52 protein-coding genes are annotated in these 52,905 nt (G+C 72.7%); 34 read left to right on the top strand and 18 right to left on the bottom strand.

The annotated features are described in order from the left end of the window. Positions 1–337 precede the first annotated feature (337 nt). The 17 genes from KJS59_RS27135 to KJS59_RS27055 all read left to right on the top strand — a co-directional run bounded on the left by KJS59_RS27135 (position 338) and on the right by KJS59_RS27055 (position 14,128). Positions 338–1,531: a nitric oxide synthase oxygenase gene (locus KJS59_RS27135; protein WP_213456148.1), complete on the top strand. Its 1,194-nt coding sequence runs from the start codon at positions 338–340 to the stop codon at positions 1,529–1,531. 123 nt (positions 1,532–1,654) lie between these two features. Further along, the gene (gene rpmE, locus KJS59_RS27130) at positions 1,655–1,885 is read left to right on the top strand and encodes a 50S ribosomal protein L31 (RefSeq protein ID WP_213456146.1); all 231 of its coding nucleotides are present in this window, start codon (positions 1,655–1,657) and stop codon (positions 1,883–1,885) included. 91 nt (positions 1,886–1,976) lie between these two features. Next, a complete protein-coding gene (gene prfA / locus KJS59_RS27125) occupies positions 1,977–3,083 on the top strand; it encodes a peptide chain release factor 1 (protein WP_249714949.1) in 1,107 nt (368 codons plus the stop codon). Positions 3,084–3,303: 220 nt separating this feature from the next. Then, on the top strand, positions 3,304–4,161 hold the full coding sequence (gene prmC, locus KJS59_RS27120) for a peptide chain release factor N(5)-glutamine methyltransferase (protein ID WP_376771280.1): 858 nt from the start codon (positions 3,304–3,306) through the stop codon (positions 4,159–4,161). Between the two features lie 31 nt (positions 4,162–4,192). Then, positions 4,193–4,837, top strand: a complete 645-nt coding sequence (locus KJS59_RS27115) for an L-threonylcarbamoyladenylate synthase (RefSeq protein ID WP_213456156.1) — start codon at positions 4,193–4,195, stop codon at positions 4,835–4,837. Between the two features lies 1 nt (position 4,838). Beyond that, positions 4,839–5,471 (top strand): arsenate reductase/protein-tyrosine-phosphatase family protein, encoded by a 633-nt coding sequence (locus KJS59_RS27110; protein WP_213456142.1) that lies wholly within the window; start codon positions 4,839–4,841, stop codon positions 5,469–5,471. Between the two features lie 198 nt (positions 5,472–5,669). Next, positions 5,670–6,062 (top strand): hypothetical protein, encoded by a 393-nt coding sequence (locus tag KJS59_RS27105; RefSeq protein WP_213456140.1) that lies wholly within the window; start codon positions 5,670–5,672, stop codon positions 6,060–6,062. Positions 6,063–6,421: 359 nt separating this feature from the next. Further along, positions 6,422–6,523: an AtpZ/AtpI family protein gene (locus KJS59_RS32360; RefSeq protein ID WP_249714945.1), complete on the top strand. Its 102-nt coding sequence runs from the start codon at positions 6,422–6,424 to the stop codon at positions 6,521–6,523. A 21-nt stretch (positions 6,524–6,544) separates the two neighbouring features. After that, the gene (gene atpB, locus KJS59_RS27095) at positions 6,545–7,345 is read left to right on the top strand and encodes a F0F1 ATP synthase subunit A (protein WP_249714943.1); all 801 of its coding nucleotides are present in this window, start codon (positions 6,545–6,547) and stop codon (positions 7,343–7,345) included. A 97-nt stretch (positions 7,346–7,442) separates the two neighbouring features. Beyond that, the gene (atpE, locus tag KJS59_RS27090) at positions 7,443–7,670 is read left to right on the top strand and encodes an ATP synthase F0 subunit C (protein ID WP_213456136.1); all 228 of its coding nucleotides are present in this window, start codon (positions 7,443–7,445) and stop codon (positions 7,668–7,670) included. A 30-nt stretch (positions 7,671–7,700) separates the two neighbouring features. Next, the gene (locus KJS59_RS27085) at positions 7,701–8,246 is read left to right on the top strand and encodes a F0F1 ATP synthase subunit B (RefSeq protein WP_213456134.1); all 546 of its coding nucleotides are present in this window, start codon (positions 7,701–7,703) and stop codon (positions 8,244–8,246) included. After that, entirely contained in the window at positions 8,246–9,070 is an 825-nt protein-coding gene (locus KJS59_RS27080; RefSeq protein ID WP_213456132.1) for a F0F1 ATP synthase subunit delta, read from the top strand. The genes KJS59_RS27085 and KJS59_RS27080 overlap by 1 nt, the downstream gene beginning before the upstream one ends. A gap of 78 nt (positions 9,071–9,148) precedes the next feature. Continuing rightward, positions 9,149–10,792, top strand: a complete 1,644-nt coding sequence (gene atpA / locus KJS59_RS27075) for a F0F1 ATP synthase subunit alpha (RefSeq protein ID WP_213456130.1) — start codon at positions 9,149–9,151, stop codon at positions 10,790–10,792. Between the two features lie 6 nt (positions 10,793–10,798). Continuing rightward, positions 10,799–11,728 carry a F0F1 ATP synthase subunit gamma gene (locus KJS59_RS27070; protein WP_213456128.1) on the top strand — a complete coding sequence of 310 codons (930 nt, stop codon included), beginning with the start codon at positions 10,799–10,801 and terminating at the stop codon, positions 11,726–11,728. After that, a complete protein-coding gene (atpD, locus tag KJS59_RS27065) occupies positions 11,728–13,170 on the top strand; it encodes a F0F1 ATP synthase subunit beta (RefSeq protein ID WP_213456126.1) in 1,443 nt (480 codons plus the stop codon). The genes KJS59_RS27070 and atpD overlap by 1 nt, the downstream gene beginning before the upstream one ends. A gap of 214 nt (positions 13,171–13,384) precedes the next feature. Next, positions 13,385–13,678 (top strand): F0F1 ATP synthase subunit epsilon, encoded by a 294-nt coding sequence (locus KJS59_RS27060; RefSeq protein ID WP_213456124.1) that lies wholly within the window; start codon positions 13,385–13,387, stop codon positions 13,676–13,678. Between the two features lie 12 nt (positions 13,679–13,690). Next, the gene (locus KJS59_RS27055) at positions 13,691–14,128 is read left to right on the top strand and encodes a DUF2550 domain-containing protein (RefSeq protein ID WP_213456152.1); all 438 of its coding nucleotides are present in this window, start codon (positions 13,691–13,693) and stop codon (positions 14,126–14,128) included. Between the two features lie 37 nt (positions 14,129–14,165). Here KJS59_RS27055 and KJS59_RS27050 read toward each other — a convergent pair whose 3' ends face one another. Together KJS59_RS27050 and KJS59_RS27045 are read right to left on the bottom strand one after the other, a co-directional pair. Further along, positions 14,166–14,582 carry a VOC family protein gene (locus KJS59_RS27050; protein WP_249714942.1) on the bottom strand — a complete coding sequence of 139 codons (417 nt, stop codon included), beginning with the start codon at positions 14,580–14,582 and terminating at the stop codon, positions 14,166–14,168. Further along, entirely contained in the window at positions 14,579–15,151 is a 573-nt protein-coding gene (locus KJS59_RS27045; protein ID WP_213456120.1) for a cob(I)yrinic acid a,c-diamide adenosyltransferase, read from the bottom strand. Before KJS59_RS27045 ends, KJS59_RS27050 begins: the two co-directional genes overlap by 4 nt. Between KJS59_RS27045 and murA the strand changes: the two genes are divergently transcribed. Both murA and KJS59_RS27035 read left to right on the top strand, forming a co-directional pair. Next, on the top strand, positions 15,150–16,472 hold the full coding sequence (murA, locus tag KJS59_RS27040; RefSeq protein WP_376771279.1) for a UDP-N-acetylglucosamine 1-carboxyvinyltransferase: 1,323 nt from the start codon (positions 15,150–15,152) through the stop codon (positions 16,470–16,472). The two genes, KJS59_RS27045 and murA, sit on opposite strands and share 2 nt — an antisense overlap. Positions 16,473–16,498: 26 nt before the next feature. Continuing rightward, positions 16,499–17,347, top strand: a complete 849-nt coding sequence (locus tag KJS59_RS27035; protein ID WP_213456116.1) for a 3-hydroxyacyl-CoA dehydrogenase family protein — start codon at positions 16,499–16,501, stop codon at positions 17,345–17,347. On the opposite strand, the gene KJS59_RS27030 is transcribed toward KJS59_RS27035, so the two are convergent. Further along, positions 17,335–18,318 (bottom strand): glycosyltransferase family 2 protein, encoded by a 984-nt coding sequence (locus KJS59_RS27030; RefSeq protein WP_213456114.1) that lies wholly within the window; start codon positions 18,316–18,318, stop codon positions 17,335–17,337. The genes KJS59_RS27035 and KJS59_RS27030 overlap by 13 nt on opposite strands. After that, complete coding sequence (locus tag KJS59_RS27025; protein ID WP_213456112.1) at positions 18,315–19,097, bottom strand: WecB/TagA/CpsF family glycosyltransferase; 783 nt, start codon at positions 19,095–19,097, stop codon at positions 18,315–18,317. Before KJS59_RS27025 ends, KJS59_RS27030 begins: the two co-directional genes overlap by 4 nt. 186 nt (positions 19,098–19,283) lie before the next feature. On the opposite strand from KJS59_RS27025, the gene KJS59_RS27020 reads away from it, so the two are divergent. Next, positions 19,284–20,333 (top strand): glycosyltransferase family 2 protein, encoded by a 1,050-nt coding sequence (locus KJS59_RS27020; RefSeq protein WP_213456110.1) that lies wholly within the window; start codon positions 19,284–19,286, stop codon positions 20,331–20,333. On the opposite strand, the gene KJS59_RS27015 is transcribed toward KJS59_RS27020, so the two are convergent. Genes KJS59_RS27015 through KJS59_RS27005 form a run of 3 tightly spaced genes read right to left on the bottom strand, consistent with a single transcriptional unit; the run spans position 20,330 to position 22,620 of the window. Further along, positions 20,330–21,124: an ABC transporter permease gene (locus KJS59_RS27015; protein WP_213456108.1), complete on the bottom strand. Its 795-nt coding sequence runs from the start codon at positions 21,122–21,124 to the stop codon at positions 20,330–20,332. The genes KJS59_RS27020 and KJS59_RS27015 overlap by 4 nt on opposite strands. Beyond that, the gene (locus tag KJS59_RS27010) at positions 21,121–21,978 is read right to left on the bottom strand and encodes an ABC transporter ATP-binding protein (RefSeq protein WP_213456106.1); all 858 of its coding nucleotides are present in this window, start codon (positions 21,976–21,978) and stop codon (positions 21,121–21,123) included. The genes KJS59_RS27015 and KJS59_RS27010 overlap by 4 nt, the downstream gene beginning before the upstream one ends. A 24-nt stretch (positions 21,979–22,002) precedes the next feature. Beyond that, positions 22,003–22,620 (bottom strand): DUF4126 domain-containing protein, encoded by a 618-nt coding sequence (locus KJS59_RS27005; protein WP_213456104.1) that lies wholly within the window; start codon positions 22,618–22,620, stop codon positions 22,003–22,005. Between the two features lie 83 nt (positions 22,621–22,703). Here KJS59_RS27005 and nucS point away from each other — a divergent pair, with 83 nt between their 5' ends. Beyond that, positions 22,704–23,360 (top strand): endonuclease NucS, encoded by a 657-nt coding sequence (gene nucS / locus KJS59_RS27000; RefSeq protein WP_213456101.1) that lies wholly within the window; start codon positions 22,704–22,706, stop codon positions 23,358–23,360. Positions 23,361–23,367: 7 nt separating this feature from the next. Here nucS and KJS59_RS26995 read toward each other — a convergent pair whose 3' ends face one another. Beyond that, positions 23,368–24,870, bottom strand: coding sequence for an aldehyde dehydrogenase family protein (locus KJS59_RS26995; protein WP_213456099.1), 1,503 nt, complete (start codon positions 24,868–24,870; stop codon positions 23,368–23,370). Positions 24,871–25,039: 169 nt separating this feature from the next. Then, entirely contained in the window at positions 25,040–25,351 is a 312-nt protein-coding gene (locus KJS59_RS26990; RefSeq protein WP_213456097.1) for a DUF6401 family natural product biosynthesis protein, read from the bottom strand. Between the two features lie 551 nt (positions 25,352–25,902). On the opposite strand from KJS59_RS26990, the gene KJS59_RS26985 reads away from it, so the two are divergent. From KJS59_RS26985 to KJS59_RS26975, 3 genes are all read left to right on the top strand, one after another. After that, the gene (locus KJS59_RS26985) at positions 25,903–26,232 is read left to right on the top strand and encodes a hypothetical protein (protein WP_213456095.1); all 330 of its coding nucleotides are present in this window, start codon (positions 25,903–25,905) and stop codon (positions 26,230–26,232) included. Positions 26,233–26,369: 137 nt separating this feature from the next. Beyond that, positions 26,370–27,764, top strand: a complete 1,395-nt coding sequence (locus KJS59_RS26980) for a hypothetical protein (protein WP_213456093.1) — start codon at positions 26,370–26,372, stop codon at positions 27,762–27,764. Positions 27,765–27,923: 159 nt separating this feature from the next. Then, the gene (locus KJS59_RS26975; RefSeq protein WP_213456091.1) at positions 27,924–29,705 is read left to right on the top strand and encodes a 3-hydroxyacyl-CoA dehydrogenase family protein; all 1,782 of its coding nucleotides are present in this window, start codon (positions 27,924–27,926) and stop codon (positions 29,703–29,705) included. 3 nt (positions 29,706–29,708) lie between these two features. Here the strand turns inward: KJS59_RS26975 and KJS59_RS26970 are convergent, their stop codons facing one another. Beyond that, a complete protein-coding gene (locus KJS59_RS26970; protein WP_213456089.1) occupies positions 29,709–31,055 on the bottom strand; it encodes a hypothetical protein in 1,347 nt (448 codons plus the stop codon). A gap of 159 nt (positions 31,056–31,214) precedes the next feature. Between KJS59_RS26970 and KJS59_RS26965 the strand changes: the two genes are divergently transcribed. The 9 genes from KJS59_RS26965 (at position 31,215) to KJS59_RS26925 (ending at position 43,196) form a co-directional block, all read left to right on the top strand. Next, positions 31,215–31,514, top strand: a complete 300-nt coding sequence (locus KJS59_RS26965; RefSeq protein ID WP_213456087.1) for a hypothetical protein — start codon at positions 31,215–31,217, stop codon at positions 31,512–31,514. Positions 31,515–31,530: 16 nt separating this feature from the next. After that, a complete protein-coding gene (locus tag KJS59_RS26960) occupies positions 31,531–32,376 on the top strand; it encodes an alpha/beta hydrolase (RefSeq protein WP_213456085.1) in 846 nt (281 codons plus the stop codon). A 175-nt stretch (positions 32,377–32,551) separates the two neighbouring features. Next, positions 32,552–33,628 carry a hypothetical protein gene (locus KJS59_RS26955; RefSeq protein WP_213456083.1) on the top strand — a complete coding sequence of 359 codons (1,077 nt, stop codon included), beginning with the start codon at positions 32,552–32,554 and terminating at the stop codon, positions 33,626–33,628. Next, complete coding sequence (locus KJS59_RS26950) at positions 33,625–35,001, top strand: O-antigen ligase family protein (RefSeq protein ID WP_213456081.1); 1,377 nt, start codon at positions 33,625–33,627, stop codon at positions 34,999–35,001. The genes KJS59_RS26955 and KJS59_RS26950 overlap by 4 nt, the downstream gene beginning before the upstream one ends. A 196-nt stretch (positions 35,002–35,197) precedes the next feature. Next, positions 35,198–39,007, top strand: a complete 3,810-nt coding sequence (locus KJS59_RS26945; protein ID WP_213456079.1) for a DUF4082 domain-containing protein — start codon at positions 35,198–35,200, stop codon at positions 39,005–39,007. Between the two features lie 125 nt (positions 39,008–39,132). Next, positions 39,133–40,104, top strand: coding sequence for a glycosyltransferase family 2 protein (locus tag KJS59_RS26940; protein ID WP_213456077.1), 972 nt, complete (start codon positions 39,133–39,135; stop codon positions 40,102–40,104). Further along, positions 40,101–41,126 (top strand): ABC transporter ATP-binding protein, encoded by a 1,026-nt coding sequence (locus KJS59_RS26935; protein WP_213456075.1) that lies wholly within the window; start codon positions 40,101–40,103, stop codon positions 41,124–41,126. The genes KJS59_RS26940 and KJS59_RS26935 overlap by 4 nt, the downstream gene beginning before the upstream one ends. Further along, entirely contained in the window at positions 41,123–41,983 is an 861-nt protein-coding gene (locus tag KJS59_RS26930) for an ABC transporter permease (protein ID WP_213456073.1), read from the top strand. Before KJS59_RS26935 ends, KJS59_RS26930 begins: the two co-directional genes overlap by 4 nt. A 22-nt stretch (positions 41,984–42,005) precedes the next feature. Beyond that, a complete protein-coding gene (locus KJS59_RS26925; RefSeq protein WP_213456071.1) occupies positions 42,006–43,196 on the top strand; it encodes a rhamnosyltransferase WsaF family glycosyltransferase in 1,191 nt (396 codons plus the stop codon). Positions 43,197–43,210: 14 nt separating this feature from the next. Here KJS59_RS26925 and KJS59_RS26920 read toward each other — a convergent pair whose 3' ends face one another. From KJS59_RS26920 to KJS59_RS26890, 7 genes are read right to left on the bottom strand one after another with little or no spacing between them, the layout of a single operon-like run. Next, positions 43,211–44,230 (bottom strand): TolB-like translocation protein, encoded by a 1,020-nt coding sequence (locus KJS59_RS26920; protein ID WP_213456069.1) that lies wholly within the window; start codon positions 44,228–44,230, stop codon positions 43,211–43,213. Then, a complete protein-coding gene (locus KJS59_RS26915; protein ID WP_213456066.1) occupies positions 44,227–45,471 on the bottom strand; it encodes an MFS transporter in 1,245 nt (414 codons plus the stop codon). Before KJS59_RS26915 ends, KJS59_RS26920 begins: the two co-directional genes overlap by 4 nt. Positions 45,472–45,474: 3 nt before the next feature. Then, positions 45,475–46,584 (bottom strand): DegT/DnrJ/EryC1/StrS family aminotransferase, encoded by a 1,110-nt coding sequence (locus KJS59_RS26910; protein ID WP_213456064.1) that lies wholly within the window; start codon positions 46,582–46,584, stop codon positions 45,475–45,477. A 14-nt stretch (positions 46,585–46,598) separates the two neighbouring features. After that, positions 46,599–47,234, bottom strand: coding sequence for an acetyltransferase (locus KJS59_RS26905; protein WP_213456062.1), 636 nt, complete (start codon positions 47,232–47,234; stop codon positions 46,599–46,601). Next, positions 47,231–48,388: a DegT/DnrJ/EryC1/StrS family aminotransferase gene (locus KJS59_RS26900; protein WP_249714940.1), complete on the bottom strand. Its 1,158-nt coding sequence runs from the start codon at positions 48,386–48,388 to the stop codon at positions 47,231–47,233. The genes KJS59_RS26905 and KJS59_RS26900 overlap by 4 nt, the downstream gene beginning before the upstream one ends. Continuing rightward, on the bottom strand, positions 48,385–49,455 hold the full coding sequence (locus KJS59_RS26895; RefSeq protein WP_213456060.1) for an NAD-dependent epimerase/dehydratase family protein: 1,071 nt from the start codon (positions 49,453–49,455) through the stop codon (positions 48,385–48,387). Before KJS59_RS26895 ends, KJS59_RS26900 begins: the two co-directional genes overlap by 4 nt. After that, entirely contained in the window at positions 49,452–50,537 is a 1,086-nt protein-coding gene (locus tag KJS59_RS26890) for a Gfo/Idh/MocA family protein (protein ID WP_213456058.1), read from the bottom strand. The genes KJS59_RS26895 and KJS59_RS26890 overlap by 4 nt, the downstream gene beginning before the upstream one ends. A 297-nt stretch (positions 50,538–50,834) precedes the next feature. Here KJS59_RS26890 and KJS59_RS26885 point away from each other — a divergent pair, with 297 nt between their 5' ends. After that, positions 50,835–51,434 (top strand): DapH/DapD/GlmU-related protein, encoded by a 600-nt coding sequence (locus KJS59_RS26885; RefSeq protein ID WP_213456056.1) that lies wholly within the window; start codon positions 50,835–50,837, stop codon positions 51,432–51,434. Here KJS59_RS26885 and KJS59_RS26880 read toward each other — a convergent pair. Continuing rightward, positions 51,431–52,795: a hypothetical protein gene (locus tag KJS59_RS26880; RefSeq protein ID WP_213456054.1), complete on the bottom strand. Its 1,365-nt coding sequence runs from the start codon at positions 52,793–52,795 to the stop codon at positions 51,431–51,433. The genes KJS59_RS26885 and KJS59_RS26880 overlap by 4 nt on opposite strands. Between the last annotated feature and the right edge of the window lie 110 nt (positions 52,796–52,905).

Genomic DNA, 52,905 nt, shown 5'->3' with positions numbered 1-52,905 from the left:
GCCGGAGGAGCTCGCGATCGTCCACAAGCTGCGCAAGGTGCTGCATTCGCTGGACTCGCAGGCCGCCCTGGATCTGCTGCTGGACCGCCTGAAGCAGACCCGGACGAACATCGAGTTCCTGATGAACATCGCGAAGACGACGCCCGGCGAGTAACCGGGTACGGCTCGCTGTCAAGGGGCGCGGCACGGATCGCACACGCGGTCCGTTCCGCGCCCCCTTGTCGTATCGACGATGAGGCATAAGCGTGTCATGCGCGATTTGCACCCCTTCCGCCGCCCGATACCGTGTGCGACATTCTGCTGACCGGCTGAAGTGGACAGCGCGCGGAGGTGCAGATTGACGGCGGTACCGGGCTACCGGCAGCAACCACCCGTCGAGTGGGACCCGACCACACCGGTCGACCCGGCCGAGGCCGAGGAGTTCCTCCGCCGCTGCCACGCCGAGAACCCGCACTTCGGCCCGGTCGAGCCGCGGCTGGCCGACGTCCGCGCCCGGATCGCCGCGACCGGCACCTACGACCACACGCCCGCCGAACTGACCTACGGCGCGAAGCTCGCCTGGCGCAACTCCAGCCGGTGCATCGGCCGCCTCTACTGGCAGAGCCTCACCGTCCTGGACCGGCGCCACGTGCGGGGCAGCGCCCAGATCTTCTCGCTGCTCGTCCAGCACCTGACGACCGCGGCCGGCGAGGCGCGTCCCGGCCGCGCAGCGGTGCCGATCCGCCCGGTCATCTCCGTGTTCGCGCCGGCGGTGCCGGGTCGGCCGTACGCGCGGATCTGGAACGAGCAGCTCATCCGGTACGCGGGGTACCGCACCGGCGACGGGCGGGTGGTCGGCGACCCGCGGTACGTGGAGTTCACCGAGTCCATGCGCGACCTGGGCTGGCGCGGCAAGGGCGAGGCGTTCGACGTGCTGCCGCTGGCGATCGAGACGCCCGAGGAGGGCGTCCGCCTGTACGACCTGCCGGAGCACGCGGTGCTGGAGGTGCCGCTGGCACACCCGGAACACGACGGCTTCGCCGAGCTGGGCCTGCGCTGGCACGCGGTACCGGCGATCGCCAACATGCGGCTGTCGATCGGCGGGATCGACTACCCGCTGGCGCCGTTCAACGGCTGGTACATGGGTACCGAGATCGGCGCGCGCAACCTCGCCGACGCGGACCGGTACAACCTGCTGCCGGTCGTGGCGCGGCTGTTCGGCCTGGACACCTCGCACGAGGAAAGCCTGTGGCGGGACCGGGCGCTGGTCGAGGTGAACCGCGCGGTGCTGTGGTCGTTCGACCGCGCCGGCGTGCGGATCAGCGACCACCACACGGAGTCCCGGCGGTTCCTCAAGCACGTCGAGCGGGAGGAGCGGTACGGGCGCCGGGTGCCCGCCGACTGGACGTGGATCGTCCCGCCCGTCTCCGGCGGCCTCACCCCGGTCTTCCACCGGTACTACGACGAGATGGACCTGCGGCCGAACTTCCTCCTGGACGCGGAGGCCCTGGAGCTGGGCCGGACGGGTCGCCCCGCCCCGACCCGGGAATGACGCCCGGGGGGCGCGACGTTGCAGACGGCGGTTCACTACACTGGTACACCGCACAGGTTCCGGTTCACGTCCCCGAGCCCGGGGGCGACCCGGCGACCGGCCCGAGAGAGGATCAGCGGCCCCATGAAGTCTGGCATCCACCCGGAGTACGTCGTCACCGAGGTGACGTGCGCCTGCGGTCACACCTTCACCACCCGCAGCACCGCCAAGAACGGCGTCATCCACGCCGAGACGTGCAGCGAGTGCCACCCGTTCTACACCGGCAAGCAGCGCGTGCTCGACACCGCCGGCCGGGTCGCCAAGTTCCAGCAGAAGTACGCCAAGGCGCAGGCCCGCAAGTCCGGCAACAAGTAGCTTCACCGACGGCGCCCGACCCGGCCACCCCGGCCGCGCGGCGGGCGCCGTTCGCATGTTCACGCACCGCCGGCACACCCCTGGAGGATCGATGAGCGCCGAGACCATGGAGGGCTCCGGCCGCCTCGCGGCGCTGCTCGACGAGTACGCCGAGCTGGAGCGGCGACTGGCGGACCCGGCCATCCACGCCGATCAGGCGGCCGCCCGCCGGGTCGGCCGCCGGTTCGCCGAGCTGACCCCGATCCACAAGGCCAGCGCCGAACTGAACCAGGCCCGCGCCGACCTGGTCGCCGCGCGTGAACTGGCCGCCGAGGAGCCGTCGTTCGCCGCCGAGGCGGAGGGCCTGGCCGCCGCGCTTCCCGCGCTGGAGGAGCGCCTCGCCGAACTGCTCATCCCGCGGGACCCCAACGACGGCAAGGACGTGATCCTGGAGATCAAGGCGGGCGAGGGCGGCGAGGAGTCGGCCCTGTTCGCCGGGGACCTGCTGCGCATGTACTCCCGGTACGCCGAGCGGCACGGCTGGGTGGTCGAGGTGCTGGACGACCAGGAGTCCGACCTGGGCGGGGTCAAGGACGTCGCCGTGGCGATCAAGACCCGGGGGGTGCCCGAGGGCGGCAACGGCGTCTGGTCCCGCCTGAAGTGGGAGGGCGGCGTGCACCGGGTCCAGCGGGTGCCGGTGACCGAGTCACAGGGGCGCATCCACACCTCGGCGGCGGGCGTGCTGGTCACCCCGGAGGCCGAGGAGACCGAGATCGAGATCGACCCGGGCGACCTGCGGGTGGACGTGTTCCGCTCGTCCGGCCCGGGCGGCCAGTCGGTCAACACCACCGACTCGGCGGTGCGGATCACCCACGTGCCGACCGGGATCGTGGTCTCCTGCCAGAACGAGCGCTCCCAGTTGCAGAACAAGGACCGGGCCATGCGGATGCTGCGCGCCAAGCTCGCCCAGTTGGCCGAGGAGGAGGCCGCCGCGGCCGCCGCCGACGCGCGCAAGGCGCAGGTGCGCACGGTGGACCGGTCCGAGCGGATCCGCACGTACAACTTCCCGCAGAACCGGATCACCGATCACCGGATCGGCTACACCGCGTACAACCTGGACCTGGCGCTCGCCGGCGACCTGGACGGGGTGCTGGACGCGCTGGGCGAGGCCGACCGGCAGGCCCGGCTGAGCGGCGAAACCGAGTTGACCCGGCGCTGAGCCCGGCCCGGAGGGCTCAGCCCCCGTGGCCCCGCGGCCCGGCGCTGAGCCCTCCGTGGCCGCGCCGCCCCCGGCGCTGAGCTCCCGCCGCCCCGGCGCTGAGCACGCGGGCCGCGCCGCCCGGGCGCGGGTGCCGTCGGGACACGGCCCTCCGGTGGTGCGTCGCCATGCGGCACGCTCCATGATGGTGAGCGTGTCCCACTCGGTCGAAAAGTCACCGGTGCCAGGTAAGCCGCCCGCCCGCGCGGGCCAGGCGCTCGGTTGGTCCGCCCGCGTGTTGGCCGCCGCCGGGGTGGACTCGCCCCGGGCGGACGCCGCGCTGCTGGTCGCGCACGTGCTCGGCGTGCCGCGCGGCCGGTTGCTGGTCGCCGGCGACCTCACCGCCGAGCAGGCCGACCGGCTCGCCGCCCTGGTCACCGCCCGCGCCGGCCGGGTCCCGGTGCAGCACCTCACCGGTACCGTCGGCTTCCGGCACCTGGACCTCGCGGTCGGGCCGGGCGTGTTCGTGCCCCGGCCGGAGACCGAGGCGCTGGTCGGCTGGGCGCTGGCCGCGGCCGGCGCGGCGCCCACGGTCGTGGACCTGTGCAGCGGCTCCGGCGCCATCGCGCTCGCCGTCGCCGACGAACTGCCCGGCGCGGTCGTGTACGCCGTCGAGCGTTCGCCCGCGGCGCTGGCCTGGCTGCGCCGCAACGCGGCGGGCACCCGGGTCGCGGTGGTCGGGGGGGACGCCACCGACCCGGGGGTGCTCGCCGATCTGGACGGCCGGGTGGACCTGGTCCTCTGCAACCCGCCGTACGTCCCCGACGCTTCGCCCGTACCCCCGGAAGTGGCCGACCACGACCCGGCGGAGGCGGTGTTCGGCGGCCCGGACGGACTGGCGGTGATCCGCGGCGTGGTGGCCCGGGCCGCGACCCTGCTGCGCCCCGGCGGCGGCCTGGCGATCGAGCACGACGACAGCCACGGGCTCGCCGTTCCCGAACTGCTGCGCGCGGACGGCCGCTACGCGGACGTCACCGACCACCCCGATCTGGCCGGGCGGCCCCGGTTCGCCACCGCGCGCCGGGTGCTGCCGGAGTGAACCGGTGCGCGCGTGGCAGACTGCACGCGTGATGCTCTACGACTGTCGCAACGTCGCCGAGCGTGACCGGGGCATCGCCGCGGCCATCGACGCGGTCAAGTCCGGCGAGCTTGTCGTCATGCCCACCGACACGCTCTACGGCATCGGCGCCGACGCGTTCGTCCCGCACGCGGTACAGGGGCTGCTCAACGCCAAGGGCCGGCAGAACCCGCCGCCGGTGCTGGTCGGCTCCCGGCACACCCTCGACGGCCTGGTCCTCACCCTGCCCCGGGTGGCCCGGGACCTGGTCGAGGCGTTCTGGCCGGGCGCGCTCACGCTCGTCGTGGAGCACGCGCCGACCCTGCGCTGGGATCTCGGCGCCACCGACGGCACGGTCGCCGTCCGGATGCCGCTGCATCCGGTCGCCCTGGAGGTGCTGCGCGAGACCGGCCCGATGGCCGTCTCCTCCGCCAACAAGACCAAGCAGCCGCCGGCCACCACCGCCGACGAGGCCCGCGACCAGCTCGGCTACGCGGTCCGCGTCTACCTGGAGGCCGGACCCACCCCGGAACCGGTACCCAGCACGATCCTGGACGTCACCGGCGCCGTGCCCCGGGTCCTGCGCGACGGCGCCATCCCGATCGAGAAGCTGCTCGAGGTCGCGCCGGACATCATCCCCGCCGGTCAGGAGGGCTGAGTTGCCGCCGTTCACGGTGCTGCACGTGTGCATGGGCAACATCTGCCGGTCCCCGATGGCCGAGCGCCTGCTGGCCGCCGCCATCCGCCAGCGCGTCGCCGCCGTGCCGGCCGGCGCCGCGCCGCCGACGGCGCTCGCCGACGAACTGCTGCACAGTCACAGCGCCGGCACCGGCGGCTGGCACGCCGGCGAGGAGATGAACCCGCCCGCCGCCCGTCAGGTCCGAGCCCGCGGCGGTGCGGACGGCGGCTTCCAGGCCCGCAAGCTGCGGTCCGAGCACATCGACGCCGCCGAACTCATCCTCACCGCCACGTCGGACCAGCAGGAGTACGTCGTCGCCCTGCGTCCCGACGCCGTCGACCGGACCTTCGTGCTCGGCGAGTTCGGCCGGCTGCTGTCCGCGATCGACCCGGCCGCCCTGCCACCCGCGTCCCCGACCCCCGACGCGCTGTACGCCCGCGGCTCGGCGCTGGTCGCCGCCGTGAACGCCGCCCGCGGCGACGAGCCGCCCGAGCCCGCCGACGACCTGGACGACCCGTGGGGCCGCGGCGACCAGTGTTTCAGCCGGGTCGCCGACGAGATCGAGGACACCGTCCGCCCGTTCGCCGCCCTCCTGCTCCCGGACTCCGTCTAGGCGTTCGATCCGCGCGGCCCGTGGCCCGTGGCACGGCGGCGTGGGCGCGGCGGTCGGGCCGCGGGGGCTACGGCTACGCTTGCCGGGCCTGACCGAGGAGGTGTCGGCACTGGCCGCCAAGTTCTCTGCCCCGCGCGCCCGGTATCCCCGCGCGCGGTATCCCCGTGCCACCCACACGGTGGACGTAGGGGTCACGCCGTGACGAGCCCGTGGCGCCGCCTGCTGCGGCCGGGGCTGGTCGCCTCGGCCGTGCTGCTGGTGGCGGGCGCGGCCGTGGGCGGCGTGCTGGCCGGCCTGTCCGGCGCGGCCGGCGTCGCCGCGGGCGTGCTCCTGGTGGCCGCCAGCTACGCCGCGTCCACACTGGTCATGGCGTGGGCGGACGGGCTGGACCGGCGGATGCTGCTGCCGGTGGGCCTGATGACGTACGCGCTGAAGTTCACGCTGATCGGCGTGGTGATGGCGGGCATCGCCGCGAGCGACTGGGCCGGGCTGAAGCCGATGGGCGTGGGGCTGATCGCCGCGGTGCTGGTGTGGATCACCACGCAGGCGTGGTGGACGTGGACCGCGCGGATCCCCTACGTGGACCTGTAGCCGGCGCACCGGTCACCCAGGGGAACCACCGCCCGGCGGTTCGGTAACCGCCGAAGTTCTGCCACTCGGGGAATCCGTAGCTCAGATCGGGTGATTGTCCGCTATTCGTCCCTGCACGACGGAGGCAAAGGGGAGTAGCGTGTGCGCACAGACGACTCCATTCTGCCCGATACCCGCGCAGCAGAGCTGCGTGGGGGGTGAGTCTCTGCACCTGAAAGCCGGCTGCTATCTTTCCCCTCGACATGGCCGGTGACCAGAAGCCCCCGCCCCCTCCCGCTGGCGATCCAAACAACACCGCTTGGACCGCACTCGGGTACCTGTTGTCGGGTATGGCGGTGTGGGGGTCCGCTGGCTGGCTCGTGGATCGCTGGTTGCACACCGGTGGGATCACCACCGGGGTGGGGATCGTCGTCGGTGTGGCCGGCGGCATCTACCTGGTGATCAAGCGGTTCGGGGCGTAGGGGTAGAGGAGGAGCAGCGCGGTGATCGAGCAGTTGACCGTCCTGGCCAAGGACGATCTGCCCTTCCCGCCCAGCGTGGAAGACTTCTTCCTGCCCGCGATCTACCCGTGGGGGGAGGCCAACTCCCCGTGGGTCACCAAGTTCACCGTGCTGATCTGGCTCGCGGTCGCGGCCCTGATCGCGTTCTTCCTGCTGGCCTACCGCAAGCCGAAGCTGGTGCCCACCCGCGGGCAGTGGATGGCCGAGTCGGTGTACGGGTTCGCCCGGGACAACGTCGCCAAGGAGATCATCGGGCACGAGGGCGTGCGGTTCGCGCCCTACCTGGCGACGCTGTTCAGCTTCATCCTGCTCACCAACATCTTCGGGATCATCCCGTTCATTCAGATCTCGCCGATGTCGCACATCGCGTTCCCGGCGTTCCTGGCGATCATCTCGTACGTGCTCTACAACGCCGCGGGCATCAAGAAGCACGGGTTCTGGCGCTACCTCAAGTCGCAGACCATGCCGCCGGCACCGAAGGTGCTCTACCCGCTGCTGATCCCGCTGGAGTTCTTCTCCAACCTGGTGCTGCGGCCGTTCACGCTCGCGCTGCGGTTGTTCGCGAACATGTTCGCCGGCCACATCATCCTGCTGGTGTTCACGCTGAGCGGCTTCGTCCTGCTCGCCTCGGACAACTTCTTCATCAAGGCGATGTCGCCGTTCGCCTGGCTGATGGCGATCATCCTGACCCTGTTCGAGCTGCTGGTCGCGGTGCTCCAGGCGTACGTGTTCACCCTGCTGACCGCGGTCTACGTGCAGACCTCGATCGCCACGGACCACTGAGGCCGCGTCGCACTGTGGACCCAGTAGACCCAGCGCCCCAGTAAGTAGTCAGACGTCCGTGTGAGGCGTCCTCACACGCGATAACAGGAGGAATGAAATGACGGATCTCGCCGCGGTCACGGGCAGCCTCGCCGCGATCGGTTACGGCCTGGCCGCCATCGGCCCGGGCATCGGTATCGGGCTCGTCTTCGCCGCGTACATCCAGGCCACCGCCCGCCAGCCGGAGTCGGTCGGTCTGACCCGCACCTACCTCTTCCTGGGCTTCGTCCTGGTCGAGGCGCTCGCGCTGCTGGGCATCGCGTTCGGCTTCGTCTGGGCCAAGTAGGGCCCGCCCGGAAGACCACCGGAGGTTTGCATGGTGAACTACGCCGCCGAGGGCGGGCACAACCCCGTCTTCCCCATCTGGCAGGAGATGGTGATCGGCCTCATCGCCTTCGCCGTCCTCTGCTTCGTGCTGATGAAGTTCGTCTTCCCGCGGATGGAGCAGACGTTCCAGGCTCGGGTCGAGGCGATCGAGGGCGGGATCAAGCGCGCCGAGGCGGCGCAGGCCGAGGCGAACCAGCTGCTGGAGCAGTACAAGGCGCAGCTGGCCGAGGCACGCACCGAGGCGGCGGGCATCCGGGACCAGGCCCGGGCGGACGCCGAGAGCATCCGGGCGGACGTGCTGGCGAAGGCCCGCGAGGAGTCCGACCGGGTCATCGCGGCCGGCCGCGAGCAGCTGACCGCCGAGCGGCAGAGCATCGTGCGCGAGCTGCGCGGCGAGGTCGGCGGCCTGGCGGTGGAGCTGGCCTCCCGGATCGTCGGCGAGGCCCTGGCCGACGAGGCCCGTCGGCGGGGCACGGTGGAGCGGTTCATCAGCGAGCTTGAGCACGCCGCCCCGCAGAGCTCGGGGGCCCGCTGATGCCCGGCGGGGCCGGCCGCGAGGCGTACGCCGCCGCGGCGGAGCGCCTCAACGAGGTGCTCGGGCGCGCCGACGCCGCCACGGTCGGCACCGCGGCCGACGAGATCCTCGCGGCGGCCGTCATGCTGGGCCGCGAGCCCCGGCTGCGCCGGGCGCTGGTCGACCCGTCCCGGGCCGCCGACGAGCGGGCCGGGCTGCTGCGTACGCTGCTGTCCGGCAAGGTCAGCGACACCGCGGTGGAGCTGCTGGCCACGCTGGTGTCCGGCCGCTTCTCGGCCCCGTCCGAGCTGCTGGACGCGGCCGAGCGGCTGGGCGTGGAGGCGCTGCTCGCCGGCGCGGACTCGGTCGGCGAGCTGGCCGAGGTCGAGGACGAGCTGTTCCGGTTCGGCCACGTGGCGGACGCCAACCCGGCGCTGGCCGGGGCGCTCGGCGACTCCACCACCCCGGTGGACCAGCGGATGACGCTGGTCCGGGAGCTGCTCGAGGGCAAGGCGCTGCCGGTCACGGTGCGGCTGGTGCAGGTGGCCCTCGCGGGGTTCGGGGGTCGCAGCGTCACCGGTGGGCTGAGCCGGCTGGTCGAGCTGGCCGCCGAGCGGCGGGACCGGCAGATCGCCTACGTCACCGTGGCGGCGCCCATCAGCGACGGGGACGAGCAGCGGCTGGGCGCCAAGCTGTCCGAGTTGTACCGTAGGGAGGTCTCCGTCAAGGTTTCGGTGGAGCCCCGCGTTCTGGGCGGTATGAGCGTCCGGGTGGGCTCGGACCTGTACGACGGTACGATCCTCCGCCGCCTCAACGAGACCCGTCACGCGCTGACCGGGCGCTGAGCCGCGCGGCTCGCCCGGCGCGCGACGCCGCCGTACCCGCCTTCGTCTACCGACGCTGAAGATAAAGAGGACGCACAGATGGCCGAGCTGACCATCTCGACCGAGGAGATCCGGGGCGCGCTGGAGCGCTACGTCTCCTCGTACACGCCGGAGACCTCCCGCGAGGAGGTCGGCACCGTCACCGACGCCGGTGACGGCATCGCGCACGTCGAGGGCCTGCCCTCGACGATGGCCAACGAGCTGCTGGAGTTCGAGGACGGCACGCTCGGCGTGGCGCTGAACCTGGACGTCCGCGAGATCGGTGTCGTCATCCTCGGCCCGTTCGAGGGCATCGAGGAGGGGCAGCAGGTCAAGCGGACCGGCCGGGTGCTCTCCGTGCCGGTCGGTGACGCCTTCCTCGGCCGGGTGGTGAACCCGCTGGGCGAGCCGCTGGACGGCCAGGGCGAGATCGCCAACGAGGGGTACCGGGAGCTGGAGCTCCAGGCGCCGAACGTGATGGCGCGGCAGAGCGTCACCGAGGCCCTCCAGACGGGCATCAAGGCCGTGGACGCGATGACCGCGATCGGCCGTGGCCAGCGCCAGCTGATCATCGGTGACCGCCGCACCGGCAAGACCACGATCGCGCTGGACGCCATCCTGAACCAGCGGGCGAACTGGGAGTCCGGGGACCCGAAGAAGCAGGTGCGCTGCATCTACGTGGCGATCGGCCAGAAGGCCTCCACGATCGCGTCGGTCAAGGGCACCCTTGAGGAGCACGGGGCGATGGAGTACACCACCATCGTCGCCTCCCCGGCGTCCGACCCGGCCGGCTTCAAGTACCTGGCGCCCTACTCCGGCTCGGCCATCGGCCAGCACTGGATGTACGCCGGCAAGCACGTGCTGATCGTCTTCGACGACCTGACCAAGCAGGCCGAGGCGTACCGCGCGGTGTCGCTGCTGCTGCGCCGCCCGCCGGGCCGCGAGGCGTACCCGGGCGACGTGTTCTACCTGCACTCCCGGCTGCTGGAGCGGTGCGCGAAGCTCTCCGACGAGATGGGCGGCGGCTCGATGACCGGCCTGCCGATCATCGAGACCAAGGGCAACGACATCTCCGCGTTCATCCCGACCAACGTCATCTCGATCACCGACGGGCAGATCTTCCTGGAGACCGAGCTGTTCAACCAGGGCGTCCGGCCGGCGATCAACGTCGGTACCTCGGTCTCCCGGGTCGGCGGCGCGGCGCAGGTCAAGCCGCTGCGTAAGGTCGCCGGCCGGCTGCGCCTGGACCTGGCGCAGTACCGGGAGCTGGAGGCGTTCGCGGCGTTCGCCTCGGACCTGGACCGCGCCTCCCGCAACCAGCTCGAGCGGGGCGCCCGCCTGGTGGAGCTGCTCAAGCAGTCGAACTACTCGCCGTACCCGGTCGAGGAGGAGGTCATCTCGATCTGGGCCGGCACCGAGGGCAAGCTGGACGACGTTCCGGTGGCCGAGGTGCCGCGCTTCGAGCGGGAGTTCCTGGAGTACCTGCGCCACTCGCACCGCAACCTGCTGGAGAGCGTCGCCGCGGAGAACTGGGACGACGACGTGATCGGCGGCCTGGACAACGCGGTCGGCCAGTTCAAGCAGATGTTCCTCGCCCAGGACAACACCGTGCGGATCAACGAGCCGGAGGCGGAGGCGGCCGAGGGCGAGCACGACCAGGAAACGGTCACGCGGTATACGGCGCCGCCGGCCGAGAAGCGGTAGCCCGCCATGGCTGGACAGGTACGCGTACTGCGGCAGAAGATCCGCTCCGCCAAGTCGATGAAGAAGATCACCAAGGCGATGGAGCTGGTCGCGACCAGCCGCATCGCCAAGGCGCAGGCGCGGGTGGCGGCGTCGCTGCCGTACGCGAACGCGATCACGGGGGTGCTGACCGCGCTGGCCAGCAACGCCAGCGTGGATCACCCGCTGCTCACCCCCCGGAACCCGGTGCGCCGCTCCGGTGTCCTGGTGATCACGAGCGACCGCGGCCTGGCCGGCGGGTACAGCTCCAACGCCATCCGGACGGCCGAGTCGCTCATCGCGCGGCTCCGCGAGGACGGCAAGGAGCCGGTGCTCTACGTCATCGGCCGCAAGGGCGTGACCTTCTACCGGTTCCGCGGGCGGGAGATCACCGGGAGCTGGACGGGCTTCTCCGAGCAGCCCACCTTCTCCGACGCCCGCGCGGTCGGTGACACGCTGATCCAGGCGTTCACCGCCGGGGCGGACGACGCGCACGGCAATCCGGACGGCACGCCCGGCGTGGACGAGTTGTTCATCGTCTACACCGAGTTCAAGTCGCTGATGACGCAGATGCCGACGAGCCGGATCTTCGCGCCGCTGGTGGTCGAGGAGCGGCCGCGCACGGAGGCGAAGGAGCCGTTGCCGGCGTACGAGTTCGAGCCGGAGCCGGAGGCGCTGCTCGAGGCCCTGTTGCCGAAGTACATCAACACCCGCATCTACGCCGCGCTGCTGGAGTCGGCGGCCAGCGAGTCGGCCGCCCGCCGGCGGGCGATGAAGAGCGCCACCGACAACGCGGAAGAGATGATCGGCAACTACACCCGGCAGATGAACTCGGCCCGCCAGGCCAGTATCACCCAGGAGATCAGTGAGATCGTCGGCGGCGTGAACGCGCTGGCGGCGGCGGGAAGTGAATTGTGATGACTGTTGCTGACGTAGAGACCAAGACCGGAACCGGCCGGGTCGTGCGGGTTATCGGCCCGGTCGTCGACGCCGAGTTCCCGCGCGACGCCATGCCGGAGATCTTCAACGCGCTGACGGTTCCGGTGGAGCTGTCCGGCGGGACGCGGACCCTGACCCTTGAGGTCGCCCAGCACCTGGGCGACAACATGATCCGGGCGATCTCCATGCAGCCGACCGACGGCCTGATCCGCGGCGCCGAGGTGACCGACAGCGGCTCACCGATCACCGTCCCGGTGGGCGATGGCACCAAGGGTCACGTGTTCAACGCGATCGGGGACTGCCTCAACCTCAAGGAGGGGGAGAAGCTCGAGGTCGCGGACCGCTGGCCGATCCACCGCAAGGCGCCGGCGTTCGCCGACCTGGAGCCCAAGACCGAGATGCTGGAGACCGGCATCAAGGTTCTGGACCTGCTCGCCCCGTACGTCAAGGGCGGCAAGATCGGCCTGTTCGGCGGCGCGGGCGTGGGCAAGACGGTGCTCATCCAGGAGATGATCATCCGGGTGGCCAACAACTTCGGTGGCACCTCGGTGTTCGCCGGCGTGGGCGAGCGCACCCGCGAGGGCAACGACCTGATCCACGAGATGACCGAGTCCGGCGTCATCGACAAGACGGCGCTGGTCTACGGCCAGATGGACGAGCCGCCGGGCACCCGGCTGCGGGTCGCGCTGTCCGCGCTGACCATGGCGGAGTACTTCCGCGACGTGCAGCGCCAGGAGGTGCTGCTGTTCATCGACAACATCTTCCGGTTCACCCAGGCCGGCTCGGAGGTCTCCACGCTGCTCGGGCGCATGCCGAGCGCGGTGGGCTACCAGCCGACCCTGGCGGACGAGATGGGCGAGCTGCAGGAGCGGATCACCTCCGTCCGCGGCCAGGCCATCACCTCCATGCAGGCGATCTACGTGCCGGCGGACGACTACACCGACCCCGCCCCGGCGACCACGTTCGCCCACCTGGACGCGACCACGAACCTGGAGCGGTCGATCTCCGACAAGGGCATCTACCCGGCGGTGGACCCGCTGGCGTCCTCGTCCCGGATTCTCGCCCCGGAGTACGTCGGCGCGGAGCACTACACGGTCGCCTCCGAGGTGAAGCGGATCCTGCAGCGCTACCGCGACCTGCAGGACATCATCGCCATCCTCGGCATGGAGGAGCTCTCCGAGGACGACAAGATCACGGTGGGCCGGGCCCGCCGGATCGAGCGCTTCCTGTCCCAGAACACCTACGCCGCCGAGGTCTTCACCGGCATCCCGGGCTCCTTCGTCCCGGTCAAGGAGACGATCGAGGCGTTCAAGAAGATCAGCGAGGGCGAGTACGACCACTTCCCCGAGCAGGCCTTCTTCATGTGCGGTGGCCTGGAGGACCTGGAGCGCAAGGCCAAGGAGCTGATGAAGGAGGACTAGTCGTCCTCCCGACAGCAGCTCGACCTCGACGGGGCCGCGCCGGTGCTGGCCGGCGCGGCCCTCGCGCACCGGCACACCGCACCCGCCCCTCCCGGCGGTGTGGTGTGCGTCGCGGTTGGTCATCCGCCGTGGGCGGGGGTCGCCGCACCTTCTAGACTCTGAAGATCCCTGCCGTGCCCCCGGGTACGGCCATAGCGGGCGAGGTGTGCACAACGTGGCGAACACGCTTCAGGTGGAGCTGGTAGCCGTCGAGGAGAAGATCTGGACCGGTGAGGCGGACATGCTCGTCGCCCGGACCACGGAGGGCGAGCTCGGCGTGCTCCCCGGCCACGAGCAGCTTCTCGGTCAGCTCGCCGACGACAGCCAGGTGCGGATCAAGCGCGCCGGTGGCGAGCAGCTCACCTACGACGTGAGCGGCGGCTTCCTCTCGGTCACCACCGCGAAGGTCACCGTCCTCGCCGAGCAGGCCACCCCGGCCCAGCCCACCAGCCCGGCCGCGAGCCACTGACCGCCCATGCCGGTGGAGATCTTCGAATGGGTCGCCGTCGGCATCCTGGTCGTGCTCGCCGTCCTGGCGGCGCTGTTCGCCCGCCGGGCCTGGGTCGCCCGCGCGGGCGGCACCATCAAGCTCACCATCCGCCTGTCGACGATGGTCAGCGGTCGCGGCTGGTCGCCCGGGTTCGCCCGCTTCGACGGCGACGACCTCCGCTGGTACCGCATGTTCAGCCTGGCCATCCGGCCCCGCCGGGTGCTGTCCCGCAATGGGCTGGTGGTGCAGAGCCGGCGTGAACCCACCGGCCCGGAGAAGTTCGCCCTCCCCGACGACTGGGTGATCCTGCGCTGTCTCGCCCAGAACTCACCGGTCGAGATCGCCATGGCGCGCTCCACGGTCACCGGCTTCCTCTCCTGGATCGAGGCCGCCCCGCCCGGGGCGGTCTCGCGTTTGGCCACCCGGTGACCCGCGAGACCGCCCGGCGGTAGGCGCGCCGGAGGGGTCAGGAGGGCTCCGGAAGCCCCTCCGCCACCAGTTCCACCTCGTAGCCGTACGCGTCCTCCAGGTACGCCGCGTACACGCCGGGGCCGCCCGCGTACGGGTGGCGGTCCTCGAACATCAGCGACCACCCGTACCCCGGTGCCACCGCCACCAGGGCGTCCACCCGGGCCGGCGGGCCGGCGTGGAACGCGAGGTGGTTCACGCCGGGGGCGAGCCGTTCGTGGACCCGACCGGCCAGGGCCGGCGACTGCTCGACCACGATGTACGTCTCGCCCTGGCGCCAGGAGCAGCCGTTCGCCCAGTCCTGGAACGGCTGCCAGCCGAGTTCGGCGAGCAGCCAGCCCCAGGAGTGCCGCGCCCCCGCGAGGTCCGGTACCCACACCTCCACGTGGTGCAGGGCGCCCGCGGTCGGGCTCACCGGTTCCCGCCGGGCTGCCACAGCACGTCGCCCTGCGGGTTCGCCACCCGGGCGAGGATGAACAGCAGGTCGGAGAGGCGGTTGAGGTACCTGGCGGCCAGCGGCTGGGTACGCTCCGGGTCGTGCTCGATCAGCACCCATGCGCTGCGCTCCGCCCGCCGGGCGACCGTGCGCGCCACGTGCAGCAGCGCCGCCCCACGGGTACCGCCGGGCAGCACGAACGAGTCGAGTTTCGGCAGGTCCTCGTTGTACCGGTCGCACCACCCCTCGATCCGCGTGACGTACTCCTCGGTCACCCGCAGGGGTTGGTACGGCGGGTCGGGCGTGACCGGGTTGCTCAGGTCGGCGCCGACGTCGAACAGGTCGTTCTGGACCAGTTCCAGCACGGCCCGCACGCCCTCCGGCAGATCGCCCAGGGCCAGTGCCACGCCGATCGCCGCGTTGCACTCGTCCACGTCGGCGTAGGCGGCGATCCGCGGGTCCGTCTTGCTGACCTTCTCGTTGTTGGTGAGGCGGGTGGTGCCGGCGTCGCCGGCCCGGGTGTAGATGCGGTTCAGGTGCACGGCCATGCCGCCAGCGTACGGACCCGGTCCGCCTACGATGGCGGGCGTGGACGTGATCCGGGTTGACGGCGGCGCCCGCCTGGCCGGCGAGGTCGGGGTGGTGGGCGCGAAGAACTCCGCGCTGAAGCTGATGGCGGCGGCCCTGCTGGCGCCGGGGGAGAGCGTGATCTCGAACATCCCCCGGATCACCGATATAGCGATCATGGGGGAGGTGCTGCGCCGGCTCGGCTGCTCGGTGGCGTTCTCCGGCGACGAGGTGGCGGTCGACGTCCCGGCGGAGCCGGGCAGCGAGGCCGACTACGACCTGGTGCGGCGGCTGCGCGCGTCCATCTGTGTGCTGGGGCCGCTGCTGGCGCGGTGCGGGTACGTGCGGGTGGCGCACCCGGGTGGCGACGCCATCGGCTCCCGCGGCCTGGACATGCACGTCGGCGGGCTGTCCCGGATGGGCGCGGACATCACCGGCGAGCACGGCTTCGTGATCGCCTCGGCGCCGTCCGGGCTCCGGGGCGCCACCATCTGGCTGGACTTCCCGAGCGTGGGCGCCACCGAGAACCTGCTGATGGCGGCGGTCCTGGCCAACGGCACCACCGAGATCGACAACGCCGCCCGGGAGCCGGAGATCGTCGACATCTGCGGGATGCTCACCGACATGGGCGCCCGGATCGACGGCGCCGGCACGTCCACGCTGCGGATCGAGGGCGTGGACGAACTGCGGCCGGTCCGGCATGCGACGGTCGGCGACCGGATCGTCGGCGGGACGTGGGCGTTCGGCGCGGCGATGACCCGGGGCGACGTCACGGTGACCGGGCTCAACCCGCTGTTCCTCGACATCGCGCTGGACAAGCTCGTCTCGGCGGGCACCACCGTGGAGACCGGCACCGACTCGTTCCGGGTCCGGATGGACCGCCGCCCCGCCGCCGTGGACATCGTCACGCTGCCGTTCCCCGGCTTCCCCACCGACCTGCTGCCGATGGCGATCGGGCTGGCGTCGGTGAGCGAGGGGGCGTCCCTGGTCACCGAGAACATCTTCGACGGCCGGTTCATGTTCGTGAACGAGATGGCCCGGCTCGGCGCGGACATCCGCACCGACGGCCACCACGCGGTGGTCCGGGGCCGGGAGCGGCTGTCCAGCGCGCCGGTCCGGGCCACCGACATCCGCGCCGGTGCCGGCCTGGTGATCGCCGGGCTGTGCGCGGACGGGGTCACCGAGGTCAGCCACGTGCACCACATCGACCGCGGCTACCCGACGTTCGTCGCCGACCTGCTCGGGCTGGGCGTGTCGATCGAGCGGGAGACCGCGCCGGAGGAGCCCGCCTTCTCGTTCTGAACCGGCGTTTAGGTAGGGTGTCCGCCATGGCCGGTCGGTTGGCAGTCATCGGTGCGGGATTGATGGGGTCGGGCATCGCGCAGGTCGCGGCGCAGGCCGGGTGGACGGTCACGCTGCGGGACCTGGAGCAGCAGACGGTGGACCGCGGCATCCGTGGCATCCGCACCTCGCTGGACCGGTTCGTGCGCAAGGAGAAGATCTCCGAGGAGGACGCCGCCGCCGCGGTCGCCCGGATCACCGGCACCACGGAGCTGGACGCGGCCGCCGACGCGGACCTCGTCGTCGAGGCCGTCTTCGAGCGCCTCGACGCGAAGCAGGACGTCTTCCGCGCCCTCGACCGGATCTGCGGGCCCGACGCGGTGCTGGCCACCAACACCTCGGCCATCCCGGTCACCCAGATCGCGGCGGCGACCGGCCGGCCCGAGTCCGTGGTCGGCACCCACTTCTTCTCGCCGGTGCCGATGATGGCCCTGTGCGAGCTGGTCCGGGGCTTCAAGACCAGCGACGCGACGCTGGCCACCGCACGGGCGTTCGCCGAGGGGATCGGCAAGACCTGCATCGTCGTGAACCGGGACATCGCCGGCTTCGTGACCACCCGGCTGATCTCGGCGCTGGTCGTGGAGGCGGTCCGGCTGGTCGAGTCCGGGGTGGTCACCCCGGAGGACCTGGACACGGCGTGCAAGCTCGGCTTCGGCCACGCGATGGGGCCGCTGGCCACCACCGACCTCACCGGCGTCGACGTGCTCCTGCACGCCACCCGCAACATCTACACCGACACCGCGGACGCCAAGTTCTTCCCGCCGGAACTGCTCCAGCGCATGGCCGCCGCGGGCGACCTGGGCCGCAAGTCCGGCCAGGGCTTCTACTCGTACTGAGCGGCCCGCCGCGCCGGGATCGCGGGCGCGGGCCGGGGCTCGTCCACCGGCGGCCAGCCGGCCAGCCAGGTGTGCCGCTCGCGCCAGATCGCCGGCCAGTCCACGCCGGGGCGGCCGGCGCCCGCCGCCGAGGCGAGCGCCCGCAATCCGACCCCGGCGGCGAGTAGCGCCCTGCCCAGCCGGGCGCGGGCGGGGGAGAAGTGCCGGCGCAGGTACGTGGACTTGCCGCGCAGGATCTTCACGCGCTGCCCGACCGAGCTGGACGAGGCGCCGACGACGTGCACGACCGCCGCGTCCGGGTGCAGCACCGGGCGGGCGCCCAGGTCGCGGGCGCGCCGGCTGAGGTCCATGTCCTCGGAGTAGAGGAAGAACCGCGGGTCGAAGCCGCCCAGCTCGACGAACAAGGCGCGCTCGACCATCATCAGGCAGCCGGAGATGGCCGGCACCTCGCGGACCGTGTGTCGGTCGTACCCGGGCAGGCCCTCGGGGTTCGCCCACCGCTTGTTCTTGACTATGGTGGACAGTCCGGACGCGTACGTGAAGCAGCTCCACAGCGAGGGCAGCCCCCAGCAGGAGTAGCCGTCGTCGGTGCCGTCGGCGCGCAGTGTGCGCCCGGTGTACAGCCGGTGTTCGGGGTGCCGGTGGGCGAAGGTGACCAGGTCGGCGACCACGTCGCCGACCGGCACCGTGTCCGGGTTGAGCAGCAGCAGGTAGTCGGCGTCGCTGGCCATCGCGCCGCGGTTGGCGCCGCGCCCCCAGCCCACGTTCTCGGCCAGGCGCATCAGCGTGACCGACGGGTGGTGCTGCGCGATCGCGTCGGCGGAGCCGTCGTGCGAGGCGTTGTCGACCACGATGATGTCGAAGTCCACGGCGCCGGTGCGGCCGGAGTGCAGGGCGTCCAGGCAGCGCAGGGTCAGCTCGCGGGTGTTGTACGAGACGATGATGACGGACGCCGTCGGTCGGCCGGTCACGCGCGTGATCCCTTCCGCAGGCGGGCGAGCGCGCTGCCGGCGAGCAGCCGCGCGGCGAACGGCGCGTCCTCGATCAGGTACCGGCGCACCAGCCGGCCGGGCTCCAGGGCGAGCCGGTGCACCCACTCCAGCCCGGTGCGCTGCATCCAGCGCGGCGCGCGGCGGTACGTGCCGGCCACGAAGCCGATCGCCGCGCCGCAGCCCATGAACCACGCCCCGGGCAGGGCGCCGCGCAGCCGGGCTATCACCCGTTCCTGCTTGGGGAAGCCGAGTCCAACGTAGACGAAGTCGGGCCGGGCGGCGATCACCTCCGCACAGACCGCGTCGTACTGGTCGCTGTGCGTGTCGAACCCGAACGGGGGACTGGAGTGCCCCGCGATCGCGATGCCCGGGTAACGCTCGGCCAGTGCCGCGGCGGCGACCTCGGACGTTCCGGGCTCGCCGCCGAGCAGGTACACCGAGTACCCCTTGCCGGCGAGCGCGCCGGAGATGCTCCAGATGAGGTCGGAGCCGGGAACCCGTGCGGGGAGTGGTTGACCGGCTACTCTCGCCGCCCAGATCAGCGGCGCCCCGTCCGCCATGACCAGCGAAGCTGACTCGATGTGTTCGCGCGCCTCCGCACTGCGCATGGCGCGGCGAAGAATGTCCACATTGGGGGTAACTATTCGCCCGCCGCGCCGGGCCGCCAGTGAGTCCAGCACCGTGTCGATGACCTCACGTTCGGTGAGGCCGTCGAACCGGACTCCACTCAGGACGACAGTGCGTCGCCGCGTGGTCACGGATTGCTGCGTTTGCTCCCGCACGCCGCAAAACCTAGTCGGGACAACGGTTTCCGTCGCTCGCCGCAACGGGTCGTCCTTCTGTCGTCTACCCGTCGAATAGCCTGGCCGATAGTCCAATGTGCGTTGTGGGCCGAGCCCAGCAGACTTGCCCGGGTCGGTGCGCAATAGCGACGTGGGTGGATTATGCAGCTCTCTGTCATCATTCCGGCGTACAACGAGGAGGCCGGCATCGGCCGCGTACTGCGCGAATTGGCGCAATCGCCCGACGCCGGTCCGGACCTGCGCATCGTGGTCGCTCCCAACGGGTGCAGCGACAACACCGCCGAGGTGGCGCACGCCTACGGCGTCACGGTCGTGGACGTGCCGGTCGCCTCCAAGACCGCCGCGATGAACGCCGCCGACGCGGTCGTGGCCGGCCCGCGGGTGTACCTGGACGCGGACATCGCCGCCGACCCCACCCTGATCCGGGCGCTCGGCGCCGCGTTGGAGGAGCCCGGCGTGCACGCCGCGGTACCACGGGCCGAAGTGGACCTTGACGGGAGCTCGTGGCCGGTCCGCGCCTACTACGCGATCAACGCCCGGCTGCCGGTCTTCGTCGGCCGCCTGTTCGGCCGCGGCTGCATCGCGCTCTCCGCCGAGGGGCGGGCCCGCTTCGCCGAGTTCCCCGACCTCATCGCGGACGACATGTTCCTCGACGGCATGCTGCGCACCGGCGAGAAGCGGCAGATCGACGCGGTGGTGCGGGTGCCGGCGCCGCGCCGCCTCGGTGACCTGGTCCGCCGCGTCGCCCGGGCCCGGGCCGGCAACAAGCAGTACTTCGCGTGGCAGAGCGCGCACGGGCGGTCGTACGGCGTGGTCACCGACCCGGTGGCGACCTCGTCCCGGTCGTCCTGGCTGCGGGACGTGGTGCTGCGGTCGCCGAAGCTGTGGCCGGCGGCCCTCGGCTACGTCATGGTGATCCTGCTCGCCGAGGCGCGGCTGCGCTCGCCCCGCTGGAACCCGGCGTCGGGCTGGGGCCGCCCCGCCACGGCGTCCGGCCCCGGCGGGGGATTCGGCCCCGCCGCGGGGTCCGGCCCCACGGCGGCGTCCGGGCCCGCGGCGTCCGGCACCGTCGCGGCGTCCGGGGCCGCGGGGGCGTCCGATTCCGCCGCGGCGTCGGTGCCCGCCCAGGCCGCGCCTCCGGCCGCCGAGCGGGCTGAGGATCGCGGTGCCGGGACGCCGCGGGTCGGTTAGCCGTCGCGCCTGCTGGTCCAGCGGAAGGTGGTCAGGCACAGCACCAGGCCGATCACGCACCAGGCGCCGAGCACCATCGCCACCTTGCCCAGCTCCCACGAGCCGCCCGGCTCCAGGCCGGCGAAGCTGTCGGGCAGGAAGACCGCACGCAGGCCCTGACACATCCACTTCAGCGGGAACAGCGCCGCCACCTGCTGCATCCACCCCGGCAGGTCGGTGAACACGAAGAAGACGCCCGAGATGAACTGGAGGACCAGGGCCACCGGCGTGACCACGGCGGACGCACCCCGCCCGGTGCGCGCCACCGACGAGAACGCGATGCCGCACAGGGTGCACGCCGTGATTCCCAGGACGCTCACCCAGGCGAACGTCACCCACCGGTCCGCGGTGCGGGGCAGGGTCAGGTCGAAGAACAGCGCCGCCACCGCGAGCAGCAGCGCCGTCTCGGCCACGCCGATCGCGAGCACCATGACGGTCTTGCCGGCGAAGTAGACCCACTTCGGCACCGGCGTGCCCCGCAGGCGCTTGAGCACGCCGCGGTCCCGCTCGATGGGGATCTGGATGGCGAGACTCTGGAAGCCGACCGACAGCAGGCCGGTGGCGATCATCCCGGTCACGAAGTACTGGGTGAAGCGCACCCCGCCGCCGATGTCGCCCTTGAAGATCGAGGCGAAGATGAAGATCATGATGACCGGGAAGGCCATCGTGAACACCACCGACTCGCGGCTGCGCAGGAACTGCTTGATCTCCAGCGCGCCCTGGCGCCGGGCCAGCGTGGTGGCGGCGGTCATGCCCGGCCTCCCGATCCGATCATGGTGAGGTAGACGTCCTCCAGCGTGGGCCGGGTGACGGTCAGGCCCGGGATCTCGCCGCCCAGGCGCGCCGACAACTCGGCCACCAGCGCGGTCGGCGTCGCGGTCTGCTCGGACCGCGGCTCGCCCTCCGGGCTGCGCCAGGCGACCGTGGCCGGCGCGTTCCGGCGCCCGCCCAGGTCGGCCGGGGACGCGACCGCCGCCACCCGGCCGCCGGCGATGACGGCGATGCGGTCGGCCAGCGCCTCCGCCTCGTCCAGGTAGTGCGTGGTCAGCACGATGGTCGTGCCGAGCGCGATGAGTCCCCGGATCAGGTCCCAGAATTCGACGCGCGCCTCGGGGTCGAAGCCGGTGGTCGGCTCGTCCAGGAACAGCAGTTCGGGGCGGCCGATGATGCCGAGGGCGACGTCCAGGCGGCGCCGCTGCCCGCCGGAGAGGCCGTGCGTGCGGGCGTTCGCCTTGCCGGCCAGGCCGACCTGCGCGATGACGTCGTCCGGCGGGTACGGCGCGGGGTAGAAGCCGGCGAAGTGGTGCACCACCTCGCGGACCGTGAGATCCTCGAACTCCCCGGTGCTCTGCAGCACGATGCCGATCCGGGCGCGCCACGCCGCGTCCGCCCGCGCCGGGTCGGTGCCGAGCACGCTGACCTCACCGGCGTCCCGGCGGCGGTACCCCTCGAGGATCTCCACGGTGGTGGTCTTGCCGGCGCCGTTCGGTCCGAGCAGCGCGAAGACCTCGCCGCGGCGGACCGTCAGGTCGACCCCGTCGACCGCGGCCACCCCGCCGTACGACTTGCGCAGGTTCCTGGCGACGATCGCCGGCTCATCGTCCATGGCGACATCATGCCGCTCGACGCTTCACACCCGGAAACCGGCGGCCCGCGCGGCGGCGCGTTCCCGGCGGCGGTCCCGGCGGCGGCCGATCAGCCACACCGCGAACAGCACCAGGCCGGCGCCGAACAGCAGCACCAGCACCGGCAGCACGATCGCGACCACCGACATGACGATGCTCGTGGCGTCCTCGGCGGTGCTGGCCACCGGCGCGCCGAAGCCGACCGTGGCCGTGTTGATGATCGGGCGGGCGGCCGCCTTCACCCCGTGCACGCACAGCGCGATCACCACCCCGGTCGCCACCGGGATCCACTCGTGGCTGGCGAAGAACGAACCCGGGTCCGACACCGTCACGGTCTGCGCGGCCGAACCCGCGCCGAACGCCAGGCCGCCGGCGGTCGGGCGGACCACCGTCTGCACCACGTCGTTGACGTGGTCCACCACGGGGACCTTGTCGGCCACCACCTCGATCGCCAGCAGCACCGCCAGGATGCCCAGCACCCACCCGTTGCCCAGCCAGGTCCAGCCGCCCGGCAGGTCGATCAGGCCGGTGAACCGGGCGAGCACACCCATCAGCAGCAGCGGGATGTACGCGTTGAGGCCCGCCGATGCGGCGAGCCCGGTTCCGGTGAGCGCTTCGAGCACGTGTCCCAGCATGGCAGCCGCTCGCCAGCACCGCCCGGCGGTGCGGTCCGGGCCGGTTTCGCTCGTTTCGCTAGGCTGCCCGGGTGCGGTTGGTGATTGCGCGGTGCTCGGTGGACTACGTCGGACGGCTCTCGGCGCACCTGCCGCCGGCCACCCGGCTGGTGATGGTCAAGGCGGACGGTTCGGTCTCGATCCACGCCGACGACCGGGCGTACAAGCCGCTGAACTGGATGAGCCCGCCCTGCCGGATCGAGGAGGCGCCCGGCGTCTGGCGGGTGGTGAACAAGGCCGGCGAGGAGTTGCGGATCACGCTGGAGGAGATCTTCCAGGACACCTCGTACGAGTTGGGCGTGGACCCCGGCCTGGTCAAGGACGGCGTCGAGGCGCACCTGCAGGAACTGCTGGCCGCCACGCCGACGGTGTTCGGGGAGAACTTCACGCTGGTCCGGCGCGAGTACATGACCGCGATCGGCCCGGTCGACCTGCTGTGCCGGGACGGCGGCGCGAGCGTGGCCATCGAGGTCAAGCGGCGGGCCACCATCGACGCGGTGGAGCAGCTCACCCGGTACCTGGAGCTGATGAACCGGGACCCGCTGCTGGCGCCGGTGGCCGGGATCCTGGCCGCGCAGCAGATCGTCCCGCAGGCCCGCACGCTGGCCGAGGACCGCGGCATCCGCTGCGTCTACGTGGACTACGACGCGTTGCGCGGCGTCGAGCGGGACGAACTGACCCTGTTCTGAGCGCGGCTCAGCGCGGGGCGCGCCCGTAGCGGAGCTTGGCGATCTTCACCAGGCGGGCGGTGTCCCGCGGGCCGCGGTTGAAGGTCATCGCGGGGAGCGGGGACGGCGCCCGCCGGCGGGTGATGGCCTTGGCGTGGGCGAACTCGCGCAGGCCGTCCGGGCCGTGGATGCGGCCGAAGCCGGAGTCGCCCACCCCACCGAACGGCAGCGACCCCATGCCGATGAAGGTCAGCGTGGAGTTCACCGCGGCCGCCCCGGTGCGCAGGCGGCGGGCGATCGCCATGGCGCGGCGCCGGCCGAACACCGAGCCGCCCAGGCCGTAGGGGCCGGCGTTGGCCCGGACGACCGCCTCCTCCGCGTCCGCGACCTTGGCGATGGTGAGCGTGGGCCCGAAGGTCTCCTCGCGGACGGCGGCGGACTCCTCGGGGACGTCCACCAGCACGGTGGGGTGGACGAACGGGGGCCGCACGGCCGCCGGGCCGCCGAGTACCGCGCGACCGCCGCTGGCCAGGGCGTCGTCGATGTGGCGGCGGATCACCTCGATCTGCGCCGGCATGGTGATCGGGCCGATCTCCCCCTCCGCGCCGACCGTCAGCCGGGCGGCGCGCTCGACCACCTTGCCGACGAACGCGTCGTACACCGGGGCGACCGCGTACACCCGCTCGATGCCGATGCAGGTCTGGCCGGCGTTGGTCAGGGCGCCCCACACGCACGCCTCCGCGGCCGCGTCGAGGTCGGCGTCCGCGTCCACGATCATGGCGTCCTTGCCGCCGGCCTCGATCAGGACCGGGGTCAGCGACTCGGCGCAGGCCGCCATGACCCGCCTGCCGGTCGCGGTGGACCCGGTGAACGCCAGCTTGCCCACCCCGGACCGGCACAGCGCCGCGCCCGTCTCGCCCAGGCCGTAGACCGCCTGGAGCACCGGCTCCTCCGGTACCACCTCGGCGAACGACTCGACCAGCCAGCGGCCCACGGCGGGCGTGTACTCGCTGGGCTTGTGCACGACCGCGTTGCCGGCGGCGAGGGCGCTCGCGATGGAGCCGATCGGGGTCAGCACCGGGTAGTTCCACGGACCGATGACGCCCACCACGCCGTACGGCTCGTACGCCAGGTGGGCGGCGTGCTCGGCCAGCGTCAGCCGGCCGCGTACCCGGCGCGGGCCCAGCACCCGGCGCGCGTGCCGGGCGGTCCAGTCGATGTGCTCGACCGCGGCCAGGATCTCCACCACGGCGTCCACGACCGGCTTGCCGCCCTCGGCCCGTTCGAGTTCGGCCAGTTCGGTGATCCGCCGCGCGATCCGCGCCCGCCACCGCAGCAACCGCTCCCGCCGGCCGCCGAAGCCCAGGCCCGCCCACCAGGCGGCGGCCCGCTCGGCGGCGCGCACCGCGGCGGCCACCTCCCCCGGGCCGGCCACCGGGAATCGGCCCACCTCCCGCCCGGTCACCGGGTTGGTCGACACCAGTTCGCCCCCGACGATCCGTGGTGCGCCCGGGGTCTCAACGGCCGTCATACCCGGCAACTTACTCGCCGGTAAAGATCGGTGCCAGGTGATCACCGCATCGGCGGCGGCCGGATCCGCGCTGGCGGCGGTCGGGCCCGCACCGGCGCGGCGGTCGGGCCCCGGGCCGGCGGCGGCGGGCCTGCGCTGGCGCGGCGGTCGGACCCGGGCCGGTCGGGGGCTACGCGAGCGTCTCCGCGAGGGCGCAGACCGCCAGCAACCGGACCGTCACCCAGTCCGCCCGCGTGCCATCCACCGGCCCCGCCGGCGGCCGCCACCCGCGCTCGTTCGCCGCCTCCCGCAGGCCCTGCGCATACCCGGCGAGCACCGCGGGCGTCAGCGGGCCGCGGTCGGACCGGTAGCTGTCGCGGAGGGTCGCCGCCTCCTGGTCCACGGCGGCGCGCAGGCCGGGCGACGGGGAGCCGATGGCGGCGGCGAGCGCGGCCAGTTCGGCCCGCGCGGACCGGTTGGCCCGATGGAGCGGGGTGGTCATGAACCGGACGTTATCCGACCCCCCGACCGTGGGTGTCATCCGGTAGAACATTCCATAGTGGAGAAATCTGGGCGGGCGATGGGCCGGCCGCAGCGGCGTTCGTACTTTTGTGGATCTCTGGCACATCAGTGATGGGGGAGGTCAACGGTGGGTGTTCGCCGACGGCTCGCCGGTGTGGCCCCACGCCAACACGGTGTTCGAGCGGGGCGCGGCCACCATCACGGCGTTCCGGTACGGGGCGGCCGGCATCAGGGTGCACGCCCGGCAGTCCGGGCTGCCCGGACTGGATCTCTACCTGATACCGCCGGTCGGCGCCGCGTTCGACCTTGGCCGCCGATACGACGCGCTGGGGGACCCGGACGACACGCACGCCGGCATCTTCATGGGCGACTCCGCCGGTGCTGGCTGCGTAATCGCCGGCGGTGGGGTGATCGTGCACGAGTTCAGCACGGACGCGCAGACCGGCGCGGTACCGGTCCGGCCGTGCCCCGCGCACCTGCCCTGCGCCGGGCTGCCATCCATCGGCATCTACGGCTGCGCTGGCGCTCAACGTGACGGCGGTCAAGCCCACCGCCAACACTTGGCTGACGCTGTGGCCGGACGGCTACTCGAACTACCCGCGACCCACGATGAGCAACCTCAACGCCGTCAAGGGTCAGACGGTCTCGAATGGGGTGCTGGTGGACATCGGCTCGGGCGGCTCATTCAACGTCTACAACGAGAATGGCACCACCGATCTCGTCGTCGACGTGACGGGTACGTTCGAGACGCGTGTCGGGCGCTCGGGATTGTTCCTCGGTCCGGTGATGTGGCGGGAGCCTGCGATTCTGGTGCCGCCGCAGGTAGTCGTCATCACACGGCTGGTGACGCCTCCCCGATGACCGATTCGGACGAATCTCTACTATGGAATGTGCTACGTTCCCTGAAAGACCGAAAGGTTGATTGACCGAACGAGGCTGCCTCTCATACGTTGGCGCCTCGGTCAATCCCTTCCCACCTACGTACGGGGGACTCAGTCGTGCGCGCTCTTCGCGGAGCGACCGCCACCGCGGTCGCACTGTCCGCATCGTTCGTCATCGCCGTACCGGCAGCCCACGCGGTTGTGCCGGCGGCGCCGCAGGCCGCGGCAGCATTCCAGAACGCCGAGGGCACCTACTACCCGGTCACGCCCTCGCGCATCCTGGACACCCGCTCGGGCAACGGCGCGGCGAAGGCGCCCATCGGCCCGGGCGGCGTGGTGCACCTGAAGGTCGCCGGGCGCGGGGGCGTCCCGGCCGCCGGCGTGTCGGCCGTTGTGCTCAACGTGACCGTCACGCAGCCGACCAGCGCTGGCTACCTCACCGTCTACCCGACCGGTAAGAGTCGGCCCACGGCGTCCAACCTCAACTTCGAGAAGGGCTGGACGGGCGCGAACTTCGTCACCGTCCCGCTCGGCACCAACGGCCAGGTGGACGTCTACAACTTCGCCGGCAGCACCCACGTGATCGCGGATGTTTCCGGCTTCTACGCCGGGCCCACCACCGACGTGCCGAACGCCTACGGTGTCGGCGGTCAATACATGCCGGTTGCCCCGCAGCGCCTGATGGACACCCGTGAGGATGGGCAGGGCCCCCTGCTCGGCGGTTGGATGATCACCCTGGGGGTGGAGGCTGGCGACTGGGAGCCGTACATCACGGCGCTCGCCGTGAACATCACCGCGGTGTCCCCCACGAAGTCCGGCTTCCTGACCGTCTGGGACGGCGGCGACGTGATGCCCACCGCGTCCACGCTGAACTTCACCGCGGGCAAGATCGTGCCGAACCTGGCCGTGGTTCCGGTCGCGCCGTGCCAGGACCCGGTCTGCGCGGGTGACCCGTCGATCGGCATCTACAACTCGGCCGGTGCCACGCATGTCGTCGTCGACGTCGTCGGCTTCTACCACGACGCGCCGGGGTACGGCCTGCGGTTCCGCCCGATCACCCCGACCCGCATCGCGGACACCCGGAGCAAGCTCGGCGCCCCGGCCGCGCTCGGCGCGGGCAAGACCGCGAAGATCACGGCGCCGGCGGCCATCGTCAACGTGGACACCTTCGGCCTCGCCTTGAACGTGACCGCGGTCAAGCCGACCTCCGGCACCTACCTGACGGTGTGGCCGGCCGGCGCCCCGCGGCCCACGGCCAGCAACCTGAACCCGGCCAAGGGCCAGACCATCCCGAACGGGGTGCTGACCGAGATCAATGATGCGTACGCGTTCAACGTCTACAACGCGTACGGCACGACTGATGTCGTCATCGACGTGGCGGGCGCGTTCGACCTGTACCCGTCGAGCGGCGCCACGGCGACCGCGGGCGCGGGCATCCGCGCCGGCAACGGTCCGGTTCTGCGCACGCCGAGCCTGGTCGGATCGTCGACGGGGGCCCGCCCGCGCGGGTAACCGGTAATACACGGCACCACCGCGCGCCGACCTTGAACCCGGAGCACCGGGTTCAAGGTCGGCGCGGAGGTTTTTGGGGCGTGGGTGCCATCCGCCGTGGGGGTCAAGCACCGGGCCCTGGCTTGGGTACCGTCTGGTAACCGGAGTGAGGGAGGCGGCGTGGCGCGCGAGATCAGGACCGTCGGCGTGATCGGTCTGGGGACGATGGGTGCCGGGATCGTCGAGGTGTTCGCCCGCAACGGGCTGGACGTCGTCGCGGTCGAGGTGACCGACGCGGCACTGGAGCGCGGCCGGGCGGTCCTCGCCGGCTCGACGGATCGCGCGGTGGCGAAGGGCAAGCTCAGCGTGCACGAGCGGGACGCCCTGCTCGGCCGGGTCACCTTCGCGGTGGGGCTGCCGGCGCTGGCCGACGCCGACCTGATCGTCGAGGCGGTGCCGGAACTGCTGGCGCTGAAGCGGTCGATTTTCGCGGAGCTGGACCGGGTGGCGAAGCCCGAGGCGATCCTGGCGACCAACACGTCCTCGCTGTCGGTCACCGAGGTGTCGGTCGCCACCCGCCGGCCGCATCAGGTGATCGGCGTCCACTTCTTCAACCCGGCGCCGGTGATGAAGCTCGTCGAGGTCATCCGCACGGTGGTGACCGCGGACGACGTGGTCGCCGACGTGGAGGCGCTGTGCGCGCGGCTCGGCAAGGTCGACGTGACGATCAATGACCGGGCGGGGTTCATCGCGAACGCGCTGCTGTTCGGGTACCTCAACCAAGCGGCAGCGATGTACGAGGCGAGGTACGCCAGCCGCGAGGACATCGACGCCGCGATGAAACTCGGGTGTGGGCTGCCGATGGGGCCGCTCCAGCTCCTGGACCTGATCGGCCTGGACACCGCGTACGAGATCCTCGACACGATGTACCGGCGCGGCGGGCGGGACCGGCGGCACGCCCCGGTGCCGCTGATCAGGCAGATGGTGACGGCGGGGCTGCTGGGGCGCAAGTCCGGGCGCGGCTTCTACACGTACGCGAAGCCGGGCTCGTCGCAGGTGGTCCCCGATGGGCTGAGCGGGGCGGCCGCGGGCGCCGAGGGAGCCCGGCCGATCGCGAAGGTCGGCGTGGTGGGCTCCGGGACGATGGCCGCCGGCATCGTGGAGGCCGTCGCCCGCGCCGGGTACGAGGTCGTCTCGGTGAGCCGCGGCGCGGAGCGGTCCCAGAAACTGCTCGGGGCGGTGCAGGCGTCGCTGACCGAGGGGGTGGTGCGTGGCCGGGCCACCGAGGCGGAGCGGGACGCGGCGCTGGGGCGGGTCACCTGGTCCGCCGTGCCGGAGCACCTGGCGGACGCGGACCTGGTGATCGAGGCGGTGGTGGAGGAGCTTCCGGTCAAGCGGGCGCTGTTCGCCAGCCTGGACGAGATCTGCAAGCCGGGCGTGGTGCTGGCCACGACCACCGCCAGCCTGCCGGTGATCGAGTGCGCGATGGCGACCGGGCGGCCGGCGGACGTGGTCGGGCTGCACTTCCCCAACCCGGGGTCGCGGATGGGGCTGGTCGAGGTGGTGCGCACGATCCGCACGTCGCCGGAGACGGTGGCCACCGCGCGGGCCGTGGTGGCGGCGCTCGGCAGGACCGGCGTGACCTGCGCCGACCGGTCCGGGTTCGTGGTGAACGCCCTGCTGTTCCCGTACCTGAACGACGCGGTGAAGATGCTCGAGGCGTCGTACGCGACCGCGGACGACATCGACAACGCGATGAGGCTGGGCTGCGGGTACCCGATGGGCCCGTTCGACCTGCTGGATTCGGTCGGGCTGGACGTGGCGCTGGCGATCCAGCGGGCGTTGTACCTGGACGTGCGCGAACCCGGCCTCGCGCCCGCGCCGCTGCTGGAGCAGCTGGTCACGGCGGGCTACCTGGGGCGCAAGACCGGGCGCGGGTTCCGGGACCACATGCGGCGGTAGGGGTCAGGGGGCGATCCGGTAGACGTGGTGGCCCCACGGCGTGAAGTCGTCCCGCCACCTGCCCTCGGCGTCGGCGGGGACGGTGCGGTTCTCGCCGACCACCTCGACCCGCTTGCCGGCCGCGGCGGCCACCCGGAAGGTGGCGCTCCGCTTCTGGCCGGAGTTCTCGGCGGCCACCACGTAGTGGCCGTCGGCGTTGGCGCGCAGGACCGCGTCCGCGTCGGTGACCGTGAGGCCGGCCGGCTGGCGCTGCGCGTTCAGGATCGGGGCCAGCCGCTTGAGTTCCGCGTTGACCCGGGTGACCACGGCCAGCGTCTCCGGGTGGTCGAACAGGCCGTCCTCGGTGAAGCCGTCGGGGTGGAAGTCGTGCGCGAAGTACACGATGCCGTTCGCGCCGTGCGCCAGCATGCTCCAGACCGCGTACTCGACGGTCTCCGGTGTGATCGTGCCGTCCGTCGAGTAGGGCGGCCAGGTGCCGGGGTTGTCCTTGAACGGGTGGCCGGTCTCGACGAAGCCCCAGGCGGGCTTGGCGGGGCCGCAGAGGTGGCGCAGGTTGTCGATGATCTTGCCGTAGTGCGCGGGGGTGTGCGTCCCGGCCGGCTCGTAGCCGTCGGTGGCGGCGTAGAAGTCGGCGGACGAGATGTCGACGTTCGCGCAGTACCGCCTGAGGCCGGCCGCGTCGTCGTGGCCCCCGACCCACGGGTAGCGGGCGAATGCCTTGCCCCAGTTGTTGTAGACGGGGCGGGTGGAGTCGGTGCGGTGCAGCTCCATCGCGAGCGAGTCGACCTCCTCCGGGGTGATGTGCCGCGGGTCGGTGCTCATGTCCTGCTCGTCGCCGAGGTGCAGGCCGGCCAGCGCCTTCGCGGCGGGCAACTCGCGCGCCTGCGCCGCCTGCCGGGTGGTGCCGCCGGCCGCGAACAGGTACATGCCGTGCTCGCGGATCGTCGCCAGGCGGTCGTTCGCGTCCTCCCGCTCGGGGAAGTCCCACTGGCCGGCGAAGACGGTGAAGCCCGCCGCGCGGTAGTTCGCCGCGTTCACCCTGCCGTTCCGCTCCCGCCGCGGGTCCTGGAGCCAGACCGCGATCGGGAAGAAGCCGGGGTCCGCGGGCAGGCCGTTGGACCACTTCGCGTAGTACCTCGGCGTGAACTCGCCCGTATCCGGCAGGTGCAGCTTGCGCGAGGGCGGTGCGCCCTCCGGGGTGGCGCCGGCGGGGGCCGCCGGAGTGCCCGTGGCCGTGGCGCCTTCCGGTGCGGCGGCTTCACCGGGGAGGGTCAGGGCCAGCACGCCGACCGCCAGGGCGGCGGCGACGCCCGCGCCGAGCAGCGTCTTCTTGCGGGTGGCGCGGTCCATCGGGAGCCTTCCGGTCGCGGGCGGTGGCACCGGCGCCGGTCCGCGCGCCGGGCCGGTCCGCCGATCGTAGTGAGGCGAACGAGGCCGCCGGCCGCCGAAACGGCCGCACCCCGGGTCCGACATCCGACACCGTTCACCGTACGGACGTACTCTTGGGGAATGCCCCGCCGGAACCGCCGTGACGACGCTGGCCAGCCGCTCGACCAGGACCTGGCCCGGCGCGGCGTCCAGGCGGTCCAGGCGTGGTCGGACGGGGAGTGGTTGGTGCGCGCCATCCCCGGCAAGGCGTCCGTCAAGACGTACCGCTGCCCCGGGTGCCAGCAGGAGGTAGCGCCGGGCGTCGCGCACGTGGTCGCGTGGCCCGCGGACGGGCGGGGCGACGCCACCGACCGGCGGCACTGGCACAGCGGGTGTTGGCGGTCACGGGACCGCCGCCGCCCGACGAGCCGGTACTGGTAGCGGGGAGGATGGTGCGGTGAGCACCCTCATCCGCGCCAACTCGATCCTGCCCGGCCGGCGGGAGGACATCGAACTGCACACCGCCGACGGGTTGACGCTCGTCGGCGAACTGGCCCTGCCGCCGGCGGGCCGGCCCCCGGTCGCCACCCTGATCTGCCTGCACCCGCTGCCCACCCACGGCGGCATGATGGACAGCCACGTGTTCCGCAAGGCGGCGTGGCGGCTGCCCGCGCTGGCGGATGTGGCGGTGCTGCGCTTCAACACCCGGGGCACCGGCAGCGTCCGCGGGACCAGCGAGGGCGCGTTCGGCCAGGCGGTCGGCGAGCGGTTCGACGTGGCCGCGGCGATCGAGTACGCGGAGTTCGCCGAACTGCCCGCCCGGTGGCTGCTCGGCTGGTCGTTCGGCACCGACCTGGCGCTGAAGTACGGCTGCGACCCGGGCGTGACCGGCGCGATCCTGCTCTCGCCGGCGCTGCGGTTCGCCACCGGGGCCGACCTGGCGGTGTGGAACGACTCCGGCAAGCCGGTCACCGCCCTGGTGCCCGAATTCGACGACTACCTGCGTCCGGCCGAGGCCCGCGAGCGGTTCACCGCGATCGCCCAGGCCGAGGTGGTGGGCGTCCCGCGCGCGAAGCATCTCTGGGTCGGCGACGCCGAGACGGTGCTCGACGAGGTGGTTCGCCGGGTGGCGCCGGCGGTGCCGGTACCGCTGCCGCGCGAATGGGACGGCCCGATGGAGTACGGCGACGCCTCGGCGTACGCGGACCGCACGGTGGCCGCCTTCGCGGACGTGCCGGTCGCCGGCCCGGCCCAGCGGGACGCCGTCGACCACCCGACGCGGCGGAACGCCGGGAACGCCTGAACCCGCGGCGATCCGTTCGCTGCGTCCTCATTGTCCGGTTGGCCCGGTGGTGGATGTCGGGATGTTGACTGGCCGGCCACCATCCGGTCAGGTCATCCTCTACCTGGGGCGATTGCACGGCGACGGGCCACTTTCCTAGCCTTGTGGATGCTTCACCTCATCGTCGGTCGTCAGCATGCGCGATGGGTTCGCCCACGAGAGGACAAAAGTGGACTTCTGGGACCTGACGAAGCTGTTGTTCCGGCGGTGGTACGTCGCGGTCCCGCTGCTGCTGCTCTCCCTTGCCGGGGCGGCCTCCGTCGCGGTGACGGTGCGGCCCGACTACGTGGCGACCAGCTACGTGCAACTGGTGCCGCCGACCGCGCCCGAGGCGAAGCCGGGCGAGCAGCCGCCCACGCCGCGCAACCCGTGGTTGTCCATGGGACTGGGCTCGCTGAGCGGCGCCGCCACGATCACGGTCTCCGACTCCACCGTGCTCAAGCAGCTCAAGGCGAAGGGGTACAGCGAGAACTTCACGCTGAAGATGGAGGGCCAGCTGCCGATCGTCAAGATCGAGGTGATCGGCGACTCGCCGGAACAGGCCGGCGACACGGCCCAGGAACTGGTGCGGCTGCTCGACGAGAACGTCAACGCGCTGCAGGCCAAGTACAACGTGGCGCGGCAGGATCTGATCGTCACGCAGCGGCTGGATCTCGGTGACAACCTCAGTGAGAGCTCGTCCAAGGTCAAGCGCGCGCTGGTCGCGGTGGCCGGCGCCGGCGTGCTGCTGAGCGCCGGAGTGACCATCGCCACCGACGCGTGGCTGCGCAAGCGGGCCCGCCGGCGGAACGATCCCGCGGGCGGAGCCGACCCGGACGGGGACGACCCGAAGGCCGCCGACAGCGGGCCGGCACCGGAGGAAATCGGGTACGCGCGGGTGGCCAAGGCGGGCGGGGCGGTCGGCCAGAGCCAGGTGCTGGTGCCGACGATTCCGGGCGGCGCGGCCCAGGAGGAGCCGCCGACCAGGCGGCAGGCGGCCGCCCGGGTCCCCGGGCGGGGCGGTGACGGGCGGGTCGACTACCGCGGCGGCGAGCCGGTTGCCCCGGGGCAGCGGGTACCGGGGGTGAACGCCCCGGTCGCGCCGGCCAGGCGGGAGGACGCCGCCGACGACACCAGCGTCCTGTCCATGATCCCGTCGGACGCCACGGTGATCCTGCCGCTGTCCCACAACGAGGACTGGAACACGCCCCCGAACGGGAGAGCCCGCCGTTGACCGCCCGGGCGGTGCACCTGGCCGACCTGGAACCATCGCTGATTCGGGAGCGCACGTACGTCACCCGGCGCCGGTACACGCGCATCGACGCCGCGGTGCTGCTCAGCGCGATGATCTGCCTGCTGGACCTGATTCCGGCCAGCCTCATCCTGCCCGGCATGACCGACATCGGGCGGCCGGCGCTGCTGGTCGGCATGCTGCTGTGGTTCTGGTGGGTGCTGGCCCGGCTCAACCCGCGACTGGTGATGGTGGGCCCGCAGCCGATCCGGTGGGCGGTGCTCATCTACGGGCTGTCCGTGTTGATCTCCTACGCCGTCGGGTTCCTGCGCGGGCTGAACGAGATCGAGGCCAACGGCGCCGACCGCGCGATGATGAGCGTCGCCGTGTTCACCGGGGTGATCCTCACCGCGGCCGACGGTATCCCGAACTGGGAGCGGCTGCGCGGCGTGCTGCGGGTGATGGTCCTCTGCGCGCTGTTCATGGCCCTGGTCGGGCTCATCCAGTTCACCACCAAGGTCGACCTGACCGAGTACCTCATGGTCCCCGGGCTACAGGCGAAGGGCTGGGTGCCCGACTTCGCCGCCCGCGGCGCCGGTGACTTCTTCCGGGTCGCGAGCACCGCGACGCATTACATCGAATTCAGCACCGTGATGGCGATGACGCTGCCGCTCGCCATCCATTTCGCCATTTTCTCGCCGACCCCCAAACGCCGCCGGTTCTTCATTTTCGCCTCGCTCGTGATCGCCGCGGCGGTGCCGGTCGCGCTGTCCCGGACCGGGATTCTCGCGCTGCTGGTCGCCGTCGCGGTGATGGTTCCGGTGTGGGGCTGGCGGTTGCGGTACAACGTGCTCGGGTTCGCCGCCGTGCTCGGCGCGCTGCTGATGGTCGGGCGGCCCGGCCTGCTCGGCACCCTGCGGGACATGTTCACCAACGCGCAGGAGGATTCCAGCATCCAGGCGCGGACGGAGCGGTACGGCCTGGTGGGTTACTACTTCGCCCAGCGGCCGTGGCTGGGGCGCGGCACGGGTACCTGGATCGCGCCGCAGTATCAGATCCTCGACAATCAGTGGTTGGCCCTCGCGCTGAGCAACGGCATGGTCGGCGTCGCGGCCCTCGCCGTGCTGCACATCACCGCGGTCGTGCTGGCGATCATCGCGCTGCGCCGGTCCGACCGGGAGGGGCGGCACCTGTGCGCCGCCCTGATCGCCGCCCAGCTGATCGCGGTCGTCGGCGCGGCGACCTTCGACTCGCTCAGCTTCACCACCTTTTCCACTACCCTGGCCCTGATGACCGGTTTCTGCGGCACGGTGTGGCGTTTCACCCATCCCGCGCGGACGGTGCGCACGTCGACGCCCCGCTGGTTCGCTGACTGAGTCGCCAGGTGTCGGAAACAGGACTGCATTTTCCGCGGGTCGGGCACCCTCCAACCAAAAGGTTGAGCCGTCGCCGTCCAGTTCGCGCGGCATCCCGGGTGGACGATTCATTGTCGGTACTTCGCGGCTTGTATAGCGTCACCGTGATCGCGGGGGTGATCATTCCTGGCCGTGATGCGTGTGTGGGGGGCGTCTCGTGAACAGAGTGCAGGCCGGACGGGTGTCCGGGGGTCGCCGGCCGCGTGTCGGGGTCGGTGGGCTGCTGCTGAACCGCCGCGCCACGGCCGCGGTGGCGCTCGTCGCGGTGGCCCTCAGCGGCGCGGTCGCGCTGCCCGCGGCGCGGGCCGCCGCGGCCGACCCGTGTGCCGCGCCGGTCCAGGTGATCGCTTGCGAGAACACCAAGGCCGGCACGCCCGAGTCGGAGTGGAACATCACCGGCTCCGGCGACGAGGACCTGCAGGGCTTCGCCGCCGAGATGAGCGTCAACGTGGGCGAGACCGTGCACTTCAAGGTGACGGCGAACGCCTCGTACAAGATCGAGATTTACCGGCTCGGCTACTACAACGGCGCCGGCGCCCGCCTGATCACCACGGTCACGCCCATCTCGCCCCGCCCGGCGAACAGCACGAGCAGTTGCGTGACCGACCCCACCACCGAAATCTTCGACTGTGGCGGGTGGGCGGTATCCGCACAGTGGGCGGTGCCGTCGACCTCCGTGTCGGGCGTCTACATCGCCCGGTTGAAGCGGGACACCGGCGATGGCGACAGCCACATCCCGTTCGTCGTGCGCAATGACGCCAGCCACTCCGACCTGATTTACCAGACGTCCGACACCACCTGGCAGGCGTACAACACGTTCGGCGGCTCCAGCTTCTACACCGGCGCCGCCAACGGCCGCGCCTACAAGCTGAGCTACAACCGGCCGTTCGCCACCCGTGACGTCGGCAACGGCCGCGACTTCCTGTTCAGCAACGAATACCCGATGATCCGGTTCCTGGAGCGCAACGGGTACGACGTCAGCTACCTCAGCGGCATCGACACCGACCGCCGCGGCGGCCTGCTGACCAACCACAAGGTATTCCTGTCGGTCGGCCACGACGAGTACTGGTCCGGCCAGCAGCGGGCCAACGTGGAGGCGGCCCGGGACGCGGGCGTGAGCCTCGCCTTCTTCAGCGGCAACGAGGTCTACTGGCGGACCCGCTGGGAGAACAGCCAGGACGGCACCGGCACCCCGTACCGGACGCTGGTCTGCTACAAGGAGACCTGGGCGGACGATCACATCGACCCGACCGGCGAGTGGACCGGTACGTTCCGGGACCCCCGGTTCACCCCGCCGGCGACCGGCGGCGGCGCCCCGGAGAACGCGTTGACCGGCACGATCTACATGGCCAACCACGACGACCTACCCATCCAGGTCCCGGCGGAGCAGGGCAAGCTGCGGATCTGGCGCAACACGACGGTGGCGAACCAGTCGGCCGGCCAGACGATGACGCTGGCGCAGCACACGGTCGGGTACGAGTCGGACGAGGACATCGACAACGGCTTCCGCCCGGCGGGCCTGATCCGCCTGTCGACGACGACCGGCAGCACCCCCGAGTACCTGCGCGACTTCGGCAACACGGTCAGCCCGGGCACGACGACCCACCACATGACCCTGTACCGGGCCGCGAGCGGTGCGCTGGTGTTCTCCGCCGGCACGATCCAGTTCGCCTGGAGCCTGGACGCCAACCACGACGGGCTGACCGACCCGGCCGACTCGCGCCTGCAGCAGATGACCGTGAACCTGTTCGCCGACATGGGCGCCCAGCCCGCGACCCGGATGAGCACGCTGGTCGCGGCGACCCCGTCGACCGACTCGACGGCGCCCACCGTCACGATCACCGCCCCGGCGAACGGCGCCGGCGTCGTCAACGGCGGCCAGGTGACCGTTCAGGGCACCGCGACCGACACCGGCGGCCGGGTGGCGGCGGTGGAGGTCTCCACCGATGGCGGCGCCACCTGGCACCCGGCGAACGGCACGTCGACCTGGTCGTACAGCTTCTACACCAACGGGCTCGGCAGCCAGACGGTGCTCGCCCGCGCGGTGGACGACAGCGCGAACATCGGCCCCGCCAGCGCGCCCCGCACGCTCACCCTGACCGGCCCGAGCACGATGTTCGGCGCCCGGGTCCCGCAGGTGCCGGCCATCAACGACGACCAGCCGGTGGAGCTGGGCGTGGCGTTCGTGCCCCAGGTGGACGGGCTGATCACGGGCGTCCGGTTCTACAAGGGGCCGGGCAACACGGGTACCCACACGGGCAGCGTCTGGTCGCCCGGGGGAACCCGGCTGAAGACCGGCACGTTCGCGAACGAAACCGCCTCGGGATGGCAGACGCTCACCTTCTCCAGCCCGCTGGCGGTCGGCGCCGGCACCACGTACATCGCCTCGTACTACGCGCCGCGCGGCGGCTACGCCGGCGACCCGCTCCAGTTCAGCTACGGCGACCTGGACGTCAACCCGCTGACCGTGAAGCGGTCGACCGCCGCGTCGGGCAACGGGCTCTACCGGTACGGCAGCGGGCTGCCCGACCAGTGGTACCGGGACACCAACTACTACGTGGACGTGACCTTCCAGGCCAGCGCCAACACGCCGCCGAGCGTCATCTCCGTCTCCCCGCTGGACGAGGCGAACGGCGTGAGCGCCGCGGTGCGGCCGCAGGCGGCGTTCTCCAAGGCGCTGAACACCGAGAGCATCGAGTTCACCCTGACGGACGGCACCGACGCGACCGTCGCCGGCTCGGTCGGCTACGACGGCGCCACCCGGACGGTCACGTTCACGCCCGCCGAGCCGCTCGCCGCCGCGCAGACGTACACGGCGACCGTCCAGGCGCGGGACACCGACGGGCACTCGCTGGACGCGCCGTACACCTGGACCTTCACCACGGACGTGGACGCGACCCTGACGAAGCTGTTCGCCACGGACGCGGTACCCGGGAACGCCACGTCGGACGACCCCCAGTCGGCGGAGTTGGGCGTGAAGTTCACCCCGGTCGTTGACGGTTACGTGGTGGGCGTGCGGTTCTACCAGGGCCCCGGCAACACGGGTACGCACACGGGCAGCCTCTGGCGCCCCGACGGCACCCGGCTGGCGCAGGCGACGTTCCCGGCCTCCAGCGGTGGCGGATGGCAGGTGGCCGCGTTCACCCCGCCGGTGCAGGTGACGGCCGGCACCACGTACGTGGCGTCGTACTTCGCGCCCAACGGCAACTACTCCTACGACACCGACTTCTTCGACGCGACCTGGACGAACGGGCCGCTGAGCGCACCGTCGGGTGCCAACGGCGTGTACGGCTACGCCGCGCAGAGCACGTTCCCGACGCAGAGCTTCCAGTCGTCCAACTACTGGGTGGATCCGCTGTTCTACTCCGGCGCGGGTACGCCGCCGCTGCCGACCCCGTCCACCTCGCCCAGTCCCACGGTTTCGCCGACGCCGTCGCCGACGGAGACCGAATCGCCATCGCCGACGCCGACGCCGACCGTGACCTTCCCGCCGGTCGTGTCGATCTTCGACGACTCGGCCGCCCCGGCCACGGCCAGTTGGGACGACACCAGTCCGGTGGAGGTGGGCGTCCGCTTCCACGCCGAGGTCGCCGGGAAGGTCACCGGGATCCGGTTCTACAAGGGCGGCGCGAACACCGGCACGCACGTCGGTTCGCTATGGACGGCTGGCGGACAGTTGCTGGCCAGCGGCACCTTCGAGGGCGAGACTGCTACCGGGTGGCAGACGCTCACCTTCACCGCGCCGATCGACCTGCTGGCGAACACCGAGTACGTCGCCTCCTACCGCGCGCCTAACGGCGGGTATGCGGTGACCGCGAACACGTTCGCCGCCGGGGCGTTGCACAACCCCCCGCTGCATGTCCCGCCGACGGGGGCGATGTACACGTACGAGGCTCCGGGCACCTTCCCGAGCAACACGTCGAACCACAACTACTGGGTCGATGTCGTGTTTGAGCCGAACAGCTGACAGCGAGCCCGCGGGCCGGCCAGTGCGCGATCGCCGGCCGGCCCGGCGGGTCCGACGCCCGCGTGGACATGGGGAGGAGCCGGGGCGATGAGCGACAGGTATACGGAAGGTCCGGGGCGGCCGGCATGAGTGGGCGGGTCGCGCCCAGGCCGCTGGCCACCCGGCCCACGGTCTCCGTGGTGGTGCCCTGCTACAACTACGGGCACTACCTGCCGGAGTGCGTGGCGAGCGTGCTGGACCAGGACGCCGTCGAGGTGGACGTGCTGGTCATCGACGACGCGTCGCCGGACGGCAGCGCCCGGGTGGCGCACGACCTGGCCGCGGCTGACCCGCGGGTGCGGGTGATCGCGCACCAGGCGAACCGGGGGCACATCGCCACCTACAACGAGGGCCTGGCGCTGGCCAAGGGCGAGTATGTGGTGCTGCTCTCCGCCGACGACCTGCTCACCCCGGGGTCGCTGGCCCGGGCCACCGCGCTGATGGAGCACCACCCCGAGGTGGGCCTCGTTTACGGCTTCTCGCCGGTGTTCGGTGCCAGCCGCCCGCGGCTGCGCACGCGGGTCCGCTCCTGGTCGGTGTGGCCGGGGGAGCGGTGGCTGGAGCTGATCTGCCGGCGCGGGCGCAACCCGGTCGCCACCCCCGAGGTGGTGCTGCGCACCGGCCTGATGACCGAACTGGTGGGGTACGACGCCCGGATGCCGCACGCGGCCGACTTCTTCCTCTGGCTGCGGGCGGCGGCGCGGGCCGGCGTGGGCCGGGTCAACGGCGCCGACCAGGCGTTGTACCGGGTGCACGGCGAGAACATGCACACCTCGGAGCGGTTCGCCGGCGCCCTGAAGGACATCGCCGAGCGGCGGCGGACCTTCGAGACGTTCTTCGCCGAGGACGGCGTGGCCCTGCCGGCGGTGGGGCGGCTGAGCGCGATGGCGGGGGCGGCATTGGACGCGCAGGAGCGGGCAACCCGGCGCGAACTGGCGCGGGGCGGGCGGGCCGGGGTGGCCGGCGACGTCAGCCGGGCGGCCGGCGCGCTGATGGACAAGGTGCGGTGGCGGCAGTTCCGCCGCGACGGGATTTTCGGGCGAGGGTGGTCGATGTGACGGGGACCGTGCGGACCGGCGAGGACGTCATCGTCCTGGCCGGCCTGACCAAGCTGTACGAGCCGACGCCCCGGTGGATGCGGCTCTTCGCCCGGACGCACATCACCGAGCCGGTGCGCGCGCTGGACGGCGTGGACCTCGTGGTCCGCGCGGGCGAGATCTGCGCCGTGGTCGGCCCCAACGGCGCCGGCAAGACGTCGATGTTCCGGATCATTGTCGGCCTCACGGACGCGAGCGGGGGCCGCGGCAGCGTGCTCGGCCTCGACGTCGGCACCGACTCGGAGCGGATCCGCCAGGTGGTCGGCTGGATGCCGGCGGAGGACCGCAGCCTGCTGATGCGGGCGACCGCCCGGGAGAACCTGCTGCTGCACGGGCGGTTGCAGGGCATGCGCAAGCACGAGTTGGTCGAGCGCATCCCGCACGTGCTGGCCCAGGTGAACCTGACCGCGCAGACCGAGTCGGTCGTCGCGGGCCTGTCCGCCGGGATGAAGGCGCGGCTGCGGCTGGCCCGGGCGCTGCTGCCCGGCCCGCGGGCGCTGATCCTCGACGAACCGACCGGCGCGGTGGACCCGATCGCCGCGCACGAGTTGCTCACGCTGATCATGGGACTGGTCGAGCGGGAGCGGCTGGCGGTGCTGATCTCGTCGCACCGGCTGGAGGAGATCGAGGCGCTGCGGTCGCAGGCGCTGCTCATGGAGTCCGGCCGGGTCAAGTACCACGGCGACCTGGACAGCCTGCGCGACCGGTGGGAGCGCCCGCAGCTCGAACTCGTCTTCACCGACCCGGAGGTGGCCGGGCGGGTCGCGGCGGAACTCGTCGCGCAGGGGCTGACGGTGACGGCGGAGGGCGCCGCGGTGCGCTGCCGCCCGCACGGCCGGAACCCGGTCGGCCGGGTGCTCGCCGGCCTCGGGAGCCACACCGCCGCGCTGGCGCACGTGCGCGAGATCCCCATGCCGTTGCGCGACCTGATCGCGCAGGTCTACACGCGGGGCGGCGACCTCGCGGGAAGCGGAACCCGATGAGCGCGCCCACCACCCTGGCCACCGGCGCCGAGCCGGCCTACCCGTCCGCGGTGCGCGACCGGGCGTTCCGCCGCAAGGTGCTGGACACGCTCGGCGCCTACATCCGGATCGACCTGGTCGAGGAGCGGATGTTCCCGGCCTCGACGATCCTGCGGTACGTCGCGGTGGTGTTCCCGGTGCTGCTCTACTACTTCCAGAGCAGCTTCTTCGCCTTCAGCGACCAGCAGTTCATGCTGATCCTGATCGGCGCGGCGGTCACCGCGGGGTTGCAGGACGCGCTGACCGGGCTGACCCAGCGGCTCCAGTTCGCGCAGGAGCGCGGCACGCTGGAGACGTACCTGGTGGAGCCGGTGCCGTGGGCGCTGATCCCGGTGGCGATGAACATCTGGCGCAGCATCACCGGCGCGGTGCTGGCCTGCGTCATGGTGGGCACCGGCTGCCTGCTCGGGGCGCCGATCGAGGCGGCGTCGATCCCGGCGGCGCTGCTGGTGCTGTTCCTCGGCATCGCCGCCTGCAACGCGGTGGGCACGTTCGCGGCCAGCTTCCTCATCCTGTTCAAACGCGGCGAGCCGGTCATCATGCTGTACAGCCTGGCCGCGGGCGTGCTGGGCGGCACCCTGTTCGCGGTGAGCGTGCTGCCCGGCTGGATCCGCTGGGCCAGTTATCTGGTGCCGCACTACTACGTCATCAGCGCCGAGCGGCAACTGCTGATGGCCGACCCGCCGGCCGACGCGATGTCGCCCCTGGTGGCGACCGGCATCCTCGTCGCGTTCTGCGTGGTCGCCTTCGCGGTCGGGCTGGCCGTGTTCGACCGGTCGCTGCGCCTGGCACGCCGGTTCGGCATCCTCAGCATCTGACCACGAGCGGGAGAGGTAGCCCATGAGGAGCTCAGGGGAGGCGCTGCGCGTGCTGCGCCGCGACGGCGCGCGGGGGCTCGCGCGGCGGGTGGCCCGGGTGGCGTACCGGCGGCTCGGCAGCGCGGCGCTGGAGTTCCCGCTCGCCTTCGCCGACGTGGCCGACTCGCGGGATCTCCGGCTCGCGGTGCCGGCCCGGCGGCCGGCGCGCGGCACGCCGTTGACCATCGGGTGGATCTGCACCCCGCCGGCACCGGGCAGCGGTGGTCACACCACGTTGTTCCGGATGGTCGCCGCCGCCGAGGCGGCCGGGCACACCTGCGTGCTGTACCTGTACGACCGGTTCGGCGGTGACCTCGCCCGGCACGAGGCGGTCATCCGCCAGGGCTGGCCCGAGATGCGGGCCGAGGTGCGTTCGGTGGACGCTGGCCTCGCCCCGCTCGACGCGTACGTCGCCTCCGCCTGGCCCACCGCGCACGTCCTGGCCTCGCGCCGGGACCTGCCCACCCGGCGGCTGTACTTCATCCAGGACTACGAGCCCTTCTTCTACCCCCAGGGCTCCGAGCACGTGTTGGCCGAGGACACCTACCGATTCGGCTTCCGGGCCATCACGGTCGGCGGGATGATCGCCGAGATCCTCCGGGCCGAGTTCGGCGTCGCGGCGGCCGTCGCCGAGTTCGGCGTCGACACCTCGGTCTACCGGCTGGCCGGCGGCGCCGGCGACCGGCGCAACGTGGTCTTCTACGCCCGGCCGGACGTGGCCCGCCGCGGCTTCGCCGTCGGCGCGATGGCGCTCGGCGAGTTCCACCGCCGGCACCCCGACTACCGGATCCACCTGTTCGGCGACCCCGCCGCGGAGGTGCCGTTCGTGGCGACCCGGCACGGCAGCCTGCCACCGGCGCGCCTGGCCGAGTTGTACAACACCTGCGTGGCGGGCATTGCGCTGTCGTTCACGAACGTGTCGCTGGTGCCGGACGAGATGCTGGCCTGCGGGGCGATCCCGGTCACCGGGCAGTCGGCGTACGCCCGCGCCTGCTTGGACAACCCGTACGTGCGGTGGGCGACGCCCACCCCGCTGGGGTTGGCGGACGCGCTGGACGAGGCCATCGCCGCGGGCGCGGCGCCGGCCGACATCGCGGCCAGCGTGCGGGGCCGGTCGTGGGAGGACGCGCAGCGGGTCACCGTGGCGACCATCGAGGACGAGGTGTACGGCTGACCTGCCGGGCGGGGTCAGCGCACGACGGCGGGGGACCAGGCGTTCTGGACGAAGACCCGGGGGGTGCCGGAGCCGTCCGCCGGGGTGACCCACACGTCGCTGGTGGCCACGCCGTTGCCGGCGGTGCGTGGCAGTCCATACAGGACGTTGGCGTCGTCCAGCCACTCGGCCTGGTCGTCGACGCTGTGCGTCTCGGCCAGCACGGTCTCCCTGCCGGTGGCCAGGTCGTAGACGGCCAGGCGCCACTGCCCGTGCGGCAGGTCGCCGTGCTTCTTGAAGGCGATCCGGGTCTTGTCGGGGGACAGGGACGGGCATTCCACGTCCTCGCGCAGCGCCGTCGCGGTGCGGGCGGAGAGGCTGCCCCGGACCAGCCAGGTCTTCCTGCCCGAGGCGGCGGTGGCGTAGAACGTGTCGTCGTCGGCGAACGTGACGCCCCAGAAGTTCCGGTCCACGGCGGTCACGGTGCGCCCGTCCACGATCAGTGTGAAGCTCTCGATGTCGCCGACGACCTCGCCCCGGGCGCGGGTGACGATCGTGCGGGTGGAGAACTGCCCGGGGTTGGTGTACGAGTCGCCGTACACGAACGTGGTGGTGGCCACCAGCGAGCCGTCCCGGGAGAGGCGGGCCCGGCTGGGCAGGCCGGTCAGCGGCAACTCCCGGCTGGGCGCCCAGGCCCGGTCCAGCAGCGCCGCGCGGTAGGTGGTGACCAGGCCGCGCTCCGCGCTCAGGCAGACGGTCTGGTCGGCGGTGGCGTAGACCCGCTCGCAACTGGCGCCGGTGAACGCCCGCGGGCCGGCCGGGTCGCTGAGCGGCACCACCGCGACCTCGCCGTAGCCGGTACCCAGGGCGGTGCTGCGGAAGACCAGGTGCGGCTCGGCGACCACGGCGTTCGCGTCGGCGAGGGTGGCGACCGGCGGCGCGGACGCGCGGGCCCGCTCCTGCCGGTGCCGCTCATACAGGACGTACCCCGTGGCGCCGGCGGACGCGATCAGCACGATCGCCACGAGGGCGGCGACCCGGGCGCGCAGACTCACCCGGCAAGTCTCGCATCCACGCCCCTGAGCAGGGCGTAGGCCAGCGGAATCGCCCCGGCGAGCAGGCCCGCGACCACGAGCAGGGCGGTGCCGCGCCCGGTGGCGTCCCACAGTGCGCCGAAGCCGAACGCGGCGGCGAAGCGGGCCACCGCCACCACCGTCTGCGCGGCGGCGATCCCGGTGCCCCGCGCCTGCGCGGTGACGAGCCGGCTCACCAGCGCCGGCAGGACGCCGTCGGTGGCCGCGTAGAAGGTGCCGAGCAGCAGCAGGACGAGCACCGTGAAGAGCAGCCCGCCGGCCGGGCGCGCCGCCAGCAGGTACCCGACCAGCAGCGCGACGTGCCCGCCGACCAGGACGGTCGCCTTGCCGATCCGGTCCGCGAGCCGGCCGAACGGGACGGCCAGCGCCAGGTACGCCACGTTCGTGCCCACGTACAGCAGCGGGAAGTAGAGCGAGGCGAACGCGTCCCGCTCCTGGAGCGACAGGTACAGGAACCCGTCGCCGACGGTCAGGACGCCGAGCAGCCCGGCGGCGAACAGCGGCCGGCGCAGCCGGGGGCCGGTGGCCTCCCGCAGCAGGGTGCGCAGCCCGGGGCCCCGGCCCGCCGCGCCGGTGCGCCGGTTCGGCACGAACAGCACCAGCACGGCCACGCCGGCCAGGGCCACCGCGAACGACACCACGAAGATCGAGTTGTAGCCGGCCGGCACGGCCAGCAGCAGCCCGAACGCGACCAGCGGGCCGATCGCGGCGCCGATCGTGTCCAGGGTGCGGTGCACGCCGAAGGAGCGGCCCAGTGTGGCCGGGTCGGACGCGTCGGCGATCAGCGCGTCCCGGGGCGCGGTCCGCAGGCCCTTGCCGAGCCGGTCCGCGGTGATGACCGCGGTGATCGTGGCGAAGCCGTGCACCGGCAGCATCGCGATCCGGCTCAGCGCCGACACCCCGTACCCGAAGACGGCCACCCACTTCGGGTGCCGGCCCCGGTCGCCGGCGTAGCCGCCGGCGATCCGCACCGCCGCGCTGACCCCCTGGTAGACCCCGTCGAGCAGGCCGTACGCGGCCATCGTGAGGCCCACCTGGGCGGTCAGGTACAGCGGCAGGACCGAGGCGACCATCTCCGACGAGACGTCGGTCAGCAGGCTGACGACGCCCAGCAGGACGACCGTCGTGGCGACCCGGCGGGCCGCCTTCGGCGCGGCCCCGGTGGCTTCGCCGCCCGGCCGGTCGCGGAGCGAGACGTACATGCCTTATCGCAGCGCGGTGGCCAGTTCGGTCACCACCCGCTCCTGCTGCGCGGGGGTGATCTGCGGGTAGATCGGCAGCGAGAGGATCTCGGTGGCGGCGCGCTCGGCGTGCGGGAACGCGCCCCTGCCGTACCCGAGGCCGGCGAACGCGGGCGTCAGGTGCACCGGGTACGGGTAGTGGATGCCGGCGCCGATGCCGGCGGCGTTGAGCCTGCCGAGTACCTCGTCCCGGCGGGCCGGCGTGCCGTCGCCGGGGATCCGCACCACGTACAGGTGCCAGACGTGCTCGTTGCCGGCCAGGGTCACCGGGCGAACCACGTCCAGGCCGGCCAGCAGCGTGTCGTACCGGGCGGCGGCGGCCCGCCGGGCGGCGTTCGCCCGGGCCAGCCGGGCCAGCTTGGCCCGCAGCACGACCGCCTGGAGCCCGTCCAGCCGGCTGTTCATGCCGATCAGCTCGTGCATGTACTTCGCCAGGCCGCCGTGGCTGGCCAGCGTGCGCACGGTCCGGGCCAGGCCCGCGTCCGCGCTGGCGACCGCGCCGGCGTCGCCGTACGCGCCGAGGTTCTTGCCCGGGTAGAAGCTGGTGGCGACGATCCCGCCGGTGCCGGCCTGCCGGCCGTGGCGGGTCGCGCCCTGCGACTGGGCGCCGTCCTCCACGATCGGCAGGTCCGTGCCGGCGCGCAGGGCCTCGACCGGCGCGAGCTGCCCGTACAGGTGCACCGGGGCGAGCGCCCGGGTCGCCGGGGTGATCGCGGCGAGCGCGGCGGCGGTGTCGATCAGGTACGTCTGCGGGTCGCAGTCCACCAGGACGGTCCGCGCGCCCGCCCGGGCCACCGCCTCCGCGGTCGCGACGAACGTGTTCGCCGGCAGCACCACCTCGCCGCCCGGCCCGACGCCGACCGCGCGCAGCGCCAGCTCCAGCGCGTCGGTGCCGTTGGCCACGCCGACGACGTGCGGCACGCCGGTGAACCCGGCGTACTCGGCCTCGAACGCCGCCACCTCGGCGCCCCCGACGAACGCGGTGTCCGCGATGACCCGCTTGAACCCGGCCTCGACCTCCTCGGCCACCTCGGCGTGCGCCGCGGCCAGGTCGACGAGCGGAATCTTCGACATGTGCCTCTCCCTGCTCACTTCACATCCCTGAGGTACCGCGCCGGGTTGCCCACCCAGACCTGGCCCGGCGGCACGTCGCGCAGCACCACCGCGCCCATGCCCACCTGGGCGTACTCGCCGACGGCGACGGACTCGCGGACCAGGCAGCCGGCGCCGAGGTAGGCGCCGGACCCGATCCGGACACCCCCACCGAGCCGCACGCCGGACGCGACCGTGGCGAAGTCGCCGACCACGTCGTCGTGGGTCAGGACCGCCTGCGGCATCACCGCCACGTGCGCACCGACCGCCACGTCGGCGGTCAGCACCGCGCCGGCCAGCAGCACGGTGCCGGGGCCGAGTACGCAGCCGGCCGGCACCGAGGCGGCCGGGTGCACGATCGTGGCGTACCGGTCGGTGGGCAGGGCCAGCCGCCGCACCAGCCCGGTCCGCACGTCGAACGCGCGGGGGTTGCCGACGCAGACCACGACCGCTGCGCCGGGTGGCACGTCGGCGGTCCCGCCGAGGATCGGCACTCCACCACGGACGGTCCCGGGCAGCGCCGGGTCGTCGTCCAGGAAGCCGAGCAGGTTCCAGCGATCGGTGGCGCGAACGGCGGCGGCCGTCTCCCGGGCGAAGCCGCCCGCGCCGACGATGACGAGGTCGCGCCTCACCGGCCCGGCGCTCGGCTGGACAGCGCACGCAGCACGCCGACGATCCGGTCCTGGTCGTCCCCGGTCAGGTTGTGGTGCAGGGGCAGGATCAGGGAGTTGCGGGTCAGCCGCTCGGTGACCGGCAGCGCCGGCGGGTGCGCCTCGGCGTACGCCGGTTCGAGGTGGGCCGCCATGATGCCCCGGCGGGCCGAGACGCCGGCCGCGGCGAGCGTGCTCAACGCCTCGTCCCGCCCCGCGCCGAACTCGTCGGTGAGCAGCACCCAGAACGACTGGAAGTTCGTCCGCCCGTACGCCGGATCGCGCACCGGGACGGCGCCCGGCACGTCGGCCAGCAGCGCCTGGTACCGGGCGGCCAGGTCGCGGCGCTGCGCCACCAGCCCGGCCAGCCGGCCCAACTGGACCAGCCCCACCGCCGCCTGGATGTCGGTCATCCGGTAGTTGAACCCGGTCTCCAGGTACGCCTCCAGCACGGGCTGGGCGCTGGCGTGCCGGTCCGCCGCGGAGACGTTCATGCCGTGTTCGCGCAGCCGCCGCCCGCGCACCGCCCACTCCTCGCGGTCCACGGTCACCATGCCGCCCTCGCCGGTCGTGATGACCTTCCGGGGGTGGAACGACCAGGCCGCCACCGCCGCCCCCGCGCCCACCGGGGCGCCGTACGCGGTCGACCCGGCCGCGCAGGCGGCGTCCTCGACCAGGGCCACGCCCCAGCCGTCGGCCGCCGCCCGCAGCGCCCGCACATCGAACGGGACGCCGCCCTGGTGCACCGCGATGACCGCCCGGGTGCGCGGGGTGCGCACCGCGTCGACCGTCTCGACGGTCACGTTGCCCGTGGTCAGTTCCACGTCGGCGAAGATCGGCGTGGCCCCGCAGTACCGGACCGCGTTGGCGGTCGCGATGAACGAGAACGACGGCACGACGACCTCGTCGCCCGGGCCGACCCCGAGCAGGACCAGCGCCAGGTGCAGCCCGGTGGTGCAGGAACTGACCGCCACGCCGTGCCCGGCGCCGACCGCCGCGGCGAACCGGCGCTCGAACTCCGCCACCCGGGGGCCCTGCGCCACCCAGCCGGAGAGCACCGCCTCGGCGGCGGCGCGCGCCTCCTCCTCGCCCAGCATCGGCTGCATCACCGGGATGCGCCGCTCGACCGCCGTCACCGAGCCGACCCTTCGGTCGCGACCGCGCTCCCCGCGAGCTCGCTCCGCGCCTGCCCGGTAGCCGGCGCCTCGTTGACGAGCCCCTCGGTGACCCCGGCCGCCCGCGCGGCCCGCCACCACCGGACCAGGCCCTCCAGGCCCTCGTGCAGCCCGATCTCGGCCCGGAAGCCGAGCCGGTGGGCCGCGTGCTCCACCTCGGCCAGCCGGCGGGTCACGCCGTTGACCGCGCGGGCCGGGCCGTGCACCGGTGGCGCGTCGAACTCCATCACCTTGCTCAGCGCCTCGGCCAGCTCCCTCAGGCTGGTCTCCACGCCGCTGGCCACGTTGAACACCTCGTCGGTGGCGTCCGCCTCGGCGGCCAGGATGTTCGCCCGGGCGATGTCGGCCACGTGCACGAAGTCCATGGTCTGCAACCCGTCACCGAGGATCAGCGGCGGCGTGCCCGCCTCGATCCGCTCCATCCAGCGGATCAGGACCTCGGTGTAGAGGCCGTGGATGTCCATCCGCGGCCCGTACACGTTGAAGTAGCGCAGCGCCACGTAGTCCAGCCCGTGCATCGCGTGGAAGCTGCGCAGCATGCCCTCGTTGAACGCCTTGGCCGCCCCGTAGAACGTGTCGTTGTCGTACGGGTGGTGCCGCTCCGGCGTCGGGAACTGCTCCGCCAGCCCGTACACCGACGCGGACGAGGAGGCGATCAGCTTCCGCACACCGCCCGCGACCGCCGCCTCGACCACGTTGAACGTGCCGTCGACCAGCACCTCGTTGGCCAGCCGGGGCTCCTCGGCGCACTGCGTGATCCGGATCGCGGCCAGGTGGAAGACGAGATCCTTGCCGTCGCTGGCCCGGTGCACCAGCTCCACGTTCCGGATGTCGCCCTCGACCAGCTCGACCCGGCCCGAGGCCAGCGCCCGGTCCAGGTTGGCGCGCCGGCCGCGGACGAAGTTGTCCAGCACCACGACCTCGGCCGCGCCGCCCGCCACCAGCAGGTCCACCACGTGCGAGCCGATCGTGCCGGCCCCGCCGGTCACCAGCGCCCGCGCCCCGGCGATGGGCACCCCAGCCGTCATCGGTCGTCCTCTCCCAGTTCGATCATCACGCCACCCTCGGCCAGGCTGCGCGAGGCGGCCTCCAGCACGGCGAGCACGCGCAGCCCGGACCGGCCGTCGGTCAGCGCCGGGCGGCCGCTGCGGATCGCCGTCGCGAACTCCTCGACCATGGTGCGCAGCGCCTCCCGCTCGGGCAGCGCCGGGGCCACCATGTCGCCGCTGCGGTACGAGATCAGCATCTGCTGGCGCTCGTCCGCGCCCAGTTCCTCCGGCGCGGCCACGTCCACGCCCCGGTCGAAGACCGACAGCCGCTGCGCCGGGTTCAGGTCGTCCCAGACCAGCGTGCGCTTGGACCCGCCGATGATGGTGGTCCGCACCTTGACCGGGGAGAGCCAGTTCACGTGGATGTGCGCCAGCCCGCCGTTGCTCAGCCGCAGCGTGAGGTAGGCCACGCAGGAGCGGCCGGCGCCGATCGCGTCCGCGCCGTGCGCCGCCACGGCCACCGGGCGGACCCCGTCCGGCAGCACGAAGTCCAGGATGGACAGGTCGTGCGGGGCTAGGTCCCACATCACGTCGATGTCCCGCTGCACCAGCCCCAGGTTGATCCGGACCGAGTCCAGGAACTGCACCTCGCCCAGGTCACCGCCGCGCACCAGTTCGCGGATGCGCAGCACGGCGGGGGTGTAGCAGTAGGTGTGGTCGCACATCAGGGTCAGCCCCCGGGCGTCCGCCTCGCCGGCCAGCTCGCGCCCGTCCGCGTACGTCGCCGCGAGCGGCTTCTCGACCAGCACGTGCTTGCCCGCGCGCAGGGCGGCCGCCGCGACGTCCAGGTGGGTGCCGGCCGGGGTGGCGACCGCGACCGCGCCGACCCGCGGGTCGGCCAGCACCTCGGCCAGGTCGTCGGTGACCGCGACGGTGGAGTAGCCGCCCAGCACCCGCTCGGCCTGGGAGCGGTCCAGGTCGCACAGCCAGTGCAGGCGGAAGCTCGGCGAGCCCTGGAAGTTGCGGACCAGGTTCGGACCCCAGTAGCCGGCCCCCACGACGGCCACGCCGATGGGTTCCTCGGCGGGCGGGCCGGCGGGCGCGGCGGGCAGTGCGCTCATGATCCTCGTTTCGCTGAACGGGCGCCTGGGCGAGGGGCGCGCGGGAGTGCGTGCGGATCCTCGACCGCGCCGAAAAGTTATCTCCGCTGGTAGTGACGCCACAGATCAGTGACGGAAATCCGGCAGAGCCAGCGCCCAAGGCGGTACCTTCGGCCGGTTGGCGCCGGACTACCGGCCACCTACCGTGCTCCCGACTGGAGATGGCGGAAGGACGAACGCCCATGAGCGAGCGCCAGCGAGCGCATCGGTGGCTCGTGTTCGGCGAATGCCACCGCCGAGCGGCAGCGAGGTGACGGCATGAGCAGCGACGCCCGGGTGACGGCCAGCGCCGATGTGGACGGGCGGGCCGAGATCGGCCCCGGCACCACCGTCTGGCACCTGGCGCAGATCCGCGAGGGCGCCACGGTGGGCGCGAACTGCACCATCGGCCGGGGCGCGTACGTGGGCCCGGGGGTGCGCCTCGGCGACAACGTCAAGCTCCAGAACTACGCGCTGGTGTACGAGCCGGCCCGGCTCGGCGATGGCGTGTTCATCGGCCCCGCCGCGGTGCTGACCAACGACGAGTACCCGCGCGCGGTCACCCCCGAGGGCCGGCCGAAGACCGCCGACGACTGGACCGCCGTGGGCGTCACGATCGGCGCGGGCGCCAGCGTCGGAGCCCGCGCGGTGTGCGTCGCCCCGGTGACCGTCGGCCGCTGGGCGCTGGTCGCCGCCGGCGCCGTGGTGGTCCGCGACGTGCCGGACTTCGCCCTGGTCGTGGGCGTACCGGCGCGCCGCGTCGGCTGGGTCGGCCGGGCCGGCGTGCCACTGTCGAGCAAGGGTGACGGCGTGTTCGTGTGCCCGCGCACCGGCGAGGAGTACGCCGAGACGGACGGCGTGCTCCGGGAACGCTCCTAACCGGTCACGTAGTCACAGGGGAGGTTCGCGCGCCACGCGTCCTCGCCGGCCGGCGGGATCGGCAGCGCGACCCGCTCGGCACCGTTCGCGCACGCGACCCGGGCGCGGTCCAGTTCGGTGCTCCAGCGGGGGCCGTGGGCGCGCGGGTTGTCCACCCGGAGGTTGACCGCGCAGACCAGCGCCAGCAGGGCGGCCAGCGCGTACAGCGGGAGCCGGCCGCGGGTGCCGGTGCCGGGGCGGAGCAGGGCCGCCAACGCGGTCACGACGAGCATCGCGGGCGCCGCCGCGTACCGGAAGGTGGCGGTGCCGCTCAGCAGGACCGGTAGCGCGTACAGGGCGGCCGCGTGCAGGCCGGCGACGGCGGCCAGGACGCCGTGCGGGCGGGTCAGCCGCAGCACCGCGGCCAGCACCGCGCCGGCCACCAGCAGCCAGGCCAGCCCGGCCAGCGCCAGCCAGCGGGCGTCGACGCCGGTGCCGAGCCAGCGTTCGCCGATCAGCGCGCCGGGTACCGCCCGCAGGACGAAGCCGGAGGCGGCGAGCACCGGGTCGGGGGTGAGCTGGCGCGAGCTGGAGCCGCTGGCGAGGCCGGCCACCTGGAGGGCCAGGCCGGCGCCGAGCAGCCCGGCGAGGGTGCTCCCGTAGCGGTCCCGGCGCCCCTGCGGGGTGCGGCGCAGCACCCGGGCGAGGGCGAGCGGGACGAAGACGAGGGTGAGGATGTCGCTGGCCGCGACCGCGAGCACCACCGCCCCGGCGAGGACCCGGCCGGCGCGGCCGCGCGGGGTCCAGACGAGCATCCAGAACAGCGCGTACAGGCCGTACCAGTGCAGGTTGGCGATGGAGTTCGGCAGCTCGTCCTGGGCCAGCGGGACGACCACGACCACCGCGGCGGCGAGCGTGCGGGCCAGGGGGCTGCGCAGGTGCGCCCCGCTGGCGGTGTGGACCAGGACGGCGGTGGCCGCTACCAGCAGGGCCGCGGTCACCGCCAGGACCGCCGCGGCGGCGCCGGCGGGCGCCAGCGACGCCAGGCCGGCCACCAGGCGCGGTACCACGTGGTAGTAGCCGGCGTAGGAGGTGCCGAGGGCGGGCAGCGGTCCGTTGTCGACGGCCTGGCCGAGGAAGACCTGGCCGTCCTCGGCCCAGACGGTGTCCAGGGCGCCGGCGCCGGGCTGGCGGGCCAGGCTGATCGCGGTCCCGGCGGCCGCGGCGGCCAGCGCGAGGGCGATGGCGCGCCACCCGGGGCGGGCGGCCGGCTCGGCGGTGGGGAAGAGGGCGGCGCCGCCACCGCGCAGCCGCGCGCGCCAGCCCGGCTCAGCGGGGGCATCGGCCGGGGTGGGCGGTGGCTGTGCGGTGACGGCCGTCATGGGTGGTCGCTCACAGCCGTCCGTCGCGCACGGCTTGGGTGACCCATGGGATGACCTCGTCGAGCATCTCGTCGAGGGTGGTGGTGGCTTCGAAACCGAGCACCTCACGA

This window comes from Rhizomonospora bruguierae (assembly GCF_018397995.1).
Classification (GTDB): Bacteria; Actinomycetota; Actinomycetes; order Mycobacteriales; family Micromonosporaceae; genus Rhizomonospora; species Rhizomonospora bruguierae.
The sequence above is the reverse complement of the archived record's forward strand: the minus strand, read 5'-3'. Positions and strand labels throughout refer to the sequence as shown.

Excerpts from the sequence above, each read along its gene's own strand:
- KJS59_RS27015 (WP_213456108.1), bottom strand. The coding sequence starts at position 21,124 with ATGACCGCCGCCACCACGCTGGCCCGGCGCCAGGGCGCGCTGGAGATC.
- KJS59_RS26940 (WP_213456077.1), top strand. The coding sequence starts at position 39,133 with ATGAGTGGGCGGGTCGCGCCCAGGCCGCTGGCCACCCGGCCCACGGTC.
- KJS59_RS26995 (WP_213456099.1), bottom strand. The coding sequence starts at position 24,870 with ATGACGGCCGTTGAGACCCCGGGCGCACCACGGATCGTCGGGGGCGAA.
- KJS59_RS27035 (WP_213456116.1), top strand. The coding sequence starts at position 16,499 with ATGGCCGGTCGGTTGGCAGTCATCGGTGCGGGATTGATGGGGTCGGGC.
- rpmE (WP_213456146.1), top strand. The coding sequence starts at position 1,655 with ATGAAGTCTGGCATCCACCCGGAGTACGTCGTCACCGAGGTGACGTGC.
- atpA (WP_213456130.1), top strand. The coding sequence starts at position 9,149 with ATGGCCGAGCTGACCATCTCGACCGAGGAGATCCGGGGCGCGCTGGAG.
- KJS59_RS26910 (WP_213456064.1), bottom strand. The coding sequence starts at position 46,584 with ATGTCGAAGATTCCGCTCGTCGACCTGGCCGCGGCGCACGCCGAGGTG.
- KJS59_RS27020 (WP_213456110.1), top strand. The coding sequence starts at position 19,284 with ATGCAGCTCTCTGTCATCATTCCGGCGTACAACGAGGAGGCCGGCATC.
- KJS59_RS26970 (WP_213456089.1), bottom strand. The coding sequence starts at position 31,055 with ATGGACCGCGCCACCCGCAAGAAGACGCTGCTCGGCGCGGGCGTCGCC.
- KJS59_RS27010 (WP_213456106.1), bottom strand. The coding sequence starts at position 21,978 with ATGGACGATGAGCCGGCGATCGTCGCCAGGAACCTGCGCAAGTCGTAC.
- atpD (WP_213456126.1), top strand. The coding sequence starts at position 11,728 with ATGACTGTTGCTGACGTAGAGACCAAGACCGGAACCGGCCGGGTCGTG.
- KJS59_RS26965 (WP_213456087.1), top strand. The coding sequence starts at position 31,215 with ATGCCCCGCCGGAACCGCCGTGACGACGCTGGCCAGCCGCTCGACCAG.
- KJS59_RS26930 (WP_213456073.1), top strand. The coding sequence starts at position 41,123 with ATGAGCGCGCCCACCACCCTGGCCACCGGCGCCGAGCCGGCCTACCCG.
- KJS59_RS27080 (WP_213456132.1), top strand. The coding sequence starts at position 8,246 with ATGCCCGGCGGGGCCGGCCGCGAGGCGTACGCCGCCGCGGCGGAGCGC.
- prfA (WP_249714949.1), top strand. The coding sequence starts at position 1,977 with ATGAGCGCCGAGACCATGGAGGGCTCCGGCCGCCTCGCGGCGCTGCTC.
- KJS59_RS26990 (WP_213456097.1), bottom strand. The coding sequence starts at position 25,351 with ATGACCACCCCGCTCCATCGGGCCAACCGGTCCGCGCGGGCCGAACTG.
- KJS59_RS26915 (WP_213456066.1), bottom strand. The coding sequence starts at position 45,471 with ATGTACGTCTCGCTCCGCGACCGGCCGGGCGGCGAAGCCACCGGGGCC.
- KJS59_RS26890 (WP_213456058.1), bottom strand. The coding sequence starts at position 50,537 with ATGAGCGCACTGCCCGCCGCGCCCGCCGGCCCGCCCGCCGAGGAACCC.
- KJS59_RS26925 (WP_213456071.1), top strand. The coding sequence starts at position 42,006 with ATGAGGAGCTCAGGGGAGGCGCTGCGCGTGCTGCGCCGCGACGGCGCG.
- KJS59_RS26955 (WP_213456083.1), top strand. The coding sequence starts at position 32,552 with ATGCGCGATGGGTTCGCCCACGAGAGGACAAAAGTGGACTTCTGGGAC.
- murA (WP_376771279.1), top strand. The coding sequence starts at position 15,150 with ATGCCGCCAGCGTACGGACCCGGTCCGCCTACGATGGCGGGCGTGGAC.
- KJS59_RS27085 (WP_213456134.1), top strand. The coding sequence starts at position 7,701 with ATGGTGAACTACGCCGCCGAGGGCGGGCACAACCCCGTCTTCCCCATC.
- KJS59_RS26880 (WP_213456054.1), bottom strand. The coding sequence starts at position 52,795 with ATGACGGCCGTCACCGCACAGCCACCGCCCACCCCGGCCGATGCCCCC.
- KJS59_RS26895 (WP_213456060.1), bottom strand. The coding sequence starts at position 49,455 with ATGACGGCTGGGGTGCCCATCGCCGGGGCGCGGGCGCTGGTGACCGGC.
- KJS59_RS27045 (WP_213456120.1), bottom strand. The coding sequence starts at position 15,151 with ATGGCCGTGCACCTGAACCGCATCTACACCCGGGCCGGCGACGCCGGC.
- KJS59_RS27070 (WP_213456128.1), top strand. The coding sequence starts at position 10,799 with ATGGCTGGACAGGTACGCGTACTGCGGCAGAAGATCCGCTCCGCCAAG.
- KJS59_RS26885 (WP_213456056.1), top strand. The coding sequence starts at position 50,835 with ATGAGCAGCGACGCCCGGGTGACGGCCAGCGCCGATGTGGACGGGCGG.
- KJS59_RS27115 (WP_213456156.1), top strand. The coding sequence starts at position 4,193 with ATGCTCTACGACTGTCGCAACGTCGCCGAGCGTGACCGGGGCATCGCC.
- atpE (WP_213456136.1), top strand. The coding sequence starts at position 7,443 with ATGACGGATCTCGCCGCGGTCACGGGCAGCCTCGCCGCGATCGGTTAC.